The 57,671-nt window shown below is 37.4% G+C and carries 49 protein-coding genes and 2 pseudogenes (2 of these 51 cut by a window edge); 17 read left to right on the top strand and 34 right to left on the bottom strand.

Annotated features, from left to right (window positions below):
• The 12 genes and pseudogenes from EHO65_RS07255 to EHO65_RS07310 form a co-directional block, all read right to left on the bottom strand.
• Positions 1-1,550, bottom strand: the 5' portion of a protein-coding gene (locus tag EHO65_RS07255; RefSeq protein WP_135773472.1) for a hypothetical protein. Its footprint begins 136 nt before the window's first position; 1,550 of the gene's 1,686 nt are visible here — the first part of the coding sequence; it begins with the start codon at positions 1,548-1,550; the stop codon falls past the left edge of the window.
• A 56-nt stretch (positions 1,551-1,606) separates the two neighbouring features.
• Positions 1,607-2,251 (bottom strand): hypothetical protein, encoded by a 645-nt coding sequence (locus EHO65_RS07260; protein WP_135773473.1) that lies wholly within the window; start codon positions 2,249-2,251, stop codon positions 1,607-1,609.
• Positions 2,252-2,261: 10 nt separating this feature from the next.
• Positions 2,262-2,693 carry a hypothetical protein gene (locus tag EHO65_RS07265; protein WP_135773474.1) on the bottom strand — a complete coding sequence of 144 codons (432 nt, stop codon included), beginning with the start codon at positions 2,691-2,693 and terminating at the stop codon, positions 2,262-2,264.
• 40 nt (positions 2,694-2,733) lie between these two features.
• Positions 2,734-4,540: pseudogene (locus EHO65_RS07270) on the bottom strand (hypothetical protein).
• On the bottom strand, positions 4,530-4,754 hold the full coding sequence (locus EHO65_RS07275; RefSeq protein ID WP_135773475.1) for a hypothetical protein: 225 nt from the start codon (positions 4,752-4,754) through the stop codon (positions 4,530-4,532). Before EHO65_RS07275 ends, EHO65_RS07270 begins: the two are co-directional and overlap by 11 nt.
• Complete coding sequence (locus EHO65_RS07280) at positions 4,754-5,530, bottom strand: hypothetical protein (RefSeq protein ID WP_135773476.1); 777 nt, start codon at positions 5,528-5,530, stop codon at positions 4,754-4,756. The genes EHO65_RS07275 and EHO65_RS07280 overlap by 1 nt, the downstream gene beginning before the upstream one ends.
• 31 nt (positions 5,531-5,561) lie before the next feature.
• Entirely contained in the window at positions 5,562-6,305 is a 744-nt protein-coding gene (locus EHO65_RS07285; protein ID WP_135773477.1) for a hypothetical protein, read from the bottom strand.
• A 33-nt stretch (positions 6,306-6,338) separates the two neighbouring features.
• Positions 6,339-7,790 carry a capsid protein gene (locus EHO65_RS07290; RefSeq protein WP_135773478.1) on the bottom strand — a complete coding sequence of 484 codons (1,452 nt, stop codon included), beginning with the start codon at positions 7,788-7,790 and terminating at the stop codon, positions 6,339-6,341.
• On the bottom strand, positions 7,790-8,542 hold the full coding sequence (locus EHO65_RS07295) for a hypothetical protein (protein ID WP_135773479.1): 753 nt from the start codon (positions 8,540-8,542) through the stop codon (positions 7,790-7,792). Before EHO65_RS07295 ends, EHO65_RS07290 begins: the two co-directional genes overlap by 1 nt.
• A gap of 1 nt (position 8,543) precedes the next feature.
• A complete protein-coding gene (locus tag EHO65_RS07300) occupies positions 8,544-9,461 on the bottom strand; it encodes a hypothetical protein (RefSeq protein WP_135773480.1) in 918 nt (305 codons plus the stop codon).
• 53 nt (positions 9,462-9,514) lie between these two features.
• Positions 9,515-9,904, bottom strand: a complete 390-nt coding sequence (locus EHO65_RS07305) for a hypothetical protein (RefSeq protein WP_135773481.1) — start codon at positions 9,902-9,904, stop codon at positions 9,515-9,517.
• Between the two features lie 48 nt (positions 9,905-9,952).
• Entirely contained in the window at positions 9,953-13,546 is a 3,594-nt protein-coding gene (locus EHO65_RS07310; protein WP_244243470.1) for a class I SAM-dependent methyltransferase, read from the bottom strand.
• A 748-nt stretch (positions 13,547-14,294) separates the two neighbouring features.
• Here EHO65_RS07310 and EHO65_RS07315 point away from each other — a divergent pair.
• Entirely contained in the window at positions 14,295-14,879 is a 585-nt protein-coding gene (locus tag EHO65_RS07315; protein ID WP_135773482.1) for a hypothetical protein, read from the top strand.
• A 5-nt stretch (positions 14,880-14,884) separates the two neighbouring features.
• On the opposite strand, the gene EHO65_RS07320 is transcribed toward EHO65_RS07315, so the two are convergent.
• The 3 genes from EHO65_RS07320 to EHO65_RS07330 all read right to left on the bottom strand — a co-directional run bounded on the left by EHO65_RS07320 (position 14,885) and on the right by EHO65_RS07330 (position 19,078).
• Entirely contained in the window at positions 14,885-16,189 is a 1,305-nt protein-coding gene (locus EHO65_RS07320) for a hypothetical protein (protein WP_244243471.1), read from the bottom strand.
• Positions 16,190-16,439: 250 nt separating this feature from the next.
• Complete coding sequence (locus tag EHO65_RS07325; RefSeq protein WP_135773484.1) at positions 16,440-17,162, bottom strand: baseplate assembly protein; 723 nt, start codon at positions 17,160-17,162, stop codon at positions 16,440-16,442.
• Positions 17,159-19,078 carry a hypothetical protein gene (locus tag EHO65_RS07330; RefSeq protein ID WP_135773485.1) on the bottom strand — a complete coding sequence of 640 codons (1,920 nt, stop codon included), beginning with the start codon at positions 19,076-19,078 and terminating at the stop codon, positions 17,159-17,161. The genes EHO65_RS07325 and EHO65_RS07330 overlap by 4 nt, the downstream gene beginning before the upstream one ends.
• Positions 19,079-19,149: 71 nt before the next feature.
• Between EHO65_RS07330 and EHO65_RS07335 the strand changes: the two genes are divergently transcribed.
• Positions 19,150-20,349, top strand: coding sequence for a baseplate J/gp47 family protein (locus tag EHO65_RS07335; protein WP_135773486.1), 1,200 nt, complete (start codon positions 19,150-19,152; stop codon positions 20,347-20,349).
• Complete coding sequence (locus tag EHO65_RS07340; RefSeq protein WP_135773487.1) at positions 20,349-20,951, top strand: hypothetical protein; 603 nt, start codon at positions 20,349-20,351, stop codon at positions 20,949-20,951. Before EHO65_RS07335 ends, EHO65_RS07340 begins: the two co-directional genes overlap by 1 nt.
• A 12-nt stretch (positions 20,952-20,963) precedes the next feature.
• Here EHO65_RS07340 and EHO65_RS07345 read toward each other — a convergent pair whose 3' ends face one another.
• From EHO65_RS07345 to EHO65_RS07355, 3 genes are all read right to left on the bottom strand, one after another.
• Positions 20,964-21,359, bottom strand: coding sequence for a hypothetical protein (locus EHO65_RS07345; RefSeq protein ID WP_135773488.1), 396 nt, complete (start codon positions 21,357-21,359; stop codon positions 20,964-20,966).
• 435 nt (positions 21,360-21,794) lie between these two features.
• The gene (locus EHO65_RS07350) at positions 21,795-22,076 is read right to left on the bottom strand and encodes a hypothetical protein (RefSeq protein WP_135773489.1); all 282 of its coding nucleotides are present in this window, start codon (positions 22,074-22,076) and stop codon (positions 21,795-21,797) included.
• 77 nt (positions 22,077-22,153) lie between these two features.
• On the bottom strand, positions 22,154-23,590 hold the full coding sequence (locus tag EHO65_RS07355) for an SEFIR domain-containing protein (RefSeq protein WP_135773490.1): 1,437 nt from the start codon (positions 23,588-23,590) through the stop codon (positions 22,154-22,156).
• 156 nt (positions 23,591-23,746) lie between these two features.
• Here EHO65_RS07355 and EHO65_RS07360 point away from each other — a divergent pair, with 156 nt between their 5' ends.
• Positions 23,747-24,529, top strand: a complete 783-nt coding sequence (locus EHO65_RS07360; protein WP_135773491.1) for a hypothetical protein — start codon at positions 23,747-23,749, stop codon at positions 24,527-24,529.
• A 645-nt stretch (positions 24,530-25,174) separates the two neighbouring features.
• Positions 25,175-25,495: a hypothetical protein gene (locus EHO65_RS07375; protein WP_135773494.1), complete on the top strand. Its 321-nt coding sequence runs from the start codon at positions 25,175-25,177 to the stop codon at positions 25,493-25,495.
• An 11-nt stretch (positions 25,496-25,506) separates the two neighbouring features.
• On the opposite strand, the gene EHO65_RS07380 is transcribed toward EHO65_RS07375, so the two are convergent.
• From EHO65_RS07380 to EHO65_RS07435, 12 genes and pseudogenes are all read right to left on the bottom strand, one after another.
• Positions 25,507-25,689, bottom strand: coding sequence for a hypothetical protein (locus tag EHO65_RS07380; RefSeq protein WP_244243472.1), 183 nt, complete (start codon positions 25,687-25,689; stop codon positions 25,507-25,509).
• A gap of 41 nt (positions 25,690-25,730) precedes the next feature.
• The gene (locus EHO65_RS07385) at positions 25,731-28,079 is read right to left on the bottom strand and encodes a ParB N-terminal domain-containing protein (RefSeq protein WP_135773496.1); all 2,349 of its coding nucleotides are present in this window, start codon (positions 28,077-28,079) and stop codon (positions 25,731-25,733) included.
• Positions 28,079-28,492: a hypothetical protein gene (locus tag EHO65_RS07390; protein WP_244243473.1), complete on the bottom strand. Its 414-nt coding sequence runs from the start codon at positions 28,490-28,492 to the stop codon at positions 28,079-28,081. The genes EHO65_RS07385 and EHO65_RS07390 overlap by 1 nt, the downstream gene beginning before the upstream one ends.
• Positions 28,493-28,539: 47 nt before the next feature.
• Positions 28,540-29,646 carry a hypothetical protein gene (locus EHO65_RS07395; protein ID WP_135773497.1) on the bottom strand — a complete coding sequence of 369 codons (1,107 nt, stop codon included), beginning with the start codon at positions 29,644-29,646 and terminating at the stop codon, positions 28,540-28,542.
• A 630-nt stretch (positions 29,647-30,276) separates the two neighbouring features.
• A pseudogene (locus EHO65_RS20040) lies at positions 30,277-31,257 on the bottom strand (hypothetical protein); the annotation flags it as partial.
• Positions 31,258-31,268: 11 nt separating this feature from the next.
• Entirely contained in the window at positions 31,269-31,571 is a 303-nt protein-coding gene (locus EHO65_RS07405) for a hypothetical protein (RefSeq protein WP_135773498.1), read from the bottom strand.
• A gap of 98 nt (positions 31,572-31,669) precedes the next feature.
• Positions 31,670-33,076, bottom strand: a complete 1,407-nt coding sequence (locus EHO65_RS07410; protein WP_244243485.1) for a PBSX family phage terminase large subunit — start codon at positions 33,074-33,076, stop codon at positions 31,670-31,672.
• A 4-nt stretch (positions 33,077-33,080) separates the two neighbouring features.
• The gene (locus EHO65_RS07415; RefSeq protein WP_135773500.1) at positions 33,081-33,668 is read right to left on the bottom strand and encodes a hypothetical protein; all 588 of its coding nucleotides are present in this window, start codon (positions 33,666-33,668) and stop codon (positions 33,081-33,083) included.
• A gap of 37 nt (positions 33,669-33,705) precedes the next feature.
• Complete coding sequence (locus tag EHO65_RS07420) at positions 33,706-34,020, bottom strand: hypothetical protein (RefSeq protein ID WP_135773501.1); 315 nt, start codon at positions 34,018-34,020, stop codon at positions 33,706-33,708.
• A gap of 71 nt (positions 34,021-34,091) precedes the next feature.
• Positions 34,092-35,021, bottom strand: coding sequence for a helix-turn-helix domain-containing protein (locus EHO65_RS07425; RefSeq protein WP_135773502.1), 930 nt, complete (start codon positions 35,019-35,021; stop codon positions 34,092-34,094).
• Between the two features lie 64 nt (positions 35,022-35,085).
• Positions 35,086-36,168: a DNA-methyltransferase gene (locus tag EHO65_RS07430; protein ID WP_135773503.1), complete on the bottom strand. Its 1,083-nt coding sequence runs from the start codon at positions 36,166-36,168 to the stop codon at positions 35,086-35,088.
• 60 nt (positions 36,169-36,228) lie between these two features.
• A complete protein-coding gene (locus EHO65_RS07435) occupies positions 36,229-36,594 on the bottom strand; it encodes a hypothetical protein (protein WP_244243474.1) in 366 nt (121 codons plus the stop codon).
• 644 nt (positions 36,595-37,238) lie between these two features.
• Between EHO65_RS07435 and EHO65_RS07440 the strand changes: the two genes are divergently transcribed.
• From EHO65_RS07440 to EHO65_RS07455, 4 genes are all read left to right on the top strand, one after another.
• Entirely contained in the window at positions 37,239-37,793 is a 555-nt protein-coding gene (locus EHO65_RS07440) for a hypothetical protein (protein WP_135773504.1), read from the top strand.
• Between the two features lie 472 nt (positions 37,794-38,265).
• Positions 38,266-39,021: a ParA family protein gene (locus EHO65_RS07445; protein WP_425269334.1), complete on the top strand. Its 756-nt coding sequence runs from the start codon at positions 38,266-38,268 to the stop codon at positions 39,019-39,021.
• Positions 39,018-39,701, top strand: a complete 684-nt coding sequence (locus EHO65_RS07450) for a ParB N-terminal domain-containing protein (protein WP_135773505.1) — start codon at positions 39,018-39,020, stop codon at positions 39,699-39,701. Before EHO65_RS07445 ends, EHO65_RS07450 begins: the two co-directional genes overlap by 4 nt.
• A 447-nt stretch (positions 39,702-40,148) precedes the next feature.
• Positions 40,149-41,435, top strand: a complete 1,287-nt coding sequence (locus EHO65_RS07455; protein WP_135773506.1) for a hypothetical protein — start codon at positions 40,149-40,151, stop codon at positions 41,433-41,435.
• A gap of 4 nt (positions 41,436-41,439) precedes the next feature.
• On the opposite strand, the gene EHO65_RS07460 is transcribed toward EHO65_RS07455, so the two are convergent.
• Positions 41,440-41,901, bottom strand: a complete 462-nt coding sequence (locus EHO65_RS07460; RefSeq protein WP_135773507.1) for a hypothetical protein — start codon at positions 41,899-41,901, stop codon at positions 41,440-41,442.
• Between the two features lie 3 nt (positions 41,902-41,904).
• Complete coding sequence (locus EHO65_RS07465; protein WP_135773508.1) at positions 41,905-42,270, bottom strand: hypothetical protein; 366 nt, start codon at positions 42,268-42,270, stop codon at positions 41,905-41,907.
• Positions 42,271-42,712: 442 nt separating this feature from the next.
• On the opposite strand from EHO65_RS07465, the gene EHO65_RS07470 reads away from it, so the two are divergent.
• Entirely contained in the window at positions 42,713-43,249 is a 537-nt protein-coding gene (locus EHO65_RS07470; RefSeq protein ID WP_135773509.1) for a hypothetical protein, read from the top strand.
• A 41-nt stretch (positions 43,250-43,290) separates the two neighbouring features.
• Here EHO65_RS07470 and EHO65_RS07475 read toward each other — a convergent pair whose 3' ends face one another.
• Complete coding sequence (locus tag EHO65_RS07475) at positions 43,291-44,202, bottom strand: hypothetical protein (protein ID WP_135773510.1); 912 nt, start codon at positions 44,200-44,202, stop codon at positions 43,291-43,293.
• Between the two features lie 342 nt (positions 44,203-44,544).
• On the opposite strand from EHO65_RS07475, the gene EHO65_RS07480 reads away from it, so the two are divergent.
• The 7 genes from EHO65_RS07480 to EHO65_RS07510 all read left to right on the top strand — a co-directional run bounded on the left by EHO65_RS07480 (position 44,545) and on the right by EHO65_RS07510 (position 56,647).
• Positions 44,545-46,083, top strand: coding sequence for a TolC family protein (locus tag EHO65_RS07480; RefSeq protein WP_244243475.1), 1,539 nt, complete (start codon positions 44,545-44,547; stop codon positions 46,081-46,083).
• Between the two features lie 4 nt (positions 46,084-46,087).
• Positions 46,088-47,479 carry an Ig-like domain-containing domain gene (locus EHO65_RS07485; RefSeq protein ID WP_135773511.1) on the top strand — a complete coding sequence of 464 codons (1,392 nt, stop codon included), beginning with the start codon at positions 46,088-46,090 and terminating at the stop codon, positions 47,477-47,479.
• Complete coding sequence (locus EHO65_RS07490) at positions 47,476-48,102, top strand: lipoprotein (RefSeq protein WP_135773512.1); 627 nt, start codon at positions 47,476-47,478, stop codon at positions 48,100-48,102. The genes EHO65_RS07485 and EHO65_RS07490 overlap by 4 nt, the downstream gene beginning before the upstream one ends.
• On the top strand, positions 48,095-48,757 hold the full coding sequence (locus tag EHO65_RS07495; protein WP_135773513.1) for a tetratricopeptide repeat protein: 663 nt from the start codon (positions 48,095-48,097) through the stop codon (positions 48,755-48,757). The genes EHO65_RS07490 and EHO65_RS07495 overlap by 8 nt, the downstream gene beginning before the upstream one ends.
• Positions 48,758-49,436: 679 nt before the next feature.
• On the top strand, positions 49,437-50,858 hold the full coding sequence (locus EHO65_RS07500; protein WP_135773514.1) for an efflux RND transporter periplasmic adaptor subunit: 1,422 nt from the start codon (positions 49,437-49,439) through the stop codon (positions 50,856-50,858).
• Positions 50,859-50,860: 2 nt separating this feature from the next.
• Positions 50,861-53,929, top strand: a complete 3,069-nt coding sequence (locus EHO65_RS07505; RefSeq protein ID WP_135773515.1) for an efflux RND transporter permease subunit — start codon at positions 50,861-50,863, stop codon at positions 53,927-53,929.
• A gap of 3 nt (positions 53,930-53,932) precedes the next feature.
• Positions 53,933-56,647 carry an efflux RND transporter permease subunit gene (locus tag EHO65_RS07510; RefSeq protein WP_135773516.1) on the top strand — a complete coding sequence of 905 codons (2,715 nt, stop codon included), beginning with the start codon at positions 53,933-53,935 and terminating at the stop codon, positions 56,645-56,647.
• On the opposite strand, the gene EHO65_RS07515 is transcribed toward EHO65_RS07510, so the two are convergent.
• Positions 56,639-57,671, bottom strand: the 3' portion of a protein-coding gene (locus tag EHO65_RS07515) for a hypothetical protein (RefSeq protein ID WP_135773517.1). 119 nt of this gene lie beyond the right edge of the window; 1,033 of the gene's 1,152 nt are visible here — the last part of the coding sequence; its start codon lies off the right edge, out of view; the stop codon is at positions 56,639-56,641. The genes EHO65_RS07510 and EHO65_RS07515 overlap by 9 nt on opposite strands.

Below are 57,671 nucleotides of genomic sequence, written 5' to 3' on the forward strand. Positions count from 1 at the left end.
GAAATATTTTCTAAAGCTTTTATACCATCGACGACTTTATTAAATACCGCTTGGTTATCTTTAAAAAGATCAAGCATCGCTTTATTTAGATCATAACCTATTTGAGCTGCACCTCCGCCATATTTAGCGAAGTCTTCTTTTTTTAAGTTATCTAAAAATGTAACTTTATTTTCACCTGCTTGGATTGAGTTATTGTCTTTGCTAAAAGTATTCGTATTGAATTTAAGATTTTCTGATTCGGTAAAACTTCGGCCTTCCATTTTTCCCAAAATCCCTCTAGTAAGTGGATCCAAATTACTTAACGAAGAAGATACATACTTGCCCGGATCTTTTTCCGATTCTCTAAGAGCCGCAAAAAAATCTCCTTTATTATCCTTTATTGCTTCTGCCATAGATAAGGCACCGACTATACCACCACCGAATACACCTTGGCGTCCTTGGTTAGATAATTCTTCAGCTAATGAAAGTCTTCTGCCTGGGTCCATACTCCCGTTTTCACGACCTATTCCAGCGGCAAATTTAGTAAAATTCTCTGTGTCTCCCGAATATCCTCTTCCTCTCAAATTCTCTGATATCTGAGCCAGTCTAGAAATGTACTCAGATTGCCTTAAATTGGTGAATCCAGTAGCGTGCGCTCCTCCTCTCAAGTATCCAATATCTAAATTTTTATTTTCCTTTCGAATCGTTTCAAGCTGACTTACAATTTCTGTAAGGCTTTTTCCTTGCGAAGCAGAAAACCTCATAGTCTCATCGTCTGTAAGATTTCCTTTTCCAAATATTCTTTCACCGGTAATTCTACCACGTGCAAGGTTAGATTGTGCGACTTCTGCATTCGCAAACAGCCCCCCTCCCCCTCCGACATATTGTCCCGTTGCACCAAATGTTGAAGCTTGGCTCTGCATAGCTGCCGTATATTGTTCACCTACAGCCGATACTATTTTTGCAATTCCACCTGCAATAGCGATACCAGCACCGATATAAGGTAACGCCTGACCAATGGTGCTTAATCGATCTCCTTGTCCACCTCCCCCACCTTGATTTCCAGGATTGTTTGAACCTGAACCACCGCCAAAATTTCCGAGTCCAGATCCAATTTTATCAAAATGAGCATTTTGGATTTTTATTTCTGCTTTTTCTATTTTACCAGCTGAACTATTCCCTTTTCCAAACGTGTTAAATCCAGATTCGAAGTTTCTTTCCGTAGAGTCCGTATCGCTAATATCACTCCCATTTTTCTTTTTATTTCTGAATTTATCCCTTATCTCTTTATATGCGGCGAGTTTTCTTTCTATTACACCTGCAAATCCGCCACTTTGAGTCTCATCTAAGTCAGAACTAACGGCTAAAGTATTTGATCCAGCGTGAGAGCCCGAAGAATAATAAGAGCTAAGAGAATCCTTCTTTTTCTTTGCAGATTGTGACTTTTCTTTTGGAGTTCGAATTTTAACATCTATACCTTTCCTTCCACGTTTGGAAATTCGTTCAAAAGCCTTGTCGAAATTATTTAAGTCGGGATTGACTTTCGCTTTTATTTCGATGGAATCATTCATACTCTTTTAATTCTTCTTCTATCTTTCGAAGGATTGCTTTTCGTTTACTTTCACCTTCATTCATTAACATTTGCGCGGAAAACCCTCCGTGCGCTGCCAGGGTAGTTGCCAAGGTAGGGCTTATATCCGCGAGGAATTCGTCCGCTTTCATTTTTTGAACTTGCTTCTTCGTGAGTAGAAGGTTGATCTTTCGTTTGTACCTCTGGAAATCCACTTTCGCTGTCGCTTCTAGGAGGAATATCTTCTGAGCGAAAAATAGATTCCCCTTCTGCATTTCTTCCGGGTAAATCCCGAACTCCTTCATAAGGAATAGATCTAGAATTGTCTCTGGATCCCCGAGAGCGCTTAGGGTGGTTATTTTTTTTTAACTCAGCTTGGAAGGCCCGGTCTTGCTTATCATAGTCGTTAAAGAGTTCGATTACGAAATTCTGATCGTCTATATCTTCAAACGTTCGAATTTCGGGGAAGTCATCCGATTCCGGTAAGGCTTTCACTACTTGGTCTAACGTTTGGATTGCAAATATATATCCAAGTGTCGAGGATGGGATCGATTCCAGAGCGACTCCACCAAGTCTTCGACCAACTGCTAAATCAATGTCTATACGAACCTTGGGAGTAGCTATTTCTGCATCGAAAGTTAAAGTTTTTCCTTCAAATTTTGCGTTAAGAAGTATTTTTCGATTAGGTGATAAAATTTTCATTTATCACCTCTTAGTTGTAAGCTTCTAACGGTTCGAAATCTAGTAGCTCAAATTCTACACTTCTACCAGAGAATTCGTTGTTACTTAAATTGAAGCCATCCGATTGAACAGCACCGACTAAGAGTCCAACCCTTCGGCCAGTCGATTTGTCTATTATAAGAATGTCATAAAGATCGTCTGCCCGAGAGTCATCGTTTGAATTAATACTTACAACGCCTTCTTGTGCAGACCTTAGAATGTGAAATTCAGCAGAAGCCGAGCCTTGCCAATCTAATGATTTTAGACCTCTCGGTTTTCTATATCCTATTGCTTGGATACGTTCAACATGGTTGTTAATCGTTACTTGCAGGCTTTTCATAAAGCCCACTGCGATTCCATTTAGTTTTACTATTGCGTCGTTTCCGGTTAAAATGTCCGGATTTGGTCGTTGACTGACTGCCATTCCCCATTTTCAGGGAAAATTAAAAATCGGTGATATTATCTCACTGGGAACCTGAGTTAGTACCCCGAACTACATCAAGGGAAAGAAGGAAGAATAAGAAATTCAAAGGACTAACCATTGTTCCATCTGAAAAAATAAAATAGCGAACATCTCCATCCGATCGCATTGCAATGTTCTCGTCGAACGCAGGAGTCCCAGTATAAATGTTTCGGGTAAGCCAACCTCTATCCACTGTATAAACAAATTTGAATCTTTGAACTAATGCAGTTTTTAAATCCGCATCAGTTAGATTTGTACCAAGAGCGGACGGGTCCGTGGGGACTTCTCCGGTAAAAGTCGAGTCTAACCATTCTCGTAAATCTTTTACGATAGCAAGAGCTGTACAGACTGTGGAAGTTTGATTAAGAATTAAATTCTCTGCTTGGTAAGAAGTTAAAGCAAATTCAATCTTAAAGGGACCATTATTTGGTTTTCGGGTAACTATTAGAGCACCGGCTCGAATCACTTTGTTAATTTGCGTTTTTGTAAGTTTCTCCGGAGCATCGATAATATTTAGGTCTTTATTTGTCGGTGTTTCCCGAACATTCGCAGCTGCTTTGATCGCGTTGTGGATTACTGCGATCATCCAACCAGAATATGTTTTATTTGTAATTCTGTCCGCCATTCTGGTAGTCACCGGTGAGAACCCCAGAGTTAAAAATTCAGAATTTGTATTCTTTATATCTTCTATTCTATCATCAATAGATTTCGTTGTATCTAATCCGCAACCGCCAAACCTTTCATCTGATCCATCCGGAGAATTGGATTTTGCAAGTTTATCCGCTAAGTATAATCTCACAGGCTCTAAATCCGTACAGACATTCACATAAAATCCTTTTGCGACCTCTGTATCAAAAACCAAATCCAACGCATCTAACCAGTTCGTAAGACTAGGTATTCCTGTAATGCCCCCGGATAGATATTTGTAATTCGGCATATCTGCTATGGGCTTTCTTACTATTCCCGCTTGTATCTCTGCTAGTCCTTGGCCTTTGAAATATTTTTCTTGCTGAGTTAAGAGAGAATTTAGTATTTTTGAATTCCCTTTAATATCAAATGAATCAGTAGCCAAAATATGATCTAAGGTTTCTGTCTTTCTATCTGGTTGAGAAAGAATTTTGCAAGAGAATCCACCTTTCGAATTTATATACTCCGACAGCGAAAAAAGTGTCGGATAGTCTTTAATATTTGCGGTGATACTCGAAGATCCATCCGTAGAAGCACCTGTTCCTGTGGGTAGAGTAATAGAAAACATTATACCATCAAATAGAACTATCGCACTCGTAGCATCTCCCGAGTATTCTATCTCTATCTCTTGTGGTTCTAAAGTCGGAGATATTTGTATATTTTTAGCATCCCCGATCTGGATAATTCGTCCACTACTTGAAACACGAAACCGAATTTGATTTCCAAGTGGCCCAGGTATTACTGCAGTGACTTTATGAACCAACGGTTTCCACCTCTACTTCAGCGGCCACGTTTGGATTTACACAAAGAACTTTTATTAGAATAGGACCGGATACAAATCTTGAATCCCTAGATGGTGAAAAGGCATTCTCTATCGCATCTGCTAAATCACCTGAAGCAAGAATAGATCTGGATTCTTCTGTACTTCCAAACTCCATTATTCTTTTGGCATATTCTATGTTGGTATTATTCGCATTGAATCCATTATCTGATTGTCCAATGAGTATCAATGTATTCAAGTCAGGTGAAATTCCGCTAGGGGGCGCTGCCGTTCTAAATGCTCCCCGCGCACCTGGACGGATATATCCACGACCTAAAAACTCTACGTCTCTAGTTCCCATGGATCGAACTCCAAGCTTTTTCGGGGTCTTTTAGTTCTTTGAGTTTGCGGTAGAAGAATTCGCGGAACCTTGGAGATATTAACTTTCCAAGAGTTTTTTCTTTCTCTAAAAGAAACTCTTCTGGATTAATTTGTTTTTTACCTACTACGGAAAGAGGCTTTCGATCTTCCTGAACGTTTTGTTTTTTATCTATGAGTGATGTTTCTTTTTCCATTAGGAATAATCCGCTAGTCCGAAGTTGCCTTCGAATCTAGTTTTACTTCCTTTTAAATGAACATCGAAACCTTTAATATCGGGAAATAGGTATGAGGGTTTAGTACGAAAAATCGAACGGATCTGAAGTATTCGAACTGAAATTTCAAAACCCCATAATGGCTCTGGGAAATCCTGTGTATTAAGATTCGGTTCTGCCGAATCCGGCAAAAGTACACGACTTCCCGGATACAAAATAGGAAGATCGTTCTCCATTAAAAGAATTAGAGAATGTACTGTTTCAAATAGCCATTGAGCAGTTTTACGTCCCGCATGACCGGACGCAAATCCTACAATTGCAATCTCTGATTCGACGTGATGGGAAAATTCCTGTAAATACGATTCTCGGGCGAATCGGTCGATTAATGATTTTGGTGCTGCACGCTTCGAATCTTCTCTTTTTGATATTTCGTTTAAGTATCCGCTAAATTCTTCTGAATTTTTAAAGTGTCTTTCATTCAATCCTAACGATTGAGTAGGGATGTCTCTAACCCATTCCACACCAATCTTTGGAAATTGAGAGTTAGTTCCGCTTTGAGAAATTCCTTCTGTAAAAAGCGGATGACCGTGAATTATTGGAGCATCAATTTTCCGATCTATAAGACCAGTTAGTGGCAGAGTTTGTGAAAGATATTCGACAACTGCATCTTCGGGTGGAACTGAATAAGTGACAAGAATTGCACCTTTATCCCGGCCATCCCGTCTTCTACTTTCCTCGTCCCGAAGATCTATTTCCATCTCTTCGTTTTAAGATAAATGAAAATTCACTTTATCGGTTATTTTTCTTTTTAAGTAATTCCAAGATTAAATCTTTCATATCAGAGGCTACGGCCTGCTTTAAAGTTTTTGAATTTAAAGCTTTTTCAACATCCTTTTTAACTCCTTCTTGAATGCGTTGCGCTGGAATTTGCGGATAGTAAAAACCTCTAGATCTTTCAGAGACCGTTACGAATTTCATAAAGTTTCGCTGAACTTTTCCATTTTTATATTTTTGCTCTATTGCGAAAACGTTACCCCTTCCGGTCATGCCAGGATCTTTCCTATACTTATATTTATTCCGAGATACCAACTTTCCTTTTGTATTTTCTTCTTTATAAGATCCGGTTTTTATAATTACTGAATTGATTTCATTTTTCATCGGTCCGATTCCTGAACCATCTTCATTATTACTTAACGGAATTACAACGTATGGTCCTCTCTTCCCAACTCTCGCCTTTGAGCCACTAAGTAAAGCCGCCTTCATATTAAAACGTGCTCGGCCTTTTTCGATTATTTTCATATAATTGTATGTGCCTTTGTTCGGGTGATATACTTGAAATCCTCCTGGTATTTTACGCAGTAATATCCCTCCACCTCCTCCAGTAGATTTAGAAATAGCTTGCCTTCCCCACCAGGCGGGACGAGCCGATAATGTATTATGGGTCCAAGATTTTTGTGCGAGATTTGCGATCTGCTTTAATACAGATTTAACTCTAGGAAATTTCCCTTGTTCAAAGAGTGTTTCGTAATTCATAAAAAAGCCGAAATTATTCCCGGCTAATTTTAATTATCTCTTTACTGGTACGTTTTTAAATACTCTGAATTTTTCAGGAGCCAATATTTGTAAAACTCCATAATGTTCTATAATACCTTGACGTAACCTAAGTCTACCACCTGCCCCGTATGGAAAAAGTGATTTAGTAAATCCTAATAATTCGGATAGGATAAACGTTCTACTTTCATCAGTTGCAGATTGGGAATTAAAATCTCCTAGAACCATAATGGTTGTTCCCGGAAGATCAAAATTCAAATCTTGAAAAACTGTAGTTGGTCCAGAAGTGTTTCGTACAATCTCGACCATATATCGGATGATTCCACTTCCGGGTGTTGTTTCTCTAAAAACGGCAAACCTAGTAGTTGGTGGCCCTGAGTTTCCAGGAGTGAGTGTTATCTCGACGCCTCCACCAGTATTTACTGTTTCTGTTTCAATTGGGGAAGCTGCTGACCAGTGACGTAAATTTCCAGCACAAGCGCGATACTTGTATTCACCTGAATAACTAACATCAAACTTTGAGCCAGTAATCGATGGTATTGCAGCAAGAGCGATCGCAGGGGTCTCAGGAGAATCGGTATCGGAAGTCGGTCCTTCAACTAAATTACCATTCGAATCTAATCGTTTTGGAACCTCCCAGTCGTGACGATCCAACCAGATATCGTCCTCTAGCGTAATCATATTGTTTGCGCCATTGGAGTCCCAAATATGAGGAACTATATTTCCAAGACCTACCGAGTTCGGTCCCTGATTGTTGTTTTGAAGTACTTTTGCCTGACCTGCAAAATCGTAAATTTGGTCATACAAAGCTTTGGTTGTGTTGTGCATCCAAAGCTGATTTGCAAGTCCGAAATACTTGGTCCTTATCTTCGAAGTGTATTCTTTGATTTCGTCTGCACTTGGTAACTGTCCTCGGGCATCCTTTACAAAGTCAGAACCCAAATTCGAAATCTTCGTTGCGAATCCATCTTGGTTAAACTTGTTTATAGATTTGCTGCCAAACCAGTACGAACGCATCATGTTCTCCATTCCGCGTCTTAGTGCTGAGTTTGATTGTATGATCTCCGGATCTTGAACGTTTGCGACGGTATCTACTACTTTGTTAAACGCAAAGCCCTCTGCGACGTAATTGACTTCGTCATATAATCTTTGAATTTCAGAGTCTCTAAAACTTGGTTCGTCGGACTGCCCGATATAGGAAGTGTTATACCATCCTCCGCCATGAGATCGATTCTTGTTATATTCCGCTAAGACTTGATTTATTTGCCGCTTAGGAGTGTTTTTTAAAAACCTAAAGTCTCGATCCGTGGACACGATCGCAACGAACGTCTTGTCCAAAGATTGCATTGATAACGTTGAGCCACTAGATCCGACCTCTACAAACGGTGAGGCCCCATTCTGGGAGGTGTTCGCTTCAAACGCTTTACGTATCTCTAATAGTTGATCTAAAGTATGAGGACCGTTCATTAAACGTGTACCTCATTACTTTCTTTTGCATACGCGAGAGCCCGATTGGACAATCGACCTGTCGTTTCAAAATAGCTAATGTCCTCAATCTGACATTTTCCAATCTCAATCCCTTTGAGTATTAAGTTCCCGAACTTCTCTCTTTCGTTTCCAGGGATAATACCATCCGACTTCGCGACTTGAATTTGATTAGTTTGTGTTACTGGGGTTTTTGTGTTAGCTGGCTTGCTTGATATCTCCGTTAATTGACTTTTTAATTTTTGTATTTCTCGATTAAGACCGGATTGTTTGTCAACCTGGTCCATGACAAATTCAAGGCTTTCCGCAAGAACGGAAATATCGGATTTTAAGGCTAGTACTAATGACTCAACTTTTTGAAGAAATTGAAATCCAGCTATCTCTACATCAGTGTTTTGTCTTCCTTCTTCTTTTGTTTCTCCCGGTAGTTCAGATTTCGAAACTTTTGATTCTAGATTTTGATCTTCAGATGGAGTTTCAAAGTAAGCGCTTATAACTTCTTCTGCAAACGCTTGAGCGTCCGGCTCTGAAACACCTTTCGAAACCGCCCAATCTTTGATTTTGTCTGTTTCAGGCGAAACACTTCCATCGTCTAGAAGCTCCGTTACTTCACTTGCTAATGAGGGTAAATCAGGGGAACCTCCTTGTTGTTCGCTTTTGGAAATTGCGTTATCTTTACTGGCTGCTTTCTTTGAATTTCTAGCTTTCAGCCGTTCTATAGCGTCTTTGAACACATTATCCTCCGTTTAAGTTAAGGAAGATCGTGTCCGAAAGGTTTTCTAAATCGCTGCCATCAAAGCCGTAAGTATCGCGGAGATGACTTCTGATAACGGAAGTACGAAGATCCATACTTCCAGTTTTAACTAATAACTGAACATCGGTGAGAATTTGGTTTAGGGTTTGATCCTGAAATGTAGGAACAGAATAGATAAGGCGTGATAACCCTAAAATTTTTCGTTCTAGCGCATTAACCTTAGAATCTTCGTTCTCTTGCTTTTCTCTTTGTTCTTCAAATGTACAATCTAAGTAAGAGTCTTCTGAAATGGATTTGTGCAAATCCTTGAGCATTACTGCTCCTTTAAGTAATTGAACAGAAGTATCCGGATTGATTACTTCTTGTAGAGGTGCTAGTGCACACTTTCTAAGTTGAATTTTCTTGATTTTATTTTTCTGGACGTCGTTTGGACTCGCGAATCCAGACACAGAAGCTCCCCAACCGTTAAACCCTGCTTGTAATCCTTTTCGAATCTCTTCTACAAAGGAATTACCAGGGAACAAACGACCGATTATATATAAGCCTTCTTCTTTGATTCCCAAGGAGGATGGGAAATCTTCCTTCGTCCCTATTTCTTCGGGTGATCCAATAATGGCGGCTGATTTTGCTTTTTGGAGCTCTACAAGTTCTACGGCGGAAGGTTTCTTCTCTCGTATTTCTTTATCTATAAGATCTGTTAAGTGATTATAGTCTAGATAACCTTGCGCTTTAAACCTGGAGCGCATTTCCGGATCATCATAGGCCGATTTTAGAATGATTTCGCCCTGTCTGTCTTCCTTTTCCGAAGAAGCACGAATAAGGATTCTAATCGCTCCGGTTCTTTCTTCCGGCGTTGCTTTTAATATATGAAAGGGATGGAAAAAAAGCTTATCGCTCATCCCTCCTTATATGATAAGAAGATAAATCGATTTTGATTAATATGAATTTTTGTTTAGGGTTCAGCAATAACAGCAACAACCTTCAAAGATCCCGCTGTGGATCCACCTGGATTCCAATAGATTCGTCCTTGCGAGATTAATTCAATTTGATCTAATATGAGTTGAGAATATATTCCAAGTTCAGTTAAGTCCGAAGTTTCATTTTCTATGTATTTTGTAGAATTGATTGTATCTCCAACAGTTATGGCAGGACTTCCATCGAATGTTGAAAGGATCTGAATGAATATAAAAAGAACTCTTGTCCCTACTGGTAAAATTTCACCGAGATTGTATGTACCGCTTGGAGTTGAAAAATCGATTTGAGCATCTATGTATCGAACGTTCTTCACTTCTAATTCCGAGATTATTTCATCGTCAGTAAATGGGCCAAGGAAGGAAGGCATAATTACTTATTGAAATATTCTAGAAAATTCAGACATCGGAGATTCTTATTAAGCTACTTTCACAATATCTCTATTTCTTTTTTTATTAAATACGATACTGGAAATGTCGGATTTTAAATATTCTTTATTCTCTTCGAAAAATTGTTCAACTAAAGGACGAACTTTTGTTTTGAAGTACGACCATTCGGGATTATACTTCTCATCGAATTCTTCATTTTTGTATTTACTTTCGTAAAAATACATTTCAAATGCTCGTGCAAAGCATTCGCAAGACCTTGAATAGTATTCTGAAGATCTTTTATCTCGCATTCCTTTCCGGAATATTGAAGCAATATTGTTTTCTAAGCTTCCAAGTTTTTCCGAAGCAAAAGATTGATTCCTTTGCCTCCCTAAATAAAAATCCATAAAATGGGCATATTCATGCGATAAAGTTAATCCACCAAAAAAGACATCGCCTTTAAAAGAAACTCCAATTGCCTTATAAGAAGGATAGAATAAACCAGGGTAAGAACTTGCGTGCATCAAAACATGACCGGAATGGGAAATTTTTAGACCGAATTTCCGGGTCATTTCTGAACGATCCCCGAAAATTTCAAATACATCCGATAAAGCTTGCCTAACCTGATTTATTTCTGGAAGAGTTATATTATCGCCATTCTGCCTTTTGACTAAAACTCCAAAATCTTTAAGTAAATCTTGAACAACACCGGAGTCTCCGTAAGAAGTATCACGACCTTTAATATAAGTAGATTGTTCAATTCGATCATTCGTTCTTCTTTTTACATCAACCGATTTATATCCCAAAGTCTCTCGCAAATCATTATAATAGTCCCATATTTTTTTGTTCTTCTCTGTATCATACTTTGAGACTCGATTCCCGAATAAATGATACGAAATCAAATTGTACTGCTCTGACGACATTCGATTTGAAGAAAGTTCCTTTAAGATTATTCGTTTTTTCAATCCTAATTCTTCGTTTTTCTTTTTTAATTGAGCTTTCAAAAGATTTCTATAGTAATTTTCTGTCGCGACCAAGGAATCCACATTCATTAAAACATAATGGGGCTCTCCTTTTCCTATATATCTCCCATTCTCAAAATTACCTTTGGATATGGCTAATTGAACTAAAAAATTATCCTCGTCTACTTTTATTTTTGGAAATGAATATTTATAAAGTTCGAATTCCTTTAAGTTTACACTGGGAATATATGTTGGTCTTTCTCTCTCTAAAATTGTCTTTTCATTATAGAATATTACTTTTTCATTCGGAGCCAATGTATAATCCTGAATGACTCGTTTTTCTATATTATCATTGATTATTACCCAGTGATTTATTGTTCCCGGAATAAAATTAACTTTTTCCGTTTCTATTTCCCTTGTTGCTTCTTCTTCGGTCTTGCTAGTTCCATTGATAGACTTTCTGACTTGTGAGCGATTTTCCGGTGTAACTGATTCTATCTTTTTTTCGATTCCAATCTGGTCGAGGATTGGTGGGATTTTCACTGATTCTGATGATACTGTTTTTCCATTCGATAGTTCATAAAAAAGTTCACCATCGATAAGTTTCGAATTCGAAACTATAGTTTCTTGATTCTCTTCGTTTACAGTGACTTTTGTTCCATTAGGTAAGGCAGATATTAAAAGACTATTATCCGCGATTTTTTGTCTGGCTAACTCTTCCTTTGCCGCCAAAACTTCTTCGGTAACTGGATTTTTTATTTCTTTTGAAATAAGTTCGGTATCCACGATTGAGTTTTCGACATTGTGAGTCCCTTCCGAGTTCTTATTTCCTTTCATTGCGTCGGATAAAGCCTGCGAGATTAGTGGTTTGTCAATTACAACCATCCTTGTCCGAACAGAAGTTTGCCGAAATGAATCCTTTCCAGAGAATGAATTTTCGGGTAACTGTTCACTCATTCCATCCTTTTCGGAAATCCAGTCTCGAAATGATCTAGCCTTCGAATCGGATCTGTAGAAAGGACCTTCCGAAACAATTGCTACAAGGCGTCCTCCTGGATTTAAAAGATCATAGGCGTGCCTTATATGTTCAATGTCTTGCCCGTTCTCAAAGGGAGGATTCATTACGATTCGATCATACATTTTGTCCTTAAATTCTAGGAAATTCGATCCAACCAAATTGTGGTTTTTCTCTCTTAGAATATCCCTTAAGCTAGAATTCATTTCGATAGTATCTGGATCGATTCCTTTCGATTCTTTAATTTGATCCGCCAAATCCCCTTTTCCGGCGGAGGGTTCCAGAACTGACATACCAGGCTCTATATTTGCTTCTTCTATAACCTGTTCACCTAAGGAACGAGGTGTTGGGAAAAATCCTGGAATTTTTCTTCCTATCAATTCCCGTTCTAGTTCTCTTATCTTTTGTTTTTTTTCCTTTTCTGGATTTTCCCCTTTTTGATTAATTAAGTCGGTTAGGAATTTTCCAGCCTTCTCTACTTCGTTTACTGAACGGAATCCTAGTCTAAGGAGATTATATGCGTTTTCGTTATAGACCATGTAGGTCTTGCCTTTAAAATAGACTTCATACTCTTTTCCGTCTATCTTGACACGGTTTTTTGTTTTGGGTGTAGCAGGTTTAACATAAAGGCAATTATTAATTTGTTTCGTAAACTCCAGTAGCTTCTTTATCCTTTCTGCGTTTTCGAAGGAATCAGTTCGAATATCATCGTTATTATCTTCGCCTTTTTGCTTAATGAATTTTTTTGCCTGAATGAACAATTCAGGAGAAACAATTTTGTTATCCTTGGCCCATTCTAAGGACACATTGTAAACGCTCCCATTCCCTCGCACTTTCGGGTCATCCTTATTTTGATAAACATCCGATTGATACAGTTTAGAAAATCTAACTTCAAGTTTAGAAGAACCCTTAGGAACACCTTTCGGATTTACTTCCATCGTTTGATATTGGATGTACCTATATTCATTCAATATAGATTCTATATCCTTCTTTGATTTTACTGTTTCCAGGTAAGGTGGTAATTGATTTAATTCTAAGGCGGAAGCCATTCCAAGAAGAGCTGATTGGGTTTTCCTTAATCGTTTCGCATCGTCGTTCATACTTGATGCAATGTTAGCTCTTCTTCTTGTCGCTCTCATGTTCGCTATAGAAGGATTTTCTTTAAATTGAATTGTCTTTTCTAAACTTTCAGCAAGATTTCTAAACTTACTCGCAAGAACTGATCTCTTTATTTTAGATAAGTTCTCCTCCTTAGGTTTAGCTTTCTCTTTTTCATTATATGTTAGAAGATTTTCTGTGATATAATTCCGGATAAGTTTAAGTATGATATTGGAATCTTTTACAATTAAGGACGCTATTGATTCATTAATTTTCCTTTCTAATAGAGGTTGAATTAGATTCTTCTCGATCGAATCCCGAAGTTTTTGAATATATTCCCGGTCATTTATTGAGAGTGGTGCATTTAGAATCTCGTTTACAACTTCAGATAAATTATTACTTTTTAAAATGGCAGATTTAGAATCCTTTACAGAATTCCGAATTTGATCTTTTAATCCTCCCCTAGAACCGGCCGCATTCTGATTTCCAAGCATAGCCTGAGACAACGAATCTGAATTCTGTGGCTTTCCTTCTTTTTTATCTGGTCCAGTAGATCCATTGAGGATCATTTTTCGTATTCTATTTACGGATAGGGAAGAAATTCTAACGTAACGATATGCGAGATTCAAAACATCTTGTATTGTATTCTTCCCTTGATTTGCGAGCTCCGCATATTCGTTCGCCCTATCTGTAAGTCCTTCGTTTAACAGAGAATTCCGTACAGAAGCTATCAAACCCGAAAGAGACTGAATTTCTTCCGGAAAATAGACAGGTAAATAGTTATGTTTTTTAAATATAGATTCGTTTTGGGGCGTTAAACCAAAGAGATTCGGTTCATTTTTTAAACCAGAGTTTAGTAAAACTGGTTCGGTTTCTAGGCTTTGTAGATGTTTCTGTTCGGGTTTTGTTTCACCTGAATGATTTGTCCTTTGGGTAAGATTGACTTCATTTCGTGATAGCTCGGTCGTTTCTTGTAGTTCAGAAATATTTTTTTGTTCTTTAATCTTAGTAGGAGGCTTGATTTGCTTCCAATTTCTCTTTCCGCCTTTTTCTGCTCGAACCTTTCTCCATACACTACCATCTGCACGAATAGTATCCTTTCCAATAGATTCCTTCCTGCCTTTTAATACTTGAAAATACGTTCTGATTATTTCCCGAGCATGCTCCACAAAGAAAGTGTAAATGAATATACCCAATATCGGGAAGAAGCCGATTAGGATACATTGAAAGCCTTATTTCCTTTCTCAGATTTGAGAGTTGACAAACTTCGCCTAACACGCGTTATATATTCTTTTATCTATTATATAGGAAATCATAGTGCAGACTCAAAATTCAAATTTAACCGAATGGGCTAAGTCGTTTGCTATTAAATATAATAAAGACATAGACGACCGTTTCAGACAAGAACACCGGGATTGGACTGATGCTCAAATTAGGTTTAGAGATAAATTCAAAGAAACAGTAGAGTTAGTGAATGAATTTAGTTCATTCAATAAAGTTGAAGTTTTTGATCACGCTTTATTAGACTATGAAAATTATTTAAAAATAAAAGGAAGGGCAGCCATTACCAAAACTTGGTTTTTTAAATTGAATTTTCAATATATGGAAGAGATCATCCGTTATCTCTTTTATTATGGATCTAGTTCTCCATTATTAAGAGAAAAGCAAACAGAACATTCCTTATTTATAAGTAGAGAAGAACCTGGAATTTCCGGAATCAATTTTGTTAAATTAGACAAGATCGAAAGTTCGGTTCCAGGTATTCGAGAAATTGCGTATAGTTTAGTAGATAGAAAATTCTACGTAAGAAGTAAAGCAGGTCATACTGAGAATGTTTATACATATTCTCCCGAAATTATCGCAAAGACCTTATTTGATGATATTTACAGAATACATTTTTAAAATACTTAGTTTTTGAAAATTGAGACAGAGTTTGCGGGAGCCCATTTAAAATGAACTGTCGAAGTGGCTTTCCCCTCCCCTGGCGAGGACTCGTCTATTACATCCGTAATATACCCATATTCAGAAATATCTTCTTTATGAATTGGATAGACCAAACTTTCATTTAATGAAACTCGAAATGGCATACCTACTCGAATTGGAAAAAACGGTTTTCGAAAACTTCCCTTTCCTATTTTTAACTGATCTTCATTGCAAAATATTGAAAACAGTTCATCCCTGATTTTCGCAAGCTCGGACTTATACTTTTCTTTATTTTCAACTGTTAATGTCTCTTCTTTAAAGGTCAACCCTGCCAGTTTCACATGAAGAAGTTTTGTACCAAAAATTGACCGTATTTTTTCATTGTATTTAGGCTCGGAAAGAACTGTCCCAAAGCTTTGATATACATTTAATGCAATGTGAACCCCACAAATTATATCTTCTTCCAACTCCTCGATTTTGTATTCTATTAGATTTTCCAATGGAAAATCATAGAATGCATCGATTTTCTCATCGGATAAATTTCTCCACTCGCCTTTCAAATTGAACATATATAAAGGAACTGGACGAAAAATAATTTTGGCAGATCTTTTATTAACAGAATATCGCGAGCCTGGATTTCCAGCCAAATCTCCGGATAATATCCCGAAACCAGATGAACCATCTATATTTCGAGTCTCCAAAGGATCGCAGAAAATTTCGTAGACTGGAGGATTTGCATAGGACCTTAAAATATCCCAGAGAGATATGTAATGACCTATACTGAAACTTGAAATAATTTGGGCTTCATAAGCGAAATTCGATGTGAAGGACTTTTCAGGAGGGATAAGTGTAAGTCCATTATCGCTTCCTGTTTTCGATACAAATTCTGTATTAGAAAACCTTGGTATCGTCAATAGCTCGCAAATTAAGCCATCCCAAATTCCAGTTATTAAATTTTTAAGATCTCCTTTGAAAAAATTCGCAGACTTTTGAATTACTCCAACAAACGTATCAGTAGAACGTTTCGGAGGATTTCCTTCCTTTCTCTGATAATCTAAAAAATATTGCGCCTTCGCAATGATTGATTCGACAGGTTCGATTGTAACGTTTACAAAAGCTTTTCCATCAGCCGAGTAACTCCGTTCTGTTTTTGCAACTTTTCCTACATTTAATTGAAGAAAGTCTGGTTCCGAAGAAACATTCTCTGAGATATCAACAAATAAGAAGACAAGAGTCCTTTGTTGAAATATTTCTCGAAAAGAGAGCTCCGCAAAGTTTTTAGGATTCATCGAATCTAATCGAATTGGGGAAACATCATCTGAATTTAAACGGACGGCATATTTTTCTTGATATGGAATTAATAGAGATATTCCACCAGATCCGGCAGAAATTGATCTATGCGATCGGATAGTCTTTATATGTTCGGAAGGAAAATTGATCGCATTACTATTTCCAGGTAGTCTTAATTCAATGAGAAATTTTTGAGGTGTAACAAAAGAAGTCACTATTCCAAAAATTAATTTGAAAATGAAATATCGGTTAGAGAGAAGCCTCGGGTGGCCCAGTCGGAGCAGGCGGTAAAGGCCCCGGATTGTATTGGTGCGGGTGAGTCATTAGACTAATTTGGCCTGCTTTAACATCCATATCAGATGAAATCTCATCTGTTGCACTCAATTCTCCAGTTACATGAATGTCTCCAGTTTGATTAGTATTTCCTTTTATAGTTAAATCCCCTTTTATAGAAATATTTGATTCAATTTCTATTCGATCTATTTTCCAGCTAATCTTTTTCTCTGAAAAATCGACCTCCGAAATGAGATTTTGTTCCTGATCGAATACTTGTATTTTATTTGTCGTTTGGCGAATGAAATATCCTGATTCATGGAAATCAATTATATCGGTCTCCGGATCAATAAATGAATACTTCTTCCAAAATCCTGAAAGGTTATTCAATTCTCGATCTAATGCTGCAAAGGGATACATTTTTGATATGATCGGAGCTCTAAAACTGCCTCCTATGAATTCCACGAGTACGATTTGATTTTTTTTAATTCCAAAGGCTCGGCCATGAGCAGTATTCTCCGAAATATATGGGCCGAAATATCGTACATTTCTAAATTCTACACCATCAGCGGTTAGTATATTTGCTTTAAATCTCGGAAGTATATCTGTAACCATTGCCAGAGTCGGCGGTGTTTGGATATCATCGATTGAACTTGGATGAGTCTGTAAATATTCTTCGTCATTTGAAAACATATTCATAGAGACAACACAAAGCTTGCACCAGTCACAGATTCGAAGCGAAATACATTTAGAAGTTTATCCCCAACTTGTTCTAAGTTTGAAAAACTTACATTCTGAACACCCGGATCTTTCAAAATTTGGCTTATGAGATTTTGAATGGCACTTAAGATTTGTTCCTCGGTAGGAATTTCTCCAAGAGGAATAGGATTTCCTAATTCGGGAAGCCATGGGAAAGAACCCTGAGGAACATCTATTAAGTCCAGGACATTATTTATGAGCGTTTCCTCTCCTTCTACTATTCCGATGTCTCCTGTTGGAGAAATATCAATTGCTCGATTCTCAGTTAATTTAATATCCGTTCCAAGAATTGCGATTTCCAAGTCTTTCGGTCCAGGTGTTTCCGGTATTAAGGAGATAACATTCGTGGAATAGCCATAAGGAATCTTAATTACATTTTTTTTAAGATTTTTTACATCGGTATCCCCATTATACCGAGCAAGGGCTTCACCTAAACTTTCATTCCCTAAAAGACCCCGGGCAAGCGAGCGATAATCTTCTCCAGTCTGTACTCTTTGAATACGAAACGAATTTTCCACACTTGCAATATTGATCGTTGCCTGGATTTCTGTAAGTATTTCAGATGAGTAAATTCCAAAAGTATAAAGATCGTTATCGATCCATGCTGTAAAATCAGCCTTCGGCTTTAAGGATTCCAATTCAAAAGAGCCGTTGTCCGCGATTGGTATACTCAAATATCCAATAGCTGAATTTACCACAGATATATCAGTAATTGCTTTTGCTAAGTCCTTTCTAAATTCTGCTTCTCTCGACCTCGAAAGACTATATGCGTCGTCGATCGCTGTAGAAATTTCATCGGAATTAAATGCTCTTTTTTTACGTTGAATTCCAAGTTCGCGGAGCCCCTCTTGAAATGTTACTCTTGCAAGTTTTCCTTTTTCATCGAATTGGTCACGCATTCGATCCCAAGATGTCCGGACTCGAACAACTGAAGAACCAAAAGTTTTTACGAGATTTGCAGCCCCAAGTAAAGCACCAGACAACTTTAGCGGAGTATTCACTAGATTTTCTAGTTCGTTCATTAAGCCGGAAATCGTTCTCATTGGGTTAATGTTTGAACGAATTAATTCTGATTTTCTATTGTTATAGTCTAACTCACGAACAACAGTAAACGTTAAGGAATATTTATAAGTATTTGTATCACTTACAGAACGTGAAATTGTAAATCCATTCGAAGGTAAAACAACTTCAACGACTCGTTTTCGATCGTAGTCTCGAAAGACCATCGCTTGGTTTTTCCAATTTAAGGGTTTGGAAGATAATTGATCTGCAATTTTTCTAGCCTGAGTATCGTTAGATTCGTAAGTTCCGTTGTATTGAGAATAGTGAAGTAAAAAAAGGAAATCTTGAAACTCTTGCAATCCGGATCTGAAATCTCCACCTCCAAGTGCTAAATATTGAGACCGAATTTTATCGTAGTAATTTGAAAACACATTTGAAGCTAACGCTTTACCTGCATTTACTGCAGTCTGAAACATTCCTTGTCCACTGGAACCCGGAATGTCTGAATTAGGCTTACTTGGGAGTCCAAGAAAATAAATATGAAATTCACCCTCTAAACGAATTTCATGGTTTCCAGGACCGTAATCGATAACCACGGTTCCACCAAAAGTCTGCTCTATACTCCTTCTATATTTAAAATTCTCGGAATATTGAATTGGCCCGTTTACAAAGAAGTATTCTGATTCTCCTCTTGAAGTGTAGTCATAGTCTCCATTGACTTTTTTATTATAGAAGGATAAGGAAAAAGAATTTTTAGGAACATACGTCGAAGCTAAAGATCCTGAAAATGAATTACTAGTTACTGAATTAAAAGCCCCGGATGCAAAATCCGTAATTCCACCAAAGGAAACCATAAGGTAGTTTAATTCTGAAACTCACTCTATCGGTTTTTCCCGATTTCTTCAGTTTGCAATTATCCTAAGGGATGGGTTCCTCCCCCGCTCCGTATATTCCTAAAACCTTTTTAGAATACAATACAGCCTTAGTAAACTACCTCGTCGCACAAGGTTCAAGGCTTACTAATTTTAATCCTAATTCGAGGATCTCAACAATCCTTAGAGCTATAGCTACGATTCTTTCCGAAGGGGATATTCGTACTTTAAATGGGTTTCGGTATGCAATTCGAGAAGGAGTCTATAACGCCTTTGGTTTTAGTCGCCTTCCTGGAAATAAAGCAACCGGCTTCGTTCGTATCGAAAATACTGGAATTTCAGAAAATCTTTCTCTTCCTATTTTCACCTTAGATCTATTCGGCCTTGTTTTTGAATCTATTAATCCTCTTGAACTGCAAGTAACTCAACCCTACATCGAAGTCGAACTCAGAGCAAAGGAACCAGGAAACGATTACAATATTAGAAGATTGTCTATCGATACAGCCGAGGGTCTTGGCACATTAAATATCTCTATTCCTGCCGGTGTTCGTATTTGGAACACTGCTGATTTTGGTGCAGGAACAAACATTGAAACCGAAGAATCTCGGCTGAAAAGGTTTCGAGATTTTATTGTCTCTCTAGGACGTTCTACTCCTTTAGGAATCTATAACGCAGTAGCCTCTATTCCTGGAATCGCTGGAGTGCAGTTATCTACTAATGTTAATCCTTTATCAGGCGCTTTCGAAATCGGCTGGATCAATATTTATATTTCGGACGGTACTTCAAACCCTCCATTAGAACTCCTAGATTTAGTTCGTAAATCAATTGAAGGGGATATAAATGATCCTGAGAACTTTCCTGGATATGCTGCGGCAGGAACTTATGTTTACGTAGCTCCTGTTCCTGTACTAGGCATCACAGTTGAATTTGAACTTCAAATTGTAGCAAGTTCCCAACTACAAGATACTGAAGCTTTAGATATTGCATACAATTCTATTATTCTCTATCTAAATACCTTGCCTGTAGGCTATGATGTACTTTTAGAGCAAGTGCAAGCAACCATCCTAAAGGCTCATGCTGATTTCTACAAAGTCAATATACAGAGTTTTTATGGTAAACTTGCTTCCAGTCCAATACCCTCACCTATTCCTGTGCCGGTAGACATTTCCGTTCCCGACACATATCTTCCACGAACTGGGGGTACTTCCGGCGGACAAATCTTAGGAACGATCCTTAGAATAGAGCCAACCTAATGGACCGAGAAAATCATTTAATTGACTTTCTTCCACAATTCAACTCCACAGATCCTATCTTCAAAGAGTTATTTGCGGATCCCACTCGCCCAGAATTTGAACCTATTACAAACATAAATGATATAAACAAAGGCTCGATATATAATTCCTTAGAATGGCACTTACGCTATCAGGACAAAGCTGCGGAATCTTCTACTCTTTCAAAAGCTCAAGGGTATTTTTTAAAAGACTGGGCTGAACTTCTTGGGATTGTTCGACCAAAAGGTTTTTCGGATGAGGAATTTATCGGTTATATCATTGGCTACGTATTATCAAATCAATCCACTACTCCGAAAATTTCAGAGATTTTTCCTTCCCCGAACTTTTATGTACTAAGATCCGATGAGTTTGGGTTCGCATCCGATGTCTCTGCATTAGATCTCGGAATCGCTCAACCTGGACCAGGAACCAAGGCAGTTTCATCAATAGTAACACCTGAAAGAGGGCTAATTTACATTCTCACAATCGACTATGCGAATATATCGGATCTTCAAATCACCAAAGTAAATAGAATCAAAGCCGCTGGAACTATTGTCTACATAGGATTGATTACTGATAATTAGTTCTTTTAATGATTATTTCTCAATATAAGTATATTTTATAGTCTGATGCCTCTCTCGATAGCCGGACTGTGAAAATGCTTCCTTAATATTTTTCAGTCTTTCAGTAGACGGATCAGTTAAATTTTTACTAATATTATAAAATGGATACTTCCCTTTTACTTCATTATGCAAAAAGCAAGCGACTTCAACATCAGACATAGATATATATCGCCCAGCCCAATTTTCGACTAGGTGTTTGTCAACAATCGGATATTTTGAAATGGTTTTCGTTTTCTTTTGGGCATCTATAAATTCAAAAGCTATCCGTATGCAATCATTACTTTGATGATAATGATGCGGATGGTTATAATCAACTTTCCCTTTTGCCTCTTCAATTTCTATATCAGTTAGATATCTTTTGCTATTCATTCCGATCTCCTCTACTATTATATTCGGACTATTTTTCTCAATTTAGTTCTTTAATATGATAAAAATGAATATTCGAAAGCATTATAATTTTTTACGAATTAAAACATTTCTCGAACCATTTTAGGTTTATTCTGTCGAAGTAGCAAATCCTGTAACCGACATACACCTGATATACAAGTAAAATTCATCAGTGAAAATGGCATTTTTGAGACCTTTCTTTCCAGGAGCTTGTTTTAGCGCATCTTCTATTGCTAAGTTCATTAATGGATTAGGAGAAGAATTAAAAAATCTGCAATGTCTCCCTGTTACTAATAAATCATCATTAGCCACATTCTTTGAAGCGAAATCGATTTTATTATATCGCCCCCAACTACTTATACTTCCACAATTAGTTAGATAAAATAGAATTAAAAAATATTTAAGATAACTAGGCAATTAGATTCCTTCTGTTTCCGGATAGTAAATCAGAACACAAGGCACGAAAGCTCGGTTATCAATCATAATTTCTGTATTTTCTATTTCCATTTTTCCTGTATATTTTCTAAATTCTTCGAACGCATCCCCCAATATAGTAGGATAGGTTCCACAATACTTAAATTCTTTCTTAGTTTTTAAATTTGGTATCTGCTCTTGCGAAGATAGTTCTACATAACCGATAGACTTAGTCATTCGAACGCAAGAAATTGCAAAGAAAAAGAAAATTAGATAATTTTTCATTTATAATTAAATTCCGCCAATAAAAAGAATTTTTCGTTTATTCATCAAGATAGCCTTCAATGTTAAAGCCATATCGCTTAGTTATACTTGCATAAATTATCATAATTGAGCAGAAATTTCGGATTGATGCTTTCATAATCCCACTTCGGGATATTAGAATTTTCTTTACTCAACTCATCGAATACTTGCTTGAAATCTCCTTTCAGTTGAACCCCAAATATAATTTTCACTTTTTCGAAATACGCTAATGTTTCGCAACGAACGAATATTTCGAAAGGTTTCGGCCAGTGTGTCATAAATACCAATGTTTCAGGCCACCATAAGCTACCTTCTTTATTTCTTATCGAATCGAGTAATCCTCTAATGTAGAGAACAAAATCAGCCTGCATAATAGAATTGAAATCTATTCCAGACAATTGAGTCCTTTCTTTAATTAAATCTGCATGCAAAGAAAGACGGCCTAACTTCAATCTAGTATTTCTATTTTTAATGGATGGTAAGTGATGCCGAAATATTGAATAATGTTTCATCGAACTTTCAGTAGTATCTGAAGTGAAAAAATAGCGTCTTGAGAGAAAATTTGCTACAGTCTTAAATCTTTCATATTTAAGAAGGACGGCAATTAATGAAATAAATAGCTCATGAATAATGAATCTATAATTATCGAAATCCCATTTCCTAAAAGATCCTGGCACTTTTTGATTATTTTGAAATGGAATAAGAGTTTCAAAGAATTTTTGAATTTCATCGATAGAATCCAAATCCAGTTCATACTTTGAAAGTAAGCTTATTAATTCGACAAATTCATTTCTATATGGAACGAAATCTGTAATACTCTCTATTACTCTTTCATCGAATAAATTTTCTTCATTTTCAGAGATTCTGAATTTTTCAAAATCTCTTGTTATTAATTCAAGATATTCCTTAATCAATCCTTTTCGGGAAATAGAATTTTCTTTGATCGCATTGCATAATTGACTAAAAGGAAGACTACTATTTATAATCGGGTTTTCGTTTATAACGAAAGAAGGCGGGCTTCCTATTGCAGGTTTTTGGTATAGTGGTTTATCGAAAATCCAACGAAGTAACTGCGTAAATCCTTTCGAATATTCCGATGGTTGCGAAAAGTCGATGTATTTCCTCGTTGTATAATACAATGGCAAAATGGCTTTTCCCAATTCATCTTTTTCTAAAACTAGTGCTACAAATTTATCCTGTTCGGCTTTTCGGTAAATTTCACTGGATATGATTTGAGCCTCAGTTCCGACGCCTCCTGTTCTTCCATTAGCCTTATCAGCATATACTTTATCACATATGATAATTACTTTCTTTATAGAAGGGTCTACTACCATCGATTCCATAAAAGCAATTGAATCATGCCCTTCTTTTAAATCCCATTTATCTAAAATTATTTGAACTCCAGAATTGACGAGTTCTGTGGCTAATTCTAATACCCTATTTTCATGCTCTGGAGAGCTCCAACTATAGGATATAAAGGCTTTGGGTGACTCCATTTTTTACCTATTAATAAGTTACTTTCGATCTTTCGCCTAACTTTATTTTGGGTGAGAATTCACCAATTTTGAAATAAAGAATTTCTATCGCAATAGATTAATTCCAAACGCTCAATTGAGCCTCACCGATACTTTTCGAAATGTTAATACTTAATAGTGTCAAACGAAACCTTTATCCCAATATCTGGAAACGAAGTAAAAGTCTACTTCCAAAACCAATTCCAAAAGATTAAAGCCGACGATATAAACCGATTATCTGGTGCAAATCCGGATAATTCAAATATTCCTGCTATTCTAGCTGCTATTCTTGCGACCATAGGACGCTCATTGGATACTGCAATTGGCTTTAAGGTAACTAATTCAGGGGCAGCCAGTATTTCGATAGAACCGGGACTTATTATAAGACTCGACGCAATATTCCGATTCCCAGGAGTTACCCTTGTTCCATCTTCCGGATCTCTCGAAGGTATTTTCGAAATTGAATTAGAAGAGGCTTTAACCGATTTAAACACACTCGCTTTTTGGGACAGCACTTCTGAACGGTTCCAGCCTGGAACTGGGCCAACGAGAAAAGCGTATAGAGTAAATCTGTATGAAAAATGGGTAAATACACCAGGGCTTCCTAGTATTACGAATAGCAGATTAGGACTTTTATCTTATAAAAGATCTGTCATAGACGGGCCTTTAACAGAAATTAAGAGACTGCTTCCTGTATATAATCCTGGATTAATTGGAATTGATGTTTCCTTAGATCCAGGAATTTTAAATCAAGATTCTTTAGCTGATTCAATCAATTGGCTCTTTCAGCATATAGAGCAAAAGAATTTCTTAAAAACAACTTCTAGTACAGGATTTGATGACACCCAGATTCGATTCCGAACGCAAGGGGCGTATGCTTTTTGGAGTAAAGATGAGGTAAACTGGTACCCTTTCGCATAACCCCATCTAACGGACCTCCCTCTCCTATAGCGGGAGCTGGAGGCCACTGGGTGGGGAATGTAAGTCAGGACAGATACGATGTATTTCCAATTGGATCTTATACGGTAGGCGATGAATGGCATGTTGTCAGTGAACAGATAGATAACGGTTCGATCGTTAGCGACTGTTCTATTTGCGGTGGACTCAATAACAGTTTTAATTTAGGCCCTTGGTTCACATGCCCGACTTGTCCGCCTGGATATATTCAGACCCCTCATCTTATGCTTTGTTTTGACAGTAGTCAATTCGTTCAATGTTGTATCTCGACTTGCACTATACATTCATGCAACACTTGTCATGTTCCAAACTGGTATACAAAATATAAAGTTTTTCGTTACCGATTCATGCAATGGGAATATGTTTCTGAATACACTGTTCCAGGATTATTCTATGTCTAGCAAGTTCCCTACGAGTAATTATACCATCACTTCTAAACGGCTGGGAATATGCCTATCTTGTGAAATGCTATGGAAATTACTCCCTACCTTTGAACAGTGCGCTGTATGTTTTTGTTTCGTACGAGAGAAAGTAAAATACCAAAACGAATCTTGTCCACTTTCGAAATGGTAGGGAGAATTAATGATGTCTTGCTGCGGAGGTAACAAATTGCTCGAACAAATCATTTTTCAACAGCTCTTCCAACTTACTCAAAATGGTGTAACTAGACAAGGGCTTTCAGAAGAAGAATCCTCAGCAACTGCAGTAAAAACTATTAACGTCATTTTAGAAAAAAGCAAAATCATTGCTCCCAAAATGGATAATCCAAATGTCACTCTTATCTTTCAGCAGATTTCGCAAGTTTCTATTGCAAAGATTTTAGGTGGCGCAGATCCGTTAAACTCTGTGGACGAAGCGGCTAAAACCATCGAGAGCTTAATAATAAAATCGAAACAAATTACGCTCAATTCAGGTTTAATCGATCTGTAAAAACCGAAATATTAACAGTCGAATTCTCCAAACTGATCTTCTTTTAGAAAATCTCCCATTAAATCACGTTTAGAAATAAAGTGTCTATATTTATCTCTTTCTTTATACGCGATATCAATGTCCGAGAATATTTTTTCAAAGGTTTCGTGAGTAAATTTATTAAATGCGATTGCTTCTGTTAAAATCGCTCGCAAGACAAGGACTTCGAGGTGAATCGTATTTTTATTCTCATTATTCATGCAGCTAAACTGTGGATCCTCGCTTTAAATATTTGTAAACGCTCGCTATCGCGAACTTCTTCCGCATACTGGATAGTATCCTCGATTTCAAAGAGGAAAGATCGGGCGAACATTAAAGGCGTCGAAGCGTTTGCTTCAATATCTCTCATTTTCTTTTGTATAGAATTTTTAATAACTGAAAGATCCTGAATAATAACATCCAATTTACCAAGGACGGAAGACGAATTTACCCCTTTATCGGATGTAACTGCTAAGGAAGCTGCTAATTCTTGTACTGTTGACTCAGTTAGCGAATTGATATTGTCTCCGAGAATTCTTTGATAACTCTTAGAAAGGGAGTCCAACATAACCTCCAACATCTTTTGATTGGCCCGCGCTTTTTCCATGGAGCCGACGGTTCGTAATCCCTCTCTTTGAACCTCGGTGGCAACGCTATCGAAATCGAAATTATCAAATTCGCCCGACTGTAATTCTTTAATATATTCCTGCACAACCGAAGGTCCTTTCCCTGGATACTTACTTCGGTTCTCTACGTACCATTTAAAGGCTTTAATTTGAATTGTCGAGTTCGGTTTACCGTTTGCGTCCATTGCAAACATTCCGATTACTTCTGCAATCCCCAGAGGTAAGGAACGATCTTTCTTTTTTACGAGAGCGAAAAGATCTGGAGAAAGATTAATTAGAGCGAGTCTTTTATTAACTTCCCCTACCGAGATACCAAGTTCTTCGGATATCTTCTTTGCATCCCAGCCATTTTCCTGCATTTTCCCGTAGGCTTTAGCTTCATCCGTGGCTAGGACACTTCTTCTTTGATTCTCTGCAACCTGGGCTGCAAGCCTCTTATTGCCTGAAGTGAATTCCTTTGTCACGACAGGAATTTTAAAATTGGAAGGCAATTTACCTTCTTCGATTAATTCCTTAACGGCTTCATATCTGTGGTGACCTGCAACAATTGTCCACCTCCCTTCTTGCTTATCCACTGTGATCGGAAATGCGTTGTCGTAACCGTCATGGTCGATTCTCTGTTTTAGCGAATCGATTTGTTTACGATCATAATCTGCTTTTTCTGTATATTGATTGATTGTCCGTATTTGAGAAAAAGGAAGAGAAGTCGGAGGAATTATTTCTCCCTTTGTAGGTTTTGGAATTTGATCTTGCTTGGACTTTCTTGTTTGTTTTACAATTTGCCGAACGTTGTCTGTTTTCTTTGTCGGAGAAGAAGTTATCTTCCATCCGGTTTTTGTTTTCTCTCTTTCTTTTCCATCACTCCAAATACGCTTGTGACCTTCTGGAAACGAAGGTCTCCCACGCTTTCGGCGCGTTTCGGGTTCTTCAGAATTTCTCGGGACAATTTTCGATTCTGGTTCACCAATTCGAACGAGTCGATTTGCTGTATAATTTCCATGTTTGCCATGTACTATAATTTGTTTTCGAACTAAATCCGTTGCTAACGTTGATTTAGTAATATAGATTTGGCCGGAGCTAAAAACTTCTTCCAAATCAAATTCCGATAACAAACCAATCGATCTTAATCGCGATTTTCTAATTTCAAGCTCGGGATTCTTTAATTCCTTTGAAAACTCTCCTAAGTTAATCCAATCCTTGAATTGAGAGATAGTTAGACGAACAATAGAACCAAATGTATTCGCTTTTTTATTCGAATTTAATAGATAAGCGGACTTTGCTTCGTAATCATCTCTAAAGCCAATTAAGGCTTTGTGAACATCGAATGTTCCGTCGGATAGAACTTCATTTATGATAAAAACAAATTCGGATTTGAGATTTGGTCCGATTAAGACCTCAATCAATTCGCCTGCATTTGCATCGTTCCTTAATATCCCTATATCGTAGTATGTTCTTTTATGCCATTTCTTTCCCCTTGAATCGATTCCTGAAATGAGAGATCCTTTTTGAATCTGGATCTGAATTTTTAGACCTTGCAAAAACATTGAAGTTGGCTGGTCTTTTTTTTCGGAAGATTTAATAGACGGCTTTTTCTCTGTTCCTTCAAAAAAAGGGAAAAAGGATTTTTCGACCTGTAGACCACTCTCGAAATCCGCCCATGATATTAAATACTGTGAGAGGAATTTGGATTTTAGTTTTTTAAATTCTTTGGCGAGAGTGATTTTTGCTTCGTTGGTTAATTCTTTCTTTGAAGATAAAAGAACTTTATGTAATGCTATTCGACTTAATGAATTTAGAGAATTTTCTTCTTCATCCGTCAATTCTTCGGACATGGCTACCTCTTGCCAGTCCGGATGTTCCTTTGAGATTGCGAGGTGGATCTTATCTAAGATCGTCTCAGCAATTTCGGGAGTAATGGCCTCCTCAGATAGAACCTCCATTAGATAGAGACTAGTTCTAAATCTCTAACTTTATATAAGGCGTTTTTAAAGCCTATTCTCTGTTTGGAATTTAAACATCGAACAAAATCATCGAAAAACCCCGTTTCGATAGGCATGCCTTCCGGAAGCAAAATTACTATTGGAGGAAAACCGTGCAACTGCTCAAAAGGAACTCTGATTGCTTTTTCAATTTCAAGTGAGATAGAATACGGATCTTTTATCTTTTCAGGATCGAAATAAACGACGAATATATGCGCGAGTGGAGCAGTTTGAAATTTTAATTTCTTAATCCATAACTGTAAAGAAAGCCTTTGCATTCCCAAGAGAAAAAGAAATAAGCCCCATCCATTTTTGAAGAATTGAGAAATACAAACAAAGAAATTTCGGATTGATACTAAGGCGATTTGGATCATTTCCCTAAGGGTAAATCGCTAACGGTTTATTCCCTTCCGAAATTGAATTATTCCCGAGCACTAAAACTAGAAACGGGTTTCATTTTGAAAACTCTGGGTTTCGGACGATCCTCACCTGATCCCGCTTCTATAAATCCTGTAACTCGAAAACTTGGGTAATAGTCATAGATGACTGTATATCCATTTTTTGGTTTATCCCTTAGCCACTTTATTTTCGAATCCCCTAACTGAATAAAATCTAATTCTTTGATATGAGTTACGAGTCCATTCCTTCCCTTAGAAATCACACTGTCTATATAGGCAATGGGAGAATATGAAATTCGATCTGTCTCTTTATTAGTAACCTGAACGAATTCGGATTGTCTCAATGTTGATTTTACCAGAGTGAATATATCTCCTTGTCCAAGGCGATACCCTGAACCAATAACACCCATGATTTCACCGTCTTGGAATTGAATTTGGCTTTTTTCAAACCCCCTTTTATTGTCCAAATTGAAAGTTCTATATGCGATCTTGATCGGTGAGAAGAATTTTACTTTGAGTCTGTATAAACCATTTGTGCGCTCAGAAAAAGTTACTGAATTTAATGAGAACGCGATCGGTTGGACTCTTAATGGAACTCCATCTTCTAAAATTTTATAAGCTTCTAAGACTTCTACGATCATCCCTTGCGGAAGCTTTGGAAAGAGTGTAAATTCATTTACTCCAATAGCTTCAACCGAGATCTCCTCGACCATTGAAACTTTATATTTTAGATCGACAACGTTCCAATACTTGAGGTTCTCTTCGATCGTGAAATATTCGTCAAAGATCCCTTTTATTTGTAAGGGTTTTCTTTCGCCCCTTGTTACTAGTATTGCTTCTTCTATTTGCGAGATTGGAGCATAGCGAGTCCAAACTTGATTTCCGGTTACTTTCCAAGAAACCTCTTCTTGGATTTCTAATTCTGATTGGAACGTCCTGATTTGACCTTCAAAACAAAATGGACAATCGGGAACCTTTTCACCGCTTGGACAAGGGCAAGGACTAAGCCTATACCAAAGAGCAGATTCCCCCCTGCGCGTAAGTAACTCCTCGTTCGAGAGAGGAGTAAACATGTTGGGTTTTGTTGAAATTGGAAATGGTGTTTCGCCGCCAAGACCGGACTTTCTCATACCGGAAAATTAACTGGTTTCCAGTTATCGGGTAACTATGATCTATTTAATTAAAGCTTAATTCAAAACTCTTTCTCTCCAATCGATGTATGAAATTAGCCATTCCAAGGAATCATCCCTCTGAAAATCACATGAGAGCTCTTCCCAGTTTCCATTTTTATAAACACCAGCTTTGCGAATAGGTCCGTATTCCTTCTCTAATCGATTCGCTTCTCTATTTGCTTCTAAATCTGCTTCAAATCGAGCGTGGACTCTTTCTCGAAAACTTTGGTCCCTTCGATGTCCGTCTTCAAATATTTCCTTGAATTCATCGAAGATTTCACTGTCTTCCTCACTGGTCTCTTCTCCAAGATCCTCATATACGCACGAACAATTCGGGTGCATTGGACAACAATACCACCAATCGTCCATTGATCGTTCAGCGTTTGATTTTCCAGGCCAAACCGCTGTCGTTGAAAGATCGTCACCGCTGAATTGGTCTTCACCGAGCCAAGTAAGCCCAAGCGATCTCATATATTCTTTGCTATGAAGTGAATCTTCCGTTGGAAAAAGTCGGGCTATTTGACCTATCCTTTCTAAACACTTGCGACAAGAAACTGGCGAGTGATTATGGGAACTACTATCTACAGCGTAATTGCCCTTTGTAAAACGGACATATTGCGCTCTCTCGCCACCTTCGTTTACGAGCATCAAAAGTTTTCCGTTATTGAAATTGATACTACATTCAGTAAAAGCGAATCTTTGCATGTCCCGGTTTAAATGATCTGTGACTAACTTTTCATATCTTTTTTCTCGCAAACTCCGCTGAAATTCACTTATCCCGTCTTCAAAAAGTCCTAAGGCTGCTTTGATTTCGTCGTCATCCGGTGAAACCATAAGAGATCGAATTTCCGAAATTGTGGATCCCCGCACTAATGCCTCAGAGATTTGTTCACGGTACATCCGAGTAATCAAGTCATAGGCTTTTCCGGTTCTTTCTCCATTCTTATTGTAAATCGCAAGCCACTCGGCGCCTTTCGCCTGTGCATAGAGCAACGCGTAAGACTGCTCGCGAGTAAGTCCGGTCCGCTCTATTAATTCGTCAATGTTATCGAGTCCCGGAAGATTATACGATTTCGCTTTTTCGGAGAATTCCGGAATAGTCATTTGTTTTAACTCGTCAGGGTCCTCCCCTTGTCCGAGCATGTACTGGGCAATATATCCTAGGATTGAAGCCTTATCTCTCTCTTGCTTGTAAATTCGATTCCAATCTTGTGCAAGGAAATCAAAGACACCTTTGTCAGCGTCTTCTAATTCATCTCTTGAAACTACTCCCTCTGGAAATTGAAGTCTTTGTGTTTTTGTAATTCGTTCACGTTTGTATTCTTCTCCTATGGGAAGAGTTACATTGATACTTTTGCCAAAGAACCGAGGTCTGTCCAATAGAGACCCGAAAAATTTCCTTCGAATCGATCCAATCGCATCTTTCCAGTTTGCTTTTTGAATTTCAATTTGGATAGCACTGGAAGAATTCCCAAGTAGTAACCATTGCAATGTTAAGAAATAAGAGAGCCACACATACTGTAGTTCTCTCAGCACTCTATATTCTGAAAACGGGGATTCCCGTTGCATCTTTGAGGATCTTAAAGCTTATTATTCTTACGAAGCAGAGTCTCTATTTTCCAACCAATTATTTGTAATCGCGAGTCCCGATCTTGCCCCGCGACCACTGAAGAAACAACACTGTCGTCTATAGATTGCCTTTCCATTTCAGAAAGTTGCATTATAGCTTTTGCTAAATTCGTATCATTTGGGAATGGAATTCTTTCCCCCTTCCCTTTTCTTATCATTGTGTTTGGATAATTTCTCTGAATCTCCGTTTCTTTTGAAAGTGGAGTTTCTATTTCGTCATGCAATTCAATTTGGGATAAAGAACTTTCAGACATTTCTTTCCTCATTTAAGCTCAATTTTCCTAATTATGAAATATGACCCTCGTATCGGTTCGTTTGGTAAAAAGTAAGTTTACATTCTTGATAAAATTTCTTAGGGTTTACCTAAGTATAATCCTGGGTCTATTCCCATTTTACTTAACCGTTCTGAGCGAATGTCTGAAAGAGATTTCGATTTTCTCTGCTTTTCTTCCTTCATCTTTTCTAGCTCTTTTGTGATAATCCTATTTTTATTCCCGACAATCCGTAGTGCAAAATATCTCAATGCGTCCAGTGCGTGATCTAAATATTTCACCGGAGTTTCTTTTGGATTTTTTCCTTCCTTTACGGGCTCCCAAGAATAAATAGATAGCTCTTCGATTATATGGACACAGCTTCGGAATATTCTTAATTTTACTCCCTTTGTTGAGAAGAGAAGTTTTAAGACTGCTTGAATCCCAGTAGAGACATCCTTGTCGGCTGCGATTGTCGGAAATCCGCATTCTGCCATTGTCGCACGATCTTCCGCATCGTGATCGGACACTATAAACAGGTTTGGTTTTCTATTCTTCTTTAGCTCTTCGCAGTGCGCCCGAACTGTTTTTTCTCTTACGTAATATTCATCCGCTATATACCAAGTTTCATTCGACTTATCGAAGTATAACCAAAGAAATACAAAAGGATTCGTATACCCAAAGTCGACAGCACCAGCACAATCCCAAGTCTTCGGAATTGCAAAAGGCTCTACAATTGCAGTTTCAAAGCTCGCATATACAAGTCCTTCGGTGTCAACCCACTCCCCGAGATAAAGTCGATCCCTTTCGACTCCGCTTAACTCCGAGAGCATTTCCTTATATTCTTCAGGAACGAACGGATTATCTAAAGGAGTCCAATGTCTCCTTGCAATTCTCTCCAATCGATTGCGAATAAGAGCTTCACCTGTCTCAGGATCTTGTCTTAGGACAAAATATCGATAGATCCAATGAAATCGATTCCGTGGATTACAATCCACGACCATTTTATTTGTGAGGCCCTCTCTAACATGCGAGAGCCTTGTTTTCATTTTTTGGTACGTTGCGAATGAAAGCTGAGTAGCCTCATTCAAGAAGATGGTGTTGAACTCGGTCCCCATAATTTTCTCAACCCGATCGGAGTCGTCGAGGCCGGCCGCGTATATCTCTGCACCGTTTGAAAATTGAATGAGGAATTCTGTTTCGTTTAATTCGTAGTCTCTTCCACGAACAAAACCCATGTCCTTTAAGCAAGGTAGAAGAGTTTGTCTCCAAACAGAAATTCGAAGATGATTTAATCTGTACCTAGCGATTAAATGTCTTGAACCAGGACTTAGCCAAGCCCTTGAAACGATCGCTTTTACTATAAGATAAGTTTTACCGCTTCTTGCACCTCCATCATAGCAAATCTCTTGGACTCGACCGCTCTGCCAATCCTCGAGTAATGCAGTGATTTGTTTTGTTGAAAAATATTTAGAAAGGTTTGTTTCTTCTTGTACCTCAGGGGCAATTAGCTCAGTCTTTCTCTGCTTCTTTGTCTGAGTTTTTCCCGGCACGGATCACCTTTTCCACCGCAGCAGGACTAATCCCAACCATTGTCAGTACTTGTAGTATGGGTCTTGTTGACTCTCCCTGAAACTCTGGAACATCCTTAATAGAATCCGCTTCACCAAGTGATCGTAATCTTCGGTTCCAAGCATCACGCCAAAGTTTTCCAAGAGCCGCAAGTTGTGCGTATGGTATTGTGATTGTCTCGCGTCCATTATCATCGGTGGAAATTTTAGTCTGCCAGTTGGCTACATTTCGAAACTCGATCATGCACTTAAAAATGATTTCTCTTGCTTCCTCGTTCATTTCAGCAAGAGCTTGGGCTTTTGAGTCCGAGATAATTTCAGCGAATTTTTCCTCGCTTTTTCTCGTAATGTCCCGCCTCTTCTCATTCCATTTATGTGTTCGAATATAATGGTCTAATTGTTTGTACGTAACATTGTGCCGGGAACAGATTTCCTCTCGGGTAAAACCTTTTAAATAATCCGCTTTGGCCTTCTCTAAACCTTTAGGATTTAATGCTTTAGATTTAACTTTGTTTGGTTTGGAAGGCATTCTCCGGTAAATTCATCTTATAATTTAAGTGGAAAGATTATCGACCGGACGGAAATCTAAAGTCCTCACGTAAGAGCATTTGAATTCTCTCTTTCAATTCATCTTCATTAAAGAATGAAATTTCTTCATCTATTTGGTTTTTGGCATTGGAAATTAAATCCTCCGCTTTAACCGCAAAGAACTCGTCCTCTCCAAAAATACGAAATGTGCAGGGAGTCATTACACCAGTTGCCTTCAGGTGAATTTCTCTAAGTTTCAATAAGCTTCTAAAAGCTATGAAACCAAATATTAAAGAAGTAAGAATTGAGAGAACCAAAAAGGAAACTATGGTATAAGCAAATAGATCTTGCATGATCTGAATCTAAAAAGTAGTCAAATTGTTCCCTGCAAATTCGTATTCGAATATTTAGAAATTTTTGGGATTTATTCGCCTCCCCTTCTCTTTTCAATATATTCTTCGCAAACCTGGCATATATCATTTAATAGTGCATTAGTGCATTCCCATTTACCTCCTTCTAATTCTGCAAAATAGCTTTGAGAATAACCTAATAATTGAGCAAGTTGCAACTGAGTAAGCTTTGCTTCCTTTCTTAGCTCTTTAATTCGGCCGGCAGTTTCTAAGTTTGCTTCTTTGTAATTTTTTTCAAACCAGACAGATTGAGCAGCCTCCGCCGCTTCTCTAACAACTTTCTTAAAAGTCCCAGGTCCAAATTTGTATTCTATATTCTTTCCGTGAACTTGTAGCTCGAATCCATTTGCTCCCATATCCGATACATTGATCCGGACATTCTTTATTCTCTTCTTATCCCAAAGTTCTCTAAGTTGCTCAATAGTTAAGTCGTGGGCTGCCCCTTTTCGGATCTTTTTTAAATCGGATTTTAATGTGGCTGTTGAAATGCGAGTTTTTCTAGATATTGCAACAAGGCGATTAAGAGTTATTTTTTTACCTTCATAAAATTCCGGACACACTTCTTTATATATACGCAACCGCATGTTGAAGACTAGTTGTATTCGTCCCGCATTCCTAGAAATCAAATACGAAAGTTCATCCTTAGGACTTACCAAATATCCAGGACACATCTCCCAACCGAGTAATCGAATTGCTCGCACCCTGGTTTCTCCAGATAGTACCATATACTTATTTCCGGGTGTTGGCTTTACCGAGATTGGTTCTTGAAGACCATTTATTCGAATGTCTTCAGCTAAAGACGTGATTGTCTCTTCCGATTTTATCCCAAATAGTTCTTCATTCTTTGGATGGAAGTAAAGCGAGTTTAGAGGTAAGGCAACAGTAAGCCGAGTTCTTTCGCCATTTTCGATTTGAGGAAGTTTAATTTCTTTCGAAGCTTGCACCCTTTCTAATTCTAAAAGGGAACATTTTTAGTCCTGAAATCTGTATCTTGCCGATTGAATTTGTTTAGGGAGTCTTTTCTATTTCTCTAAGATATTTTTTAATTCTTCTTCGAGCCATTCTTGCATACTTTGGGTTAAGCTCAATTAGCAAGTAATCTCGACCATGTTTTTTGGATGCGAGGGCCGTGGTTCCAGCGCCACCAAAAGGATCTAAAATTAAGGCAGGCTTGATCGGTGCTTTGTGAGTACAACCTCTCTTCCAAAGCCATTCATCCAATTTTCGTTTCTTTCGAATATATGGAGCTCCGCATTTTGAACAAACGCCTTTTTCAGAGGTAGAAGCCCTAACACACGGCTCGATTAAATCTATCGGAAATGTTGCGAAGTGCGCTTCTTTAAATCGTTTCGTAGTTACAGTCCAAACTGATCTCTTATTTCGTGTTTCTAAAACTGTCTTAAAGTTCGTTTGATACTTAGTATTTGCACTCTTAATCCGACTTCTTTTTGCCGCTAATGATTTCGGCCGGAAACTTGGATGATTTGGATCTGCACTTACAGCAGGTTCTTTTACTGCTTCGAGATCGTAGAAATAGATTGGGTTCTTAGACAATAGAAAAATATATTCGTGATTTGTAACACATCGATCTTGAACTGGATTTGGTTTAGTGCTAGGCTTATGCCAAATTATATCCTGTCTTAAAATCCATCCGTCCTCTTGCAAAGCCAGTGCAATACGCCAAGGGACTCCGAGTAAATTCTTTCGCTTCAAATTCGAAACTCTAGGAGCCTTTGTTAATTTAGATGGCTCTCTAATTCTTGTTCCGAACTCTTTAGCTCGTTCCCATGATTCAAAGGTATTCTTTTTACTTCTCCAACTACTATTATATGAATCCCCAAGATTAATCCAAATTGTACCATCATCTCTTAGGACTCTTTGTATTTCCCTAAAAACACTTACTATCTTCTCAATGTATTCCTCTAAAGACTTCTCGTTTCCGATCTGTCCTTTCATACCATAATCCCTAAGATTAAAATATGGTGGTGACGTTATTACAGTGTGAATTGAATTACTCGGGAGTTTTTCGAGAACTTTTAAGGCGTCGCCTGCAATAACTTGATTTTGCAGAACAATCGGAGTTTTGGTCATCGGAAGTTAGAAGGGGTCTTATCGTTCCCCTCCCCTTCCTGGATTTTATGTAATTAGAAATTATCGGAAGGCGAGTTGCAAAGAATTTTTAGACTTTGCATCTCCCTTTTTCTCAAGAGTGGACTTTGATAAGTCCTGGAATTTATCTTTTGGAATATCGTAGAAAACTCCATTTCTCCAGATTTTAATTTTGCACGGCCTATGATTACCGTTTATCCCAAATAAGTGAATCTGAACAGAATACTCAATGCCCGAGTCTGCTTCTTCTTGAAGTCGGGTTGCTTCTTTAATAGCTAAATTCTTCGCTGAAATTCCGGCAAAGAAACGGCCTGTTGCCCCCCAAGCCTCGCGGTCAAACTCACGCTTAATGTGCTGATATATATGGTATTCTTCTCTTGATGCTCCGAACATTTCAGGTCCTTCCAAAAGGCAATTGTCCTTTTGTCTTTAAATTCTACGACCGAGACTGAAATATTATCGTCCAGGGGTACTTTAATATTTTTACGTTCCCTAAACTTTTCCTTAAACATCAATTTTCGACCCTACCTTTGCGATATTTTTCGATCCGGATAATGTTTGTTCACCTCTCTTAAAATAGAATTCACGGATCTTTCGTTTCCTAAAAACCGTTTTCTTAAAAAATGAATTAGGTAATAAATTGCAGCGAGTCCGAATAGACTAAGAATAATATCTAACATTGGTTCCACCTGAAGTATTTTTCACGCATACTGTACAACTATCTTATTCACATAAATCAATTCCCTTTTCCCCACTTCCCTACCCTTTTTTCTATTTCCTAATTCTAATGTAGAAAATTTTTAAAAGTGATCTATAAATTAATAAAATATCCCATTATAGCATATTTTTGATCGGCCTGTAGGACTGACAGGAAAAAGGAAAACTCCACTTGCGGGATCCCTTTTTGCTAAAAATAGCTATTTGTAAAGGACCCAGCATACTCTACATAAGGCTTATTATTTTTTATTTATTAGCTCAGAAAAATTCTTCCATTTTGGCAGATTTTGCAAATTTTGTACCATTATGGCAGATATACCGAAGGGCAGGGGACTTTGAGCTCCAAAGAGGATCTAAGCGCAGCAGGAAAACGATTCATGCACGCCCTTCGGATGAAAGGCTATGAATCTAATAAAGATATATCTGAATTCGCAAAGAAGCACAGGAAAGGTGTGACCACTATATACAGATATGGCCGTGGAGAATCGGAAATTCCGGAAGCCTTTCTGGATAGGTTACTTCATCAAGAATCTATTTCAAAGATTTTTATTACAAAGAATAAAGGAGTCTGGAAAGCGTCGTTAGAAGAGAAAATGTCACTCTTCGACAAAGACACAGAAATTCTAAAATGGTCTAAGACTATAAAAGAGGATTTGAACTTTGCAAGAATGCAATATCTTTGCAGAAATCTAAAAGAAGGAGAATTAGATCTCCTTGGCAGAATAGCCGCCGAGTTACAACTGGCTTCTGATTATAAGCTACTGTGGTCCCTACTATCTATAGTTATAAATTTACCGCCTGAAGGTAGGGAAACTTGTGCGCGCTATTGTATAAAAATCGAACAGACATTTTTTAAAAAGAAATTAAAACAGAAATTAGTATTAAAATAACTTTGCCTATTTCCCAATAGAGAAAAAACCACCCTAAGAAAGATTATGAATATTTTTCATCTCTTTCTTGAATTCCTCTAACATTGCTTATAAGATATTCAACATATATTTTTTAATAAAAGATAGGGTCAGCGTTTTGTAAAATCTCCCTAATTGACTCAAATAACATTTTTGAGATTTTCGAATTTCTCTTCCAAAATAAGAAAGCCAATAACTGGATAATCAATGAATAGCGATTAAGACTAAAATAAAAATAAGCGAAGATATAAACCCTGCTAAATTTATGGAATATGCGTGCATTTAAGCTGATGGCTATTTAAAGACGGCAGAAAGAATTCGGCCCCCAAAAAGACCATCTGGAAAATAGAACTTTATCAAAACCCCTAGCTCAGGTGCGGAAATTCCGCACCTGGCTTTTTTGGACCATTTTCTTCAAATTATAAAATTCTGCTTTCTAATTGAATGTATCTATATGAAACCGTACAAAGTGGTTTCATACGCAATTGTAAATCAAAAAGGGGGGTCCACTAAATCCTCAAATACTGCTATTTTCGCAAGAAGTCTTGCTGCTACTGGGAAGCGAGTATTAGTTGTGGATTGTGATCCTCAAGGAGGCATTTCCTCAGTTCTCGGATTTCCCGCACTTCAAGAGGGAGATTTTCGAAAAGGCTTAGTGGAAATCCTCTTCGGGTCGGACCCTGTCGTAGGCGAAAATGTTCATCCAACAGATCGTGCTTTATATCCAGGATCAATAGACTTGATTCCGGCTGATTATAGATTAGACCAGGTCTTCTTCACCACTTCACCCTTCGCCCTATCCCAAGCATTAGAATCGTTCGCAAGCGAAAACTATGATGTTGTGATTTTAGATACTCCACCAACTATGCAAGGAATAACTCGTTCAGCGATATTCTTTGCAAACTCAATTATTGTTCCATGTGAGATATCTACTCAAGCCTTAGGGCCAACGCGTTATACTGTAAATTCCGTTCGAGAAAATAAGAAAAATCCGAATATAGTATTCATTGGCTGGAAAGAACCAGACGGCAATGGATATCAGGCGAGATTATCAAGAGAATTTTTAGAAAATTTCGAAGATATTCTACTAGGCGATCTTCCAAAAAATACCACCGCAATTTCGTTTGCAAGCGAACCAAAGAAAGTAACCGAAGCGCTGCGAGAAGGCATCATAGCAAAAGCTTTAAATATTTTAGAAAAAGCAAAATGAAAAAAATCGGATCACAACCTTACTCTGTCTCTAAAATAACCCTCTCACCTGAATTGATGGAGGTTCAGGGCGACATGCCAATACAGGAATTGGACTACGAAAATATTCGCGACTCCATCAAAGCAGACGGTGTAAAAGATCCTATTCGCGGATACATGGGCGCAAACAGGGTTTTTCAAGTTCTCTCAGGGGCTAACCGACTTCGAGCCTGTCGGGAACTTAAAATATCAGAAATTCCTATCGAAGAGTATGAAAAAGGAACTTGGGAAGAAAACGTCAAATTTGCCATTATGGAAAATCTGATTCGACGGCATTTCACGTCAGATCAAAAGAGAGTACTTGCAGCTAAATTATTAACACTGGATCCGGAACTTTCAAACCGGGCATTAGCAAAATTAATAGGAGTCAATGACAAGACCGTCGGGAATGTTCGAAATAATCTTGAATTAGATTCGAAAATTCCGAAGTTGAAATCTAGGAAAGGAGCAGATGGTAAAACGCAATCTGCAAAAAAATCAGGTGCGGAAATTCCGCACCTAAAAAAATCTGCGCGTGCCAAACAAATCAGTGACCTCAAAAAAGAAATATCTTCATTAAAGAATGATATTTCAAAAAAACAAACTCTACTAAATAAAAAAGAAAAAGCGCTAGAAAAGCTTTATGAATCCGCAATTCGATAAAGTAAGTTTATTTTTTAAATTATTAGATTTTACTTTTTCCTTATTTCAATTTCCAAAGAATTCGAATGTACTTCCACAGATGATCTTAATATAGTTCAAAAAAACTTTTATCTTTTCTAAAAAGTGCTGGTACTTAAAGACCTTTTATGTTAACTTGAATTTGTTAAGTGCAATACTTAACGAACTCGCAAATCGAATACAGCCCGAGAAGAGCCTGCGAACTCTCTCGGGCGCCTTCCGAAAATTTTTAAGAGACATAATTTTACTTGCTTTTTTTTGCGTAGTACGGGACTAGCTGTACCCGTTTGAAAGAGACATAATTTTAAACCGATCTTTCGCAGGGTCGTATTTGCGGGTTCGAAAGAATCCTTCTTAGGCTTTTTTTAGAAATCAGGTTAGCGCCTCTGGCCGGAGGTATGTCCGCTGCTAATTAAGCAGGATTCAATTATGGAACTTCAAAAACAAGAGGTAAGGGGAGATTATATCCCGCCCGAAATTAACGCTCTTAATTATTGGCCTCAAATGAGGATGTTACTAGCTAAAATCGCATATTTGGACCAGAAGGCACAAACAAAATCCAATTCCCCAGATGCTGGATGCTTTGCTCGAAACAAATACTTAGCAAATCAATTTAAAATCAAAAAGCAAACGGTATCAAAGTATCTTATGATCCTGAAAGAGAAGGGAGATATTACAATCTCGTTCTCTCTAAATCAAAGAGGTCAAAAACAGAGAATTATTAAATCAAAATATTCAATATACTTTTTCAAAGACCAGGATGTTCAGTCAAACGGTTGTTTGACCGTGGTCAATCAAGATGATGGACAACAATCAAAAGGGTTCTCCAAGACGGTTGATTCCAATCAAACGCTCAATGTACATAGTTCCCAGAATTATTTAGATCCCACTACAGTACAAAAAACAAAAGGGCAGACTTTATCTTTTGATTATCTTGTTTCTGAATATGGAATAGAAATATTTTCCGAGTCGTTAAGGCGAGCTATTGCACAAGGAATGGAAAAGAACTTAGCATATATCAACGGAATTTGTAAAAATGTAAGGGCTGAAAAAAACAAACCAATTGAGTCCCCTATAAGACCAAATTCGGTTACGACAGAGAATACAAATAAGAACGAACCTCAAATTCCTTCTACTTACGAACCAACTTGGGACGCCTTCATTAATTGGTCTAAATCTAATCTTAGTCGATCAAGCGTAGAAGTCTTAGTAAAAGTTCAGTGCATTATTTCTGATAATGGGCTCTCTATAAATAGCGAACTCCCTGAGACATTACGGATGATAATTACAAAGTATTTCACAGATAAAGTTCCAGTGCCAATTGATGTGGTTTTTAATCAATCAAGCAAATCAGTTCATTTAGCGGATGATCTCGTTCATCAAGACAAACAAATTGAATTAATGAACCGAGACAAAGAGAAAGTCAAAGAAGATATTTATCCAAATCAAGAAGAAATTAATAGATTCATAGAAAGGCTCCAATTGTCTTCCAATGAGAATCTTGAAAAGGCAAACTTAGTAAAATTCGAGATACCGCAGGTTCCAAAAATACGATACTTGGACTTTTCAAATCACTCGAAATCAAAAAAGTCTAAGGAAAGAAGTCCGTATCTTTTTGGAACTAATGAAGAGATAGTCGAATTGACTAATACTTTCAGAAACCCTTTCGGCTACGTTAAAATTCGAGGTCGAAGCTTATTGAGTGGAGTCGCATAATTGTCTAAAGACGAAAATGTGAATAAGCATTCGATGGGGGAGGGGGAAGGACTTGCTTGAATCGCCTAAAGTCAACTTCTAATTCTTCGAACACAAGGGTATCATTGATCCTAATAGGGTATAAAACAACCCCATGATAGACGGAGCGAACTATGGTGCCATCATGTGAAGAAATACGAACAACAGGTTCAATAAAACGCTCTTTTACTACTACTGTAGCATTCTTCAATAGAGGATATTTAGCAAGTAAGGGAATTTGAGTTAAAAAATCGTTAGGTTCGAATTGCTTCCAATCTTTGTTAGAGAGAAGAATTTTCACCTTACTTAGAGCCAAAAGCAAATACATTTCCTTAAAGGTCTTTCGGCGAAGCCTAATTCTCTTTTTTTGAAGGCTTGCTTTTATAAAGATCTTTCGGCAATACTTTCTAGTGCCGAGACAAAGCAGATTCATTAAATTAATCATCATTCTCTAAGCCGAAGCGGTAGATTTTTCCTTCTTAGCTTTTAAGGTAGATAGCTCAACGTTAAGCTGATTTATTATTACTTTTTGGTCTTCGAGCAATTCACTTTGCTTTCTAATTTCGGAAAGTTTTGTAAGTAATTCATTTCTACAAAACTTAATTAGCCGTCTTTGCAGTCGTATTTTAAGCAAAAGTTTCCAAAGAAATATTTCCCGTTTTTTAGTTTGAGCCGAATGATAATTCCGGAAAAATCTATAAAGTAAGCTGAAGATACCTGTTTCTTTTTTACTAAGGGCTATTCTTAATTTAATGGAAAATCTATGCCGTATTCCAAGGTCTTCAATCAATTCTGAGCTACTGAATCTATTTGGCACTTTGGCTTTCCTCCAAGCTATACAATTGTCAATAAATTATCCCTTAAAAGAGCTGCTTACATTTACTATTAGCAATTCTGCATAGTATTTTTGATCCGAAAGCTAATTCAGATAATTCGAATATCGACTACGGCAATGAAACCGGAGAAAACCGAGGAATTTTTCTTTGTAAAAATTTCAGAATCCGGTGTCTGGATTGAATTGAACAAAGATTGAAATTATGCGAGGATCTATAACAATAGTTCTTCGGACTCGGCTTAATTTGATAAAATCAGTTTTTCCAGAAATAATGAAGACCAACTCCCTTTTCAAAAATGAAGGTTCAAAATTAATTTTGGAATTATTTTCTCCAATAACGATTGTCCAAGTCCTATCTATAATACAAAATGTACTAAATCAAGTCAAAAAAGTGCATAATGTACTTTTTGTTTGAGAGCGTAAAATGAGAAATGATAAGGCGTTAAAATCAGTAAATGATCCGCGTGACCTTGAAACAGAAGCCTTACGCCTACTGTACGCTGTCTCAAAAGTTGGATTTGAAGAGGTTGAGAGTAAGACCGGAATTACTCGACATAAGTTAAATAGATGGGCAAGAGACAACGAAAAAATAGACGAAATGGTTCTAAATGAACTATTACTGGATTTTGGAATTTCTAAAAAATTTGTAAGAACTGCTAAGGGTCATTGGGACGCGACAGGGGAAGAAAGGACTGCAAGATTTGAAGAAATAGTCAAGGATTCAATTAAGATCCAAAGATTTAAAGGAGGAATTCAATTAAGAAGGGTTGTGGATTTAGTTGAAAAGATGGATTCGAATGATAGTGAGATAGTGATAAACTTATGTCATTCTCTATTGCAAGCAAAGAATAGTACATCCCTACGATCAATACTGTCTTTAATTTTTAATCTGCCTAAATCGTTTTACGACAGAACGCTGCGCCACCTTTTGGATCTAGAAAAAAGTATTTATGAAAAATAATCCGTTACCAAGCTTCTAATCCGGGGAAATCAAGCTCCCTTTCAATTAAAGAATATCTTCGATATTTTCTTGGACGTTTGGTTTAGGTAATCCACCGCGGAAATTTTGCCAACTAATAAGCTTTGAATTCCAGACATTTCAATATTCTTTATTTCTTCTTGCTTTAGTAATTCATATTTATCGCAAATTTCTTTATAACCAATAGGATCAATTTTGTTCAATAAATAACGGTTAATTGTTATAACAATTGAAGAAATACGAGGATCTTTATGGTCTTTGCCGAAGTCGGCCAAATCGATATTAAATAGTTTATACTTAGTTACCGGAATCCAGCTAAACCAAAGAAAAAATAAAAAACCAAGCTCTAATACCGAATTGTGTATCAATTCTTGATCAGAGATGAAAAGTAAAAACACAACAGAAAAGAGACAAGAGAATAGTATTCCTGTGAAAAGATAGATTGAATGTAGTTTTTCGAAATAGGTCCCATTTAGCATATTATAAACTATTCGGACAAGACCCCAAGCCAAAGCAGAATAAATATAGCATACAGAAAGATTGTAAATTATCCCTCCTTTGAAAAAGAAAGATAACCCGTTAAAAGCGATCGCGGATCCTATTCCAAATAAGAATAAAAAAGAAAACACTAAAATAGCTACTAAGTGAGCGATAACAAAAGGCATAGGAATAGGAGTGAGCTTATTTGGATTAGAATAGTTTCTGATTATATAATTTACGAGAAATGGAATAAATAATGGAGGAATCGGAATTAACTTCATTATAATAAATTTCACATTCAAACTTATGTTTGTTTCCAAAGAAAAGAGCAATATAGCCCAAAGGGCGATTAACGAAGCAATAGAGATAAAGGCAACGGATAGCTTTCTGCGATCTGATTTATAATAAAAAAATATAGCAGAGCAAATAAGAACGAATGGCGTAACGAAAGACAAAGGTTTTCTCCTGACTATGATTTGTTTTTGCTTCTAGCTTTAAAATGAATTCTCAATTGGCAAGAATTCTAAAGTAAATTGTTAAAATTCTATTTCAGTGGCTCTATATATTCAGAGCAGCATCGAAGAAAGATATGAAACTCTTACTTAAGTGATACTAAGAAATTATATGCAACTTTGAAAATCGATTAAATTTACAAAGATACAAATTGTCCCAAAAATAATAAAAAAAGTTTAAAATGTATAATTCGTAGTTGACCTATTGAGGGCAAAAAAGGGACAAATGAGGCTAATGTAAGATCTTAATTATTCGAGCCCTAATAATTGCAAACAGTAAGCAAAATGAAAAATAAAAAATTTCTAAATACGACAATCCTAACATTAGCTTTCTTCATTACCGCAATTCCTCTTTGGGCCAGAAGCGATAGTGTTTTTGAAATAGATCTAAATAGAGCGATTTTGCTGGGATTAGAGAGAAATATAACTCTTCAAAGCATCGAAAGACAAAATGAAATATATTCGCGTGTAATTCGCGAGAAAATTCGAGAATATTTTCCGAAGTTTGGAATTTCTTATTTCGGTCTTCGAAACCTAAATCAAAGCCAATCTGATTCTTTGTATAACGATGTGCGTCTTACTGTTCAGCAGTTATTGTATGATGGCGGAGAAAATAACAAGAATATTGAAATAGCAAAACTTTCCAGTACTCTAAATAAGGAAGAATTTCGAATTCAACTGGGAAAAGCAAAAGTTGAAATCGTTCGAAAATATCTAAGTTCAATAGCTGCTTACGGCAAATTTGTTGCGGCTAGAAGACTTTACTTAAGTTTTGAATCACAAAAAAAGGCCATTGAATCAGAATTACGTAACGGACTTCGTTCAAAATTAGAATTAACTGAGATAGAATCGAAACTTGCACAGGCACACCTTGAAGTAACTAAGAGCGAGAGTTCGTATAATAGATCATTAAGAGAATTAAAATTACAACTTCAACTAGATGGTGATGAGGAAGTCGCCATTAGAGAAAACATTTTCTTTGATTATGTATTCTCAGATCCTATGCCTTTATTGCAAAAGGATGATGGAAATTTTGAAGATAACCGTCCAGACCTTAAAAAAACTCGGATAATAGTAGAACGTTTAAAGAAAGAGAAAGAAATCGCTGAAGATTATTGGAAGCCAAAGTTCCTAGTTGGGGGGTATGTAGGTAAGAATTCAAACGATACCCAACCAGTTCGCCATGAAAATTACGGGATGAATTTTTCTGTGGTTCTTCCTTTGGGATCTTCTACATTCCAAACACAATCTAACTACGGTGTTCAAACAGATGGGACCGGTATTCAAAGGATACCTGGATATGGTCCACAATTTGTTGGTCAAGGAGAGAACACCTTTAATAGCGCAAACTTTCAATTCATGGATAACCTCGCTCAAAGCAGAAAAATCTTAGAAGGCGAAATCAAATATGTGGACGCGGTGGCTGCTCAAAAATTAGCCAGACTTCAAGCAAGCCATGAAATCACAGATTCAAAAGAACGTATTATCGAGAATTATCGGGAAATCACAGCGATAAATAGAAAAGTAGAACTTCACTTAGAGAATTATAGAGCATCAAAAGTTAAATTGTCGGAAGGTTTGGTAAAAAGGGGAGAGGTTCTGAAAATTCAATATGAACTTTCTTTAGCCCAAGGAGAGTTAGCAGAAGGTTATGCGAAATATATTCAATCCTGTTACGAGTATTTTAATGCGAGCGGCCGAGAATGGCAAGAGCTACCTTTTTACAAAGTTAATCAAGGAAGGGGGAATTCCATAATAACAAAATTATTATATGAAAACCCGAAGAACGCAGATCTATTTCCGACTCCTAATGGGAAAGAGTAATAAAATGAAAAAAAATCAAACTTCAATCAATTTTTATCTTAGCAGTGCTTTCATACTTTTCTTATTTTTGCAATGTGATAACCTAAATACAAATGCTTCGAAATTCTTACCATACTTGAGTACAGGAGAAAGTCCAAACGTTCTAGCTAGTTCTCCAATTACAAACACATCCGGAGTTTCTCCGACTGCTTCCGTTCAGATTATTTTTGATCGAACGATGAAGATATACACTTGCCAAGAAGCTTTTTCGATTACGCCTACTATTGCAGGATACTTTAGTTTATCCCCATTTAGCTTGGAGTTCACTCCTTCCCAAAACTTGACGAACGGCTCTTATACCGTGAAGATAACAAAAAATTGCGAAGATGAGAAAGGACATGATCTAAAAAACGTATTTAATCTTGTTTTTGGAGTAGGAAGCACCCCAGGTGGAGGAACAACAAGTCCAAGTGTTTCTTCCATTCAAGTTCAGCATGGAACTTTGTCTGCCTGCAATGCTGGAACTGGAACAAATATCGATATTATTTCAAACGATGTTACCGATGGTTGCCTCGGAACAGTTGCAGCTAGGAACCCCGTAGTTATAACTTTTTCGGAAGCGATGAACACTTCTGTAACCCAATTAGCAGTAAGTACTTCCTTTACTGGGGACTATGATTGGTCGGGTGGCGGAACGATTCTGACAATTACCCCTGATGTGCCTTTAACATACGGTACTAGATACAATGTGAATATTTCTACAAACGCAGTAAGTGCCTTAGGTTATACAATGAGCACTGCTTTGACATCGAGTTTCGTTGTCGGAGGTCTTACCGGGTCGCCTACTGTGCAGGCAGTTGGAGTCGAAAGCCAGGGTTGTTCTGCTTCCTTTCCGGGTGTTGGATCCGCTGCTGGAGGAGACTGGACACTTGGTTCTTGCTTTTGGGATAGTTCACTTGCCGTTTTATCTGCGAGTTCATATAAGTTCAGAGGTGGGGATGACGGAAGCGGGGCTTCTGCCACTACTGCTGCATGTTCTGACGTAACTACTGATAACTTCAAAATTATCTTTAGTAACTATATGAATCCGACAACAACTGCGAGTGCTGTAAGACTTCAAAGGTTATCTCCACCGTTGACAACCGTCAAGATGGCTAGCTATGCTTGGTCTGATTGTCAAGCGGCATATCCTTACGGGTGCAGAGTGTTAATAACCTCTTTTTCTGAATTAGAAGCCTCTTGCAATGGCGCTTTAGCTTTTGGTAATTCATCTACGGGTGGTGATTTTAATTTGTCAAGGACGGACAATGCACCAGCGAATTTCCCATTCTATCAATTATTCGTGGATACAACTGCTATAGATGTGAATGGAGTGAATTTGAAGAACCAATTTCAATTCGTCATGGAGGGAAAATGAAAAGAAAGATTTTATACATTATTTTGATAGGTGCTTTCTTTAACGATTGCTCGATGATTCTAGAAAAATTTTACCCTGCTCCAATTTCAGCAAAAGAGGGCGGTAAAAGCGGTGTTGTAATTATCGGAGAAATAAAAGTAAAAGATTCTACTGGGTCTTCTTTTGTAGGTGAAATTTTTAAAGAGAGCCTGCATTATGAATTCATTAAAGAGGGCTTTTCTCCTTTTGTTATCGAAGAGTCCGGAAAAGAGATCGCACAACCTAAAAATAGGATCGCGTTTGGTGACGAAGCAAATGTAAAATTGACATCAATGCAAGAAGCTGCTCCAAAGGATGAAATTCAATTTGTCGGAAAATCCGATCAAGAATTGAAATCAATCGCCGACAAAACGAAATTCGAAATATATACGGAGTCTTCGATTATCCTTAAAGAAGTCGGAAGTAGTATTTTAGACGGAAAGTATTCTGTGCTGATATTTGTACGAGTGTTCGGTAGAAATGGAAAGAGAATAGGGGAAGTGAAACATATTACAAGCGGTAATAAGGAAAAGCTGGACTCCGTTATTTCCGATAGTTCCGCCGGGATTGTAAAGCGAATTAGAGAATTGGTTAAAAATGATTAAATTAGAACTACAAAAAGTTAAATCATATCTTACTCTTCGCAGTTATCTTATTATTGGCTCTGTGTTACTCGGACTAATCTGTATTTTTGGATATTTGGTAATATCCAAAAAATCGGAAGTAAAAGCTCTGCTATCGGATGCGCTTACAAGCTATAAGTCGAACGATTTGCCGAAAGCAAAGGGTCTCATGCTTAGAGTTATTGAAGTTGATTCGAGTAACCCTGAGGCATACTTTCTTTTGGGAAAAATAGAATATTATTCTAAAAATTTCTCAGATTCTTTAGTAAGCTTTGAGAATTGTGTCTCTTCGGACCCGAAAAGGGTCGATTGTATGATCTGGAAAGCGAAAGCGATCTATCTAGTAGGAAAAGACGTGAAAGCCTTCGATAAAGCCGTAAATGAAATTCGAAGTATGGGCATAGAAAGCCCCGAGGTATTCCATTTGGATGGTTTGCGTTACGAGTTAACCGGAAAATTGGATAAGGCAATCGAAAGCTACAATCGAGCGGTCGATATGTCCTCTGCAATATCTCCAACTTTAATCCGTTTGGAAGAAATTTATACAAGAGCAGGATTCAAATCCAAAGCCAATAAATTTCACATGCTTAATGAAGCTATAATAGAATATAATGACCCGAGTATTTCTCGTAGATAAGAGGAAAAATGCAAAGCATTCAATTTAAAGTCGAACCGATAAAACAATACTTTATCCGTTATTTTTCGGTTAGCTCGGAAACTATTCTGGAAAACCCGAGAAAAGTCTTTCTTACCGCTCTTGGAGCACAAGGACTTCTTTTACTTATGTATACAATCGGAAATCTGATTGTTTCTTATTCCGTAAATTTTCAAGAGATCCAAGCAATGAACTTGAGATACAGTAAACTTTTTGAACAAAGAAACATTAGTCCATTTCTATATTCAATGAATACTTATCCGTACACAATCTTTTGGAGTGTATTTTTTATTTATTTATTTCAGTTCTTTTCCATTGGAATTAAGACTTTGACTCTGAAAGGATTTTCGGAAAAAAATACTTCATTTTGGGCAGCGGGGGCAATTGAGATTGTTTCATTCTCGCGTTTTATATTATGCTTATTTCCAATATTATTGTATGCGCGAATATATCCGCAAGGTTGGAAACAGGAACTTTTACCTTTAATCTTCTATACCTCCATATACATGATAACCTTGTTAATGGGCTTATGGTATTTTTTACAAAGTAATCTAAAATTGTCTATGGAGACATTTGCGCTTCCGAAGGGTAGGGCATTCTTTATTTGGGTCTCTCCTATACTTATCGTAGGTTTGATAATCCTTTCTATAATGCGGCGTTAATGAACGGGACCGGTAAATTTCATCCGAAAATACTTCTACTACTGGGCGGATTTATCTTTTTCATTTCCGCAGTAGTTTGGAATGTACTTCCAAAATTCAAAAATGGACTTAGTATTACTCCTCCGAAAAAGATCTCAGTCAAAGTTTCTTCCGTAAAATCAGTGGAGGTTTCTCCAAGTATTGAAGCAGCCGGTGTTATCGAGCCGGAAGAAAAAATTGATCTTTTCTTTAAAGTTCCAGGCAGAATCGAAAAGGTTTTTGTTGAGGAAGGAGAAAGAGTCAGTAGAGGCCAAAAGTTAGCCAGCTTAGAAAAATATAGTTTCGAACAAGAACGTAAAAGGCAAGAAGCCAATCTGGATTCATCGATTGCCCAATTGAAACTTTCCGAGGAAAAATTCGAGAAGGCTCGAAAACAAATTCAGGCCAAATTTATAGAGATCAAAAAGCAGAATGAGTTGGTTAGTAGATACCGAGAAGAATACGAAAAGGCTAAAAGGACTTTTGAAGCTAAAGAAGCGGTTTTTAAAGAAGGCGCAATCAGTCAGGAAGAATTAAACGCAGCTCGAATTGAGGCTATTGCGAGATCGACCGTTTATGAGAACGGAAAAAGAGATTTAGACATCATATCTTTAGGGATGACTGATTCGGATATAAAAGAGTCCGGTCACCCGGTCCCTAAAACGGATGCGGCACGATTAATTATTTTGAAAGAGATTAATACAAAGATTGAAAAGGCGGAAACCGAAGTTGCAAAGGCAGCAGTTCGTTCTACGGAAACTCTTCTAAACAAAGCATTACAGGATCTAAAAGAATCCGATTTGTATTCTCCAATGGACGGAACAATAATGCAAAAGCTAAAATCCCGAGGCGATGTTTTAAACGGAGCATCCGGCCAAGGCCAGGCGGTTTTAGTGGTGGCTAAAATAGATAATATTTTTGCAGTATTCAACGTGAATGAAAAAGATTCCGTAAGAATTAAGAAAGGCTTAAATGTCGATGTTATCGCAGATGTTCTGCCAGATAAATTATTCAAAGGTGAAATTGTTCGTGTTCAACCATATATAGTTGAGAAAACGCATACTCTCCAAGTAAGTGCAAAAGTTTCCAATAAGGAAATCAAATTGCGTCCCGGAATGTTTATTAGGACTCGTACTTTCGAAGGAGATAAGATAAAGGTATTTGAAATTCCTAGAATTTCTTTTCTGGAAAGTAGCGATAAAGAAGGGTCTATTTTTGTCGTTCGCGAGGGAAAGGCTTTCAAGATCCAGGTAAAGATCAAAGAAACTAGAGGCGATAGCATTTATTTATCCGAAGGTCCTAACGAAAACGACCAAGTGGTTATAGAAGGGAATTCAAGACTAAAAGAAGGGTCAGAAGTAGAAATTGAAAAAGAACCGACTAATCCTCCACAAGGGGGATAGGTTTGGAAAAACTAGTCAAAGTTATTCTAAGTAAACCAGGCACAATTTTATCCATTTACGTCTCCTTCGTTATTTTCGGGATCATCGCTCTTTTCGATCTTAAAATCGCAATATTGCCTGAAATCGGTTTTCCAAAAGCGGTTGTTGAAACCAAATTTCCTTTTGCAGGAATAGAAGAAGTCGAGGCATTAATTTCCAAACCTATTTCCGAAAGACTAGGCAGTTCTCGTGGAGTTAAATCAGTTTATGCAGTTTCCGAACCGGGAGTATCTCAAGTCACCATTACTTTTGCCAACAACAGAGACCTTGAATTTAAGATAAGTGAATTAAGGGAAAAGTTAGAACAAGTAAGAGAGTTACTTCCCCAAAATTCAGAGAAACCAATTCTTTCCAGGTTTGATCCCAATTCGGGACCATTTCTAGAAATGGTTTTTTTCCCAGATAAATTAAATAACCCCGTATTATTAAAAAGCTATTTGGAAGAGAATTGGAAACCGGTTTTAGAAAGAATAGAAGGTGTAGCTAGTCTTCAGATCGGCGGTGGCTACGAAAAGGAAATATTGGCCGAAATTGATGCAAAGCGTCTGCTTGCATACAAACTCTCTCCTCAGAGTGTCGGCAGAGCGGTCGTCCTTTCGAATAGGAACGTTCCAGCAGGCTCAGTACCGGCCGGAGACAAGGAGGTCTTGGTCCGAGTTAAAGGGGCCGCGAGTTCTATTGAGGAATTAGGTAAAACCGTTATTACAGTCGGCCCGAATGGAGAACCTGTGCTTTTCGGTGACTTTGCGGATCTAAAGATCAATTATAGAAAAAGATCGGAGAAAGCTTTATTTAACGGAAAAGAATGTGTTATATTATATTTTTATAAAGAATCCGGGGCAAACCCAGTTGAGGTTTCCGAAAGGATCCTCGAAGAAGCGAATCAAATTTACAAATCTTCCAGGTCGGAAGTGCAATTCGAAACGGGTTTTGATGAAGCAAATTATGTAAAACAATCGGTAAACGGACTAAGATTGTCTCTCTTGATCGGAGCAGGGCTAGCCTTTTTAGTCAGTCTGCTACTACTGCGAAATTTCAGTTCTCCCATCGTTTTAATGTTAATTGTTCCGGCGGCAGTGCTCATTAGTTTTTTTCTATTCTGGATATTCGGGCTTTCATTGAATATGATGTCTCTGGGTGGACTTGCAGTCGGGATAGGAATGCTTTTCGATAATAGCAATGTCGTACTTTCCGCAATAGAAAGAAATCTAGATAGTAGTCAGAATAAACTCAAGGCTTGCATGAGTGGAATTTCTGAAACGATCCTTTCGGTAATCATAGCTACAATCTCTACTTTGCTAGTATTTATACCTATGGTGTTTTTAAAAACATTCATAGGGTCTTTATTTTCGGAAATGGCTTTGGCTATTTCTATTTCCTTACTAGTCAGTCTTGTAATTTCGATCACACTTACACCGGTTCTTTATTATCTAATCCCGTTAATGTATGCGAAGAAAAATTCCTTTTACGATAGATTATTTATAAGGAGCGAATCCTATGAAATTCGTTTTATCAAATGGCATAGTTGGCTACTGGAAGGACTTCTTAAAAACCCTAAAGGCTCTGTCGGTTGGATCTTTATTTTGATCTTTTTGTCGGGAGTTTCGGTATATTTTATTTCAAAAGAAATTCTGCCAAAGATGGAAACTGGAGAATTTGCGATTCGTTTGAAGTTCCCATTCGGAACGATCCGAGAAAGGGTAGAGGAATCTACAATCGCTTTGGAATCTTTTATAAAAGAAAAATACCAAGTCTCGGATTCGATATCTAGAATAGGGAAAGAAAGTCAATCCGGTAAGGATGGGGGACTGACAGTAGACCCTAGTTCTGAAATCAGGTTTATAATTGGAAGCTGGCATAGAAGTTCCACTAGCAGGATAGTTGAATCAATTAAGAGTGATTTGTTCGAAGAATTTCCCAACTTAAATTCGAACGTTAAATATTCGGGTGATGTTTTGTCGTCCATTGTTGGCGCAGAAAGTGAAATCATATTGGAACTTAAAGGTGAAGAAGTCCCCGAACTTGAGAAATTAGGCAAACGACTGGAAGCAAAAGGAAGTTCGATCCCAGGAGTTCGAAAAATCTCTCATGCGTTAGGTGATTCTGTAAGATCTTATACTTTAAATTTTGATGAATCAAAATTATTGAGATACGGTTGGTCATTGGATTCCGTTGGAGATAGTTTAAGGATCGCAACTTTGGGAGGTTATTTTTCCGGTGTTGAATTGGAAGGTAAAGAGATCCCGATCAGACTTATTTTCCGAGGAGTAGATATCCAAAATTTAGATTCAGTCAGAAATTTCGGAATCCCCGTGGGAGAGAAATCCGTATCTATTAGTGAATTGTCCGAGATAGAAGAGGAGAATAATTACAGATACTTGTATGGGATTGGGGGCCAAAGAGCGAATTTCATTACGTTCTTTTCAGATCCTGGTAAAGAATCTGAAGTATTAAGAGGGGTGAATAACTTCATTAGATCAGAAGAATTTCCGATGGAAATTTCTTTGGGGCTTCAAGAATCCGCAGACTACTCGGCAGTGATAAAAGAACTTTCCTTCACTATAATTTTAGCATTTATCGTTTTATATTTATTAATATCCGGGCAGTTCGAATCCATACGAGTCGCAAATAGAATTCTAATTACGATCCCTTTGGTTGTTTTAGGAGCTATACCTTTTTTATTTCTCTTCGGTCGATCAATAAATGCCAGTTCCTTTGTAGGTTTAATTATGCTGATGGGAATCTCCATCGATTCGGCCGTTCTATTTTATGAGTATTTTCTGATTGAGAAGTCTAAGAAAGTTTCCAATCCTATAGCTTCTAAAAAATCCGCTAACATTATATTGAAGCCTGTTCTTATGAACTCAACGACTACCTTTGTTGGGTTGTTACCGATCATGTTTGTTCTAATGCCGGGATCCGAATTTCAAGCTTCTATGGCTGTTGTGGTCGGCTTCGGAGTTATTCTTAGCTTGTTGAATGCTATTTTTCTTATGCCATTATTGTTTTCGCTAATGGAAGAAAAAGCGTAACAAATGATATTAGAGCAATTACAAAAGAATTTAAGAGAGACCTTAGGAAATCGCTCGGGCGCTCATGCGGCGTTATTGATCTTTTTTTTGATCTTGTCTATAGTTTCAATTATAGATATTCCCATGGAAGTTTTTCCCTCGAGAGAGTCGGCGAGAATGTCGATCACAACTACCTTTCCTGGTACAGATGTAGAAAAAATAGAACGAGAAATTACTTCGTCTATCGAAGAAAGCCTATCCTCAATCGGAGGAATATTGGAAATGAGATCGATTTCCGAGGCATCGAAATCGGTTATAAAATTACAGTTCGAAACCTATTCGCAGATAATCGAAAGGACTTCTGATATTCGCGAGAAATTGGAGATCTTAGGAGCAAAATTTCCAAAAGAAGTTAGAAAGCCGATTTTAGAATATTCAGATTCTTCGGAGAACCCAGTCCTAATCCTTACGATAAACAAAGAAAATGTATCTAATAACGATCTTAGGTTTATTGCCGAATCTCAAATTAAAACAAAAATAGAAGCCATTTCAGGGATAGGAAGAGTCTCGATCGTAGGAGGAGATAGTAAAGAAATTCTAATCGCTTGCGATCGAGACAGATTAGAATCGGAAGGTTTAAGTATTGCGGATGTTTCGAGAATTATACGTTCAAATAATACAAATGCGATTGTCTCCAAAGCCCAAATCGGTAATAAAGAATTCAACGTATATATAAAAGCAAAAAAGAAACTTCCAAGCGATTTTGCATCCATTCCTTTACGTGATAACGGGAATGCTATATTGACCTTAGGCGAAGTTGCAAAAATCTCATTTTCCAATAAAGAAAAAGAATCCTATTTTAGAAGGAATGGAAAAGAAGGGGTAAGCATTTACGTCTACAGAACTGCAGGGAACGGTTTAACTTCCCTAAACTCCGAGATAGAAAAAATACGGGAAAGTCTTGAAAACGAAGTCGATATCACCGTAGTATATGACAAATACTCCCTTGCAATCTTCGATCTAGGAAAATATTTTCTAAGTGTAGTTGTTGTTTTTCTAATTTTCTCGGTACTGGTCTTTAGAAAGAGATCAGTTTCAAATATTGTAGTTCTTTTTTATTCTTTTTTTTGTTCTGCCGCATTCACGGGGATCATTTTTGGAAGCATTAACGCGTTACACGCTATCGGAATAAATTGTGTTTGTATTTATTTTATTTCGATGGATAGGCTGAATTCATTTTTTCCGAAAAAAGGATTAGGAGAGGTCCTTTTTAGTGCAGCTTGGATATTTGCGATCTATTTCCTATTGAAAAAGGACGTATCTGCTTTCTATTTCCAAGCTTTGACAAGTGGAGCGATTTTCTCGATCTTTTATATTTTGTCGAGTACACTGAGTTTTGAAAAATTTTCGATCCTAAAGGAGCTACGCCTCATAGATGATCGGCTTTTTCTTTTGTCAGAGAGGATTAAAGACAAACTACCCACATTTGAGAATTTCAAAGCGAGACTTATTAAATCCAACGCTTTTACTCAGAATTTCATAAAACGATCCGAAAAAACCGAAATCGGGAAGAGATTTCTTTCTTATTACGCTGTAATAGGAAGTGAAAAAATAGTGTTCACTTTTAGTATCATTTTTCTTTTTTATTTTTTATCCGCAAGTTTCAGAAGTTATGCGGATCCTTCGAATACTCGAGCAGTAATTGGCTCCCTGGAACTTCCCCCCGGCTCAAGCGTTTTATTAACGAATAGGATCTCCGAAAAAGTAGAAGAGATCTTAGGGGAGATGAAAATCACCGAGGATCTTATTTCTAAGGTAGAAGGAGATCACTCCAGGATCATTCTAAAAATGAAATCGGGCATTTCTGTAGACGAGTCCCTATTTAATTCCTTGAAATCGAAAATAGGAAAGCAGAGTCCGGCATTTATTTTCTTCTCTTCCGATACGGAGAATGCGGCGGATGAGGGAATTACATTTGAAGTATTCGGAAGTAATTATGAAGAATTGGACGCGATCGTAAAAAGTATAACTAAGGAAATTTCATCTTTTCCGGAAACGGAAGAGGTAGTGCTGCGCTATAAAGGTCCTAGAGACGAATATACAATGAATGTGGATCCGCAAAAAGCGGCCAGATCAGTATTAGACGCCTCTAAATTGGGTGAGGATATTCGGTTCACATTGCAAGGCGGGATAGCCGCTAAATCTTTTTCAAATTTTACCGAAATAGACGTAAGAGTTCGTTCTTCGGACGAATTTAGGGGCTCTAAAGATTCTCTTGAGAAAGTTAATGTGCGAAATTCGGAAGGTAGGTTTGTTCCTGTTTCTGAAATTTCTTCAGGAAAAGACGATAAAACACCGGTAAAGATCTTTCATAAAAATAGAAGAAGGACATTATCTTTTTCCGTTCATTTAAGATCTAATTCGATAGGAGATATTCGTAAGTTCGAATCGAAAATCAATTCATTTGATTTGCCGGAAGGTTATAGGATCGAAAGGCTTGTCCCTGTGAATCGTTCCAATTTCGGAAGAAACTTAAAAGTGGATTTACCTTTCATTTTGTCCGTTTTGTTTTTGATCGTTAAAGGTGCGGTCTTAACGGCAAACTCCAAAGACAGGATGCGAAATATTTCCATTCGTATATTCGGATTGGTTTTTCTGGGGTTTTGTATTCGGATCTTGTTGGGAGACTGGAAGATCCATTCAAGTCTGTATTTTCTTCTTCTTTCTCTATTAATTTAAAGGTTTTTGATACGGTATCGGAGTTCCAAAGTATTTATATTGGATTGGTTCTTTAGATTTAAGATAGCGGAAGTAAAATATCCTTTTTGCACTAGTTTGAGGTCGAAGAGTGAACTTTTGATGAGATGTTTCCGAGTAGAATAAATTTAGAGGGTCGAGAGAAGTATATTCGATCTTAGCAGCTAAATCCGGAGAGAGATACATTTTATTTTCTGTATTTCCAAGTTGGGGTCCTTTCGTGTGAGAAAAAAGAGGTTCCGGAAGAAAAATGAAAGGTGAGACATCCGCATTTGCATCAGACGGATTTTCAAAATCAACAGTTACTTTTAGAAAATCTTCCACAGCGGGGTGTTCTGTAAAAATTCTCTGTTGCCTAGGCGTTCCGCCATGGCCTTTAATATTGAGAACATAGGAATCTACTCTCTGCACATTGATAATTTTTGTCTTAACCGAACTAGTGCCAAAATCCAAATCCGCAGATTTTACGATTTTATAATCGGATACAATGGGTCCGGAAATCCGAGCTGCCAGTTCGGTATCCTTTAGTACTGTATTTGCAGCTTTGATCACATTTGTTGCGACCATTGATTCTTTTTCAGATAACCAGTAGAGAGGAAAAATAGGCCAGCCTAGCCACACTTGTTTATATACTGGTTGGGATTGAATGGCAGGGATCGGTATTTCTTTTCCGTTGGAATCATATAAGCTTGCAGCAATTTGCAAGTCCCAACTTTCGAATCCTGGAATAAGCATTAAAGTAAATAAAGAAGTATAAAAAGACCAACCTCGTCTGTGAGCGAATTTGGATACTTTTAAGACTAAAATATTCTTTAATTCTCCAACTACTACAGAATAGGAAGCATCCGAATGAACTTCTATTAGCTTAAGTCCTAACACAGATATTTTAGGTTCTAAGATCGATTTAACATTAAACGGGGCTTCTATTAAGTTTAAGGCATGATTATTCTCATATATTAATATGACGCCAAATTCTTTTTGGGATTGAGGTGATGTAATAGGTTGT

The sequence above is a fragment of the Leptospira andrefontaineae genome (genome assembly GCF_004770105.1).
Classification (GTDB): domain Bacteria; phylum Spirochaetota; class Leptospiria; order Leptospirales; family Leptospiraceae; genus Leptospira_B; species Leptospira_B andrefontaineae.

Bases quoted from the DNA above. Each gene is read 5' to 3' on its own strand.
- EHO65_RS07350 (WP_135773489.1), bottom strand. From the start codon at position 22,076: ATGAAAAATTATCTAATTTTCTTTTTCTTTGCAATTTCTTGCGTTCGA.
- EHO65_RS07345 (WP_135773488.1), bottom strand. From the start codon at position 21,359: ATGAATAGCAAAAGATATCTAACTGATATAGAAATTGAAGAGGCAAAA.
- EHO65_RS07405 (WP_135773498.1), bottom strand. From the start codon at position 31,571: ATGTCTGAAAGTTCTTTATCCCAAATTGAATTGCATGACGAAATAGAA.
- EHO65_RS07455 (WP_135773506.1), top strand. From the start codon at position 40,149: ATGGAACTTCAAAAACAAGAGGTAAGGGGAGATTATATCCCGCCCGAA.
- EHO65_RS07395 (WP_135773497.1), bottom strand. From the start codon at position 29,646: ATGAGAAAGTCCGGTCTTGGCGGCGAAACACCATTTCCAATTTCAACA.
- EHO65_RS07275 (WP_135773475.1), bottom strand. From the start codon at position 4,754: ATGGAAAAAGAAACATCACTCATAGATAAAAAACAAAACGTTCAGGAA.
- EHO65_RS07385 (WP_135773496.1), bottom strand. From the start codon at position 28,079: ATGGAGGTTCTATCTGAGGAGGCCATTACTCCCGAAATTGCTGAGACG.
- EHO65_RS07340 (WP_135773487.1), top strand. From the start codon at position 20,349: ATGGACCGAGAAAATCATTTAATTGACTTTCTTCCACAATTCAACTCC.
- EHO65_RS07510 (WP_135773516.1), top strand. From the start codon at position 53,933: ATGATATTAGAGCAATTACAAAAGAATTTAAGAGAGACCTTAGGAAAT.
- EHO65_RS07470 (WP_135773509.1), top strand. From the start codon at position 42,713: ATGAGAAATGATAAGGCGTTAAAATCAGTAAATGATCCGCGTGACCTT.
- EHO65_RS07310 (WP_244243470.1), bottom strand. From the start codon at position 13,546: ATGATCCTCAATGGATCTACTGGACCAGATAAAAAAGAAGGAAAGCCA.
- EHO65_RS07480 (WP_244243475.1), top strand. From the start codon at position 44,545: ATGAAAAATAAAAAATTTCTAAATACGACAATCCTAACATTAGCTTTC.
- EHO65_RS07495 (WP_135773513.1), top strand. From the start codon at position 48,095: ATGATTAAATTAGAACTACAAAAAGTTAAATCATATCTTACTCTTCGC.
- EHO65_RS07280 (WP_135773476.1), bottom strand. From the start codon at position 5,530: ATGGAAATAGATCTTCGGGACGAGGAAAGTAGAAGACGGGATGGCCGG.
- EHO65_RS07490 (WP_135773512.1), top strand. From the start codon at position 47,476: ATGAAAAGAAAGATTTTATACATTATTTTGATAGGTGCTTTCTTTAAC.
- EHO65_RS07415 (WP_135773500.1), bottom strand. From the start codon at position 33,668: ATGCCTTCCAAACCAAACAAAGTTAAATCTAAAGCATTAAATCCTAAA.
- EHO65_RS07285 (WP_135773477.1), bottom strand. From the start codon at position 6,305: ATGAATTACGAAACACTCTTTGAACAAGGGAAATTTCCTAGAGTTAAA.
- EHO65_RS07485 (WP_135773511.1), top strand. From the start codon at position 46,088: ATGAAAAAAAATCAAACTTCAATCAATTTTTATCTTAGCAGTGCTTTC.
- EHO65_RS07305 (WP_135773481.1), bottom strand. From the start codon at position 9,904: ATGCCTTCCTTCCTTGGCCCATTTACTGACGATGAAATAATCTCGGAA.
- EHO65_RS07290 (WP_135773478.1), bottom strand. From the start codon at position 7,790: ATGAACGGTCCTCATACTTTAGATCAACTATTAGAGATACGTAAAGCG.
- EHO65_RS07445 (WP_425269334.1), top strand. From the start codon at position 38,266: ATGAAACCGTACAAAGTGGTTTCATACGCAATTGTAAATCAAAAAGGG.
- EHO65_RS07390 (WP_244243473.1), bottom strand. From the start codon at position 28,492: ATGATCCAAATCGCCTTAGTATCAATCCGAAATTTCTTTGTTTGTATT.
- EHO65_RS07430 (WP_135773503.1), bottom strand. From the start codon at position 36,168: ATGACCAAAACTCCGATTGTTCTGCAAAATCAAGTTATTGCAGGCGAC.
- EHO65_RS07325 (WP_135773484.1), bottom strand. From the start codon at position 17,162: ATGAATATGTTTTCAAATGACGAAGAATATTTACAGACTCATCCAAGT.
- EHO65_RS07355 (WP_135773490.1), bottom strand. From the start codon at position 23,590: ATGGAGTCACCCAAAGCCTTTATATCCTATAGTTGGAGCTCTCCAGAG.
- EHO65_RS07420 (WP_135773501.1), bottom strand. From the start codon at position 34,020: ATGCAAGATCTATTTGCTTATACCATAGTTTCCTTTTTGGTTCTCTCA.
- EHO65_RS07320 (WP_244243471.1), bottom strand. From the start codon at position 16,189: ATGAATCCTAAAAACTTTGCGGAGCTCTCTTTTCGAGAAATATTTCAA.
- EHO65_RS07265 (WP_135773474.1), bottom strand. From the start codon at position 2,693: ATGGCAGTCAGTCAACGACCAAATCCGGACATTTTAACCGGAAACGAC.
- EHO65_RS07330 (WP_135773485.1), bottom strand. From the start codon at position 19,078: ATGGTTTCCTTTGGTGGAATTACGGATTTTGCATCCGGGGCTTTTAAT.
- EHO65_RS07460 (WP_135773507.1), bottom strand. From the start codon at position 41,901: ATGATGATTAATTTAATGAATCTGCTTTGTCTCGGCACTAGAAAGTAT.
- EHO65_RS07500 (WP_135773514.1), top strand. From the start codon at position 49,437: ATGAACGGGACCGGTAAATTTCATCCGAAAATACTTCTACTACTGGGC.
- EHO65_RS07300 (WP_135773480.1), bottom strand. From the start codon at position 9,461: ATGAGCGATAAGCTTTTTTTCCATCCCTTTCATATATTAAAAGCAACG.
- EHO65_RS07260 (WP_135773473.1), bottom strand. From the start codon at position 2,251: ATGAAAATTTTATCACCTAATCGAAAAATACTTCTTAACGCAAAATTT.
- EHO65_RS07450 (WP_135773505.1), top strand. From the start codon at position 39,018: ATGAAAAAAATCGGATCACAACCTTACTCTGTCTCTAAAATAACCCTC.
- EHO65_RS07335 (WP_135773486.1), top strand. From the start codon at position 19,150: ATGGGTTCCTCCCCCGCTCCGTATATTCCTAAAACCTTTTTAGAATAC.